The organism is Melioribacteraceae bacterium (genome assembly GCA_030584085.1).
In the GTDB taxonomy this organism is placed as follows: Bacteria; Bacteroidota; Ignavibacteria; order Ignavibacteriales; family Melioribacteraceae; genus SURF-28.
Genome location: CP129490.1, coordinates 2,710,556 through 2,768,226, shown reverse-complemented (window position 1 = coordinate 2,768,226; position 57,671 = coordinate 2,710,556). Strand labels below are relative to the sequence as shown.

At 34.0% G+C, this 57,671-nt stretch carries 38 protein-coding genes (2 of these 38 running past the window's edge); 35 read left to right on the top strand and 3 right to left on the bottom strand.

What is annotated here, in order from left to right; all coding sequences use genetic code 11:
• Nucleotides 1-828 carry the 5' portion of an acyl-ACP desaturase gene (locus QY331_12650; protein WKZ68801.1) on the bottom strand. The gene continues 165 nt to the left of window position 1, outside the view, so 828 of the gene's 993 nt are visible here — the first part of the coding sequence; its start codon is at nucleotides 826-828; the stop codon falls past the left edge of the window.
• A 159-nt stretch (nucleotides 829-987) separates the two neighbouring features.
• On the opposite strand from QY331_12650, the gene QY331_12645 reads away from it, so the two are divergent.
• The 17 genes from QY331_12645 to QY331_12565 all read left to right on the top strand — a co-directional run bounded on the left by QY331_12645 (nucleotide 988) and on the right by QY331_12565 (nucleotide 20,759).
• Complete coding sequence (locus QY331_12645) at nucleotides 988-1,422, top strand: SRPBCC family protein (protein ID WKZ68800.1); 435 nt, start codon at nucleotides 988-990, stop codon at nucleotides 1,420-1,422.
• Between the two features lie 5 nt (nucleotides 1,423-1,427).
• A complete protein-coding gene (locus QY331_12640; protein ID WKZ68799.1) occupies nucleotides 1,428-1,847 on the top strand; it encodes a DUF1801 domain-containing protein in 420 nt (139 codons plus the stop codon).
• A 10-nt stretch (nucleotides 1,848-1,857) separates the two neighbouring features.
• Nucleotides 1,858-2,637 carry a carboxypeptidase-like regulatory domain-containing protein gene (locus QY331_12635; protein ID WKZ68798.1) on the top strand — a complete coding sequence of 260 codons (780 nt, stop codon included), beginning with the start codon at nucleotides 1,858-1,860 and terminating at the stop codon, nucleotides 2,635-2,637.
• An 11-nt stretch (nucleotides 2,638-2,648) separates the two neighbouring features.
• Complete coding sequence (locus QY331_12630) at nucleotides 2,649-3,527, top strand: alpha/beta hydrolase (GenBank protein ID WKZ68797.1); 879 nt, start codon at nucleotides 2,649-2,651, stop codon at nucleotides 3,525-3,527.
• A gap of 16 nt (nucleotides 3,528-3,543) precedes the next feature.
• On the top strand, nucleotides 3,544-4,032 hold the full coding sequence (locus QY331_12625) for a DinB family protein (GenBank protein WKZ68796.1): 489 nt from the start codon (nucleotides 3,544-3,546) through the stop codon (nucleotides 4,030-4,032).
• A 216-nt stretch (nucleotides 4,033-4,248) separates the two neighbouring features.
• Nucleotides 4,249-5,982 (top strand): DEAD/DEAH box helicase, encoded by a 1,734-nt coding sequence (locus QY331_12620; protein WKZ68795.1) that lies wholly within the window; start codon nucleotides 4,249-4,251, stop codon nucleotides 5,980-5,982.
• A 24-nt stretch (nucleotides 5,983-6,006) separates the two neighbouring features.
• Nucleotides 6,007-6,705, top strand: coding sequence for a YjjG family noncanonical pyrimidine nucleotidase (locus QY331_12615; GenBank protein ID WKZ68794.1), 699 nt, complete (start codon nucleotides 6,007-6,009; stop codon nucleotides 6,703-6,705).
• A gap of 11 nt (nucleotides 6,706-6,716) precedes the next feature.
• Complete coding sequence (locus QY331_12610; GenBank protein ID WKZ68793.1) at nucleotides 6,717-7,589, top strand: hypothetical protein; 873 nt, start codon at nucleotides 6,717-6,719, stop codon at nucleotides 7,587-7,589.
• A 357-nt stretch (nucleotides 7,590-7,946) separates the two neighbouring features.
• Nucleotides 7,947-10,985, top strand: coding sequence for a two-component regulator propeller domain-containing protein (locus tag QY331_12605; GenBank protein ID WKZ68792.1), 3,039 nt, complete (start codon nucleotides 7,947-7,949; stop codon nucleotides 10,983-10,985).
• 63 nt (nucleotides 10,986-11,048) lie between these two features.
• Complete coding sequence (locus tag QY331_12600; protein WKZ68791.1) at nucleotides 11,049-11,672, top strand: response regulator transcription factor; 624 nt, start codon at nucleotides 11,049-11,051, stop codon at nucleotides 11,670-11,672.
• Nucleotides 11,673-11,778: 106 nt separating this feature from the next.
• The gene (locus QY331_12595) at nucleotides 11,779-13,038 is read left to right on the top strand and encodes a T9SS type A sorting domain-containing protein (GenBank protein ID WKZ68790.1); all 1,260 of its coding nucleotides are present in this window, start codon (nucleotides 11,779-11,781) and stop codon (nucleotides 13,036-13,038) included.
• Between the two features lie 91 nt (nucleotides 13,039-13,129).
• A complete protein-coding gene (locus QY331_12590; protein WKZ68789.1) occupies nucleotides 13,130-13,501 on the top strand; it encodes a radical SAM-associated putative lipoprotein in 372 nt (123 codons plus the stop codon).
• A gap of 250 nt (nucleotides 13,502-13,751) precedes the next feature.
• Nucleotides 13,752-15,128 (top strand): serine hydrolase, encoded by a 1,377-nt coding sequence (locus QY331_12585; GenBank protein WKZ68788.1) that lies wholly within the window; start codon nucleotides 13,752-13,754, stop codon nucleotides 15,126-15,128.
• Between the two features lie 29 nt (nucleotides 15,129-15,157).
• A complete protein-coding gene (locus QY331_12580; protein ID WKZ68787.1) occupies nucleotides 15,158-17,395 on the top strand; it encodes a S8/S53 family peptidase in 2,238 nt (745 codons plus the stop codon).
• 222 nt (nucleotides 17,396-17,617) lie between these two features.
• Nucleotides 17,618-19,873, top strand: a complete 2,256-nt coding sequence (locus QY331_12575; protein ID WKZ68786.1) for a S8/S53 family peptidase — start codon at nucleotides 17,618-17,620, stop codon at nucleotides 19,871-19,873.
• A 15-nt stretch (nucleotides 19,874-19,888) separates the two neighbouring features.
• Nucleotides 19,889-20,239 (top strand): hypothetical protein, encoded by a 351-nt coding sequence (locus tag QY331_12570; protein WKZ68785.1) that lies wholly within the window; start codon nucleotides 19,889-19,891, stop codon nucleotides 20,237-20,239.
• Nucleotides 20,240-20,288: 49 nt separating this feature from the next.
• Nucleotides 20,289-20,759: a hypothetical protein gene (locus tag QY331_12565; protein WKZ68784.1), complete on the top strand. Its 471-nt coding sequence runs from the start codon at nucleotides 20,289-20,291 to the stop codon at nucleotides 20,757-20,759.
• Nucleotides 20,760-20,814: 55 nt separating this feature from the next.
• Here QY331_12565 and msrA read toward each other — a convergent pair whose 3' ends face one another.
• Nucleotides 20,815-21,354, bottom strand: coding sequence for a peptide-methionine (S)-S-oxide reductase MsrA (gene msrA, locus QY331_12560; GenBank protein ID WKZ68783.1), 540 nt, complete (start codon nucleotides 21,352-21,354; stop codon nucleotides 20,815-20,817).
• Nucleotides 21,355-21,412: 58 nt separating this feature from the next.
• Here msrA and QY331_12555 point away from each other — a divergent pair, with 58 nt between their 5' ends.
• The 18 genes from QY331_12555 to QY331_12470 all read left to right on the top strand — a co-directional run bounded on the left by QY331_12555 (nucleotide 21,413) and on the right by QY331_12470 (nucleotide 56,788).
• Nucleotides 21,413-24,973 (top strand): protein kinase, encoded by a 3,561-nt coding sequence (locus QY331_12555; GenBank protein ID WKZ68782.1) that lies wholly within the window; start codon nucleotides 21,413-21,415, stop codon nucleotides 24,971-24,973.
• 2 nt (nucleotides 24,974-24,975) lie between these two features.
• Nucleotides 24,976-26,709, top strand: a complete 1,734-nt coding sequence (locus tag QY331_12550) for a sigma 54-interacting transcriptional regulator (protein ID WKZ68781.1) — start codon at nucleotides 24,976-24,978, stop codon at nucleotides 26,707-26,709.
• A 442-nt stretch (nucleotides 26,710-27,151) separates the two neighbouring features.
• Nucleotides 27,152-28,336, top strand: coding sequence for a class I SAM-dependent methyltransferase (locus QY331_12545; GenBank protein WKZ68780.1), 1,185 nt, complete (start codon nucleotides 27,152-27,154; stop codon nucleotides 28,334-28,336).
• 2 nt (nucleotides 28,337-28,338) lie between these two features.
• Nucleotides 28,339-29,565 (top strand): Nramp family divalent metal transporter, encoded by a 1,227-nt coding sequence (locus tag QY331_12540; protein WKZ68779.1) that lies wholly within the window; start codon nucleotides 28,339-28,341, stop codon nucleotides 29,563-29,565.
• Between the two features lie 67 nt (nucleotides 29,566-29,632).
• Nucleotides 29,633-31,831 (top strand): T9SS type A sorting domain-containing protein, encoded by a 2,199-nt coding sequence (locus tag QY331_12535; GenBank protein WKZ68778.1) that lies wholly within the window; start codon nucleotides 29,633-29,635, stop codon nucleotides 31,829-31,831.
• Nucleotides 31,832-31,920: 89 nt separating this feature from the next.
• The gene (locus QY331_12530) at nucleotides 31,921-33,588 is read left to right on the top strand and encodes a hypothetical protein (GenBank protein WKZ68777.1); all 1,668 of its coding nucleotides are present in this window, start codon (nucleotides 31,921-31,923) and stop codon (nucleotides 33,586-33,588) included.
• Nucleotides 33,588-34,100 (top strand): hypothetical protein, encoded by a 513-nt coding sequence (locus QY331_12525; GenBank protein WKZ68776.1) that lies wholly within the window; start codon nucleotides 33,588-33,590, stop codon nucleotides 34,098-34,100. The genes QY331_12530 and QY331_12525 overlap by 1 nt, the downstream gene beginning before the upstream one ends.
• Before the next feature lie 7 nt (nucleotides 34,101-34,107).
• Nucleotides 34,108-36,276, top strand: a complete 2,169-nt coding sequence (locus QY331_12520) for a TonB-dependent receptor (protein WKZ68775.1) — start codon at nucleotides 34,108-34,110, stop codon at nucleotides 36,274-36,276.
• Nucleotides 36,277-36,608: 332 nt separating this feature from the next.
• The gene (locus QY331_12515) at nucleotides 36,609-38,174 is read left to right on the top strand and encodes a T9SS type A sorting domain-containing protein (protein WKZ68774.1); all 1,566 of its coding nucleotides are present in this window, start codon (nucleotides 36,609-36,611) and stop codon (nucleotides 38,172-38,174) included.
• A 273-nt stretch (nucleotides 38,175-38,447) separates the two neighbouring features.
• Entirely contained in the window at nucleotides 38,448-41,291 is a 2,844-nt protein-coding gene (locus QY331_12510) for a T9SS type A sorting domain-containing protein (protein ID WKZ68773.1), read from the top strand.
• Between the two features lie 160 nt (nucleotides 41,292-41,451).
• Nucleotides 41,452-43,584, top strand: a complete 2,133-nt coding sequence (locus QY331_12505) for a YCF48-related protein (protein ID WKZ68772.1) — start codon at nucleotides 41,452-41,454, stop codon at nucleotides 43,582-43,584.
• A gap of 165 nt (nucleotides 43,585-43,749) precedes the next feature.
• Nucleotides 43,750-46,629: a M28 family peptidase gene (locus tag QY331_12500; protein WKZ68771.1), complete on the top strand. Its 2,880-nt coding sequence runs from the start codon at nucleotides 43,750-43,752 to the stop codon at nucleotides 46,627-46,629.
• Nucleotides 46,630-46,637: 8 nt separating this feature from the next.
• Nucleotides 46,638-49,160: a M20/M25/M40 family metallo-hydrolase gene (locus tag QY331_12495; GenBank protein ID WKZ68770.1), complete on the top strand. Its 2,523-nt coding sequence runs from the start codon at nucleotides 46,638-46,640 to the stop codon at nucleotides 49,158-49,160.
• Between the two features lie 196 nt (nucleotides 49,161-49,356).
• The gene (locus tag QY331_12490) at nucleotides 49,357-51,111 is read left to right on the top strand and encodes a T9SS type A sorting domain-containing protein (protein ID WKZ68769.1); all 1,755 of its coding nucleotides are present in this window, start codon (nucleotides 49,357-49,359) and stop codon (nucleotides 51,109-51,111) included.
• 145 nt (nucleotides 51,112-51,256) lie between these two features.
• Nucleotides 51,257-52,627 carry a tetrathionate reductase family octaheme c-type cytochrome gene (locus QY331_12485; GenBank protein ID WKZ68768.1) on the top strand — a complete coding sequence of 457 codons (1,371 nt, stop codon included), beginning with the start codon at nucleotides 51,257-51,259 and terminating at the stop codon, nucleotides 52,625-52,627.
• A 518-nt stretch (nucleotides 52,628-53,145) separates the two neighbouring features.
• Nucleotides 53,146-54,894 carry an FG-GAP-like repeat-containing protein gene (locus QY331_12480; protein WKZ68767.1) on the top strand — a complete coding sequence of 583 codons (1,749 nt, stop codon included), beginning with the start codon at nucleotides 53,146-53,148 and terminating at the stop codon, nucleotides 54,892-54,894.
• A gap of 208 nt (nucleotides 54,895-55,102) precedes the next feature.
• On the top strand, nucleotides 55,103-55,339 hold the full coding sequence (locus tag QY331_12475) for a hypothetical protein (GenBank protein WKZ68766.1): 237 nt from the start codon (nucleotides 55,103-55,105) through the stop codon (nucleotides 55,337-55,339).
• 174 nt (nucleotides 55,340-55,513) lie between these two features.
• Nucleotides 55,514-56,788 (top strand): T9SS type A sorting domain-containing protein, encoded by a 1,275-nt coding sequence (locus tag QY331_12470; protein ID WKZ68765.1) that lies wholly within the window; start codon nucleotides 55,514-55,516, stop codon nucleotides 56,786-56,788.
• A gap of 45 nt (nucleotides 56,789-56,833) precedes the next feature.
• On the opposite strand, the gene QY331_12465 is transcribed toward QY331_12470, so the two are convergent.
• On the bottom strand, nucleotides 56,834-57,671 hold the final stretch of the coding sequence (locus tag QY331_12465; protein ID WKZ68764.1) for a TonB-dependent receptor. The gene runs 1,079 nt beyond the window's last position; the window shows 838 of its 1,917 coding nt (coding positions 1,080-1,917); the start codon falls outside the window, past its right edge — the gene reads right to left on this strand; it ends in the stop codon at nucleotides 56,834-56,836.

Here is a 57,671-nt window from a genome sequence, read left to right as displayed (position 1 = left end):
ATTCCAGAATGCAATAGCTTCTTCTACAATTTTTTTATAATCGCGAGGGCCATAAATTCCGGCTCTTCTAATTACGTCAGCCATTTCTCTGAAATTAGGCATTGAAATTCCGGGCATATCAATTGCGGGTAAAATATTCGCTGCGGATTCTAATGCTCTGTTAGGATCAATTTCTAGAATTGACTTAAATACGTTTCGGTAAAATGTATAATGTTTTGCTTCGTCTGCAGCAATACTATTGAGTATCCCGTTGATTAACGGTTCTTGTTCACCAACATGCTCGCCGGTATTTTTGTGTGAAATTTGGGTAGCTCTTTCTTGTAAAGTAGTATATACAAAAACACGATACGGATCTTTGTCCCAATCAGGTTCAAATCCCTTTTCTTGATAAACATATTGCATCTGCTCAAGTTTTGAAAAATTGAATAACCTGCTGTCGCGTGCATAATCTCTCAACACACCGCCATGTCTGTCCTCTTCAGCAGTCCACATATTATTCCACTTAGACCAAAAACTATCATCACCAAGGTATTTAGAAAGTAATCTGTGAAAATGCGGAAGACCTTCTTCAGTAATTAAATTCAATCCTAAAGCGACACGGGCAGAGTCTTTAATTCCTCTAACTCTTTCCCGAAGTTTTAGTAATGCTTTTTCATCATCTTCAGAATTTTTTTCATCGGCCGGAAGATAATCACTTGAGAACCAAAGCTTTCTCTTCTTTAGATGAGTTTCCATCCATACTTTAACATTTTCTTCCAGTAACGCGAGCACTTCAGCTTTTGATTCAGTTTCGGTTGATTCATTTTGCTGCGGTTTAATAATCGTCATAACTTTCCTTTTCAGCGAAATAACTATTTAACATTATTAAAAGACAAAATAGCTTATTATATTTATAAAATCTAACAGCCCTTTACTATGATGTGTAAAAGATTTGTAAAAAATCACTCAATCAATTAAGTTGTCTTAACTATAAACTTGGGGGTATTAATGAAATATCAACTAGAAGTAAATATCCAGAAACCAATAGATGAAGTTGTAAAACTGTTTATAACACAAGAAAATCTCTTTAAATGGATGCCGGGTTTAAAGAAGTTAGAACTAATTGCAGGTGAAAAGGGAAAGCCAGGTTCAAAAACTAAGTTGTTTTTTGATATGAACGGAAAAGAGATTGAGATGATAGAAACTTTGCATATAAGTAACTTACCTGAAGAGTTTACGGCTACTTTTGAAGCGAAAGGAGTTGTTAACAAGCAAACTACGCGTTTTAAAAAAATAGATGAAAATAATACGCTATACGAAAGTGATAATGAATTTTATTTCAGAGGGTTCATGAAAATTATGAACCTAATGTCCAGTGCTTTTAAGAAACAATCAAGAAAATATCTTGAAGCATTTAAAAAATTTGCAGAAAACGAAGGATAACTAAGATGGCAAAAGTTGTTATTAAAACAAGAAAGAATAATCAAAGTGTCGAAGCCTTCATAAATACAATAGAGAATCCCAAGCGGCGAGAAGATTCTTTTGTGGTTTTAGATTTGATGAAAAAGATAACGAAAGAAGAACCTAAAATATGGGGAACAAGTATTGTCGGTTTTGGCAATTATCATTACAAATATTCTAGCGGAAGAGAGGGTGATTGGTTTGTTACGGGATTCTCACCCCGGAAAGCAAGTTTATCTCTTTATATCATGTCAGGATTCAAGGAGTATGAAGAATTGCTTTCCAAATTGGGTAAATTTAAAACAGGTGTTTCTTGTTTGTATATTAATAAATTAGAAGATGTTGATATGACAGTTTTAAAAAAACTGATAAAGCTTTCGGTAAAAAAGATGAAGTCCAATAAATAATAACAATAAAATGAGCAAAACAATTTATTTTCTATTTGTGGTAACAATTCTTTTTACATTCACGAGTTGTGGAGAGAATCCGAGTGAATATGTTGGAGATTCTGATCCGACCAAATCCGGTGTCATAACCGGAACAGTTATTGATAAAACTTCAGGTGAAAGTTTATCCAATGTAAAAATTTACGTAAAAGAAATTATGGCTGAATCAGATTTCTTAGACTCAGCTTTAACTGATGACGCGGGACGATTTTCTATCTTTGATGTTTACGAACAAGAATATTATTTAGAGTTCTGCACTAAAGGATATAATACTAAAATCCTTTTGGTAAGTGTAGAAGACACTCTGCGTTTATTTGAACCTGTTGGATTAGAGAGACACAAATATCCATATGAATACTTTTACATTGATGAATTTCCTATTGAACCGAAAAATAATGGATATTATTACAGAATAGATCCAAACTACTTTAACGAAGACAGAAGTTGGACAGTTCAGTATGACGAAACACCAAATCGTGTTTCTAAAATTCATCGTAAACTTGATTCACTATCCATCAGTTTGATAAGAGATGATATCAAGGTTGATACTCTTTGGTATAAATTTTTTCAATATGAATGCGGCGCATTGTTAATTGAAGATAAAGCTGATCTTGTAATAAAACTTACGGAAAATAATCCTGATATGGTTAGTCACAATTTTATTCCTTACGATTTTGATATCTCCAAATGGCAAAACTGTGTAAGCGATACTTCAAAAATGTTTGCACGATATTACTTTTTTGAACATTAGGATAAGCAAAAATGAAAAAAATATTTCAACTTTTTCTTCTGTTTAGTCTGCTGTTTTTAAATTGTATTTCACAAACAGATATTAACGTACTAACTCCGGTTGAGTATGTATATAAATCAATAGATACAACGCAACTTAAAGCTTATGTATTTATACCCGAAATCGAACCAATAAATAAAAAATTTTCTGCAGTGTTAGTATTTCATGGCGGAGGTTGGTCGGAAGGATCGGCTAAGTGGGCTTTTAGTAGGACTCATCACTTTGTTCAACAAGGAATGATTTCTGTCGCCGTTCAATATCGATTATCGAATAAAGAAAATATAACTCCTTTAGAAGCAATGGAAGATGCAAAAGACGCGGTTCATTGGATAAGGACAATAGCTGACAAATTAATGCTTGATACATCCAAAGTTGCTGTTTACGGTTGGTCTGCCGGAGGTCATCTCGCTGCCTCAACCGCAATTTTTAATAACGATTCAAATGAAATCCGCTCTATACCAAACGCTATTTTGTTGGTCTCACCTGCATTAGAATTAACAAATGATAGTTGGATAAAACAATTGTTGTTAAACAAAGCGGAACCACGAGACATTTCACCTGCTCATCATGTAAAACCGAATTTGCCGCCTACTATAATTGTTCATGGAAGAAATGATACAGTTACTCCTTTAAGTGGGATTGAGTTGTTTACTCAAAAAATGGTTGAATCCGGAAATGTTTGTAAACTTTTTATTTATGATGGAGTCGGACATATGTTTACACCGTCAACACAATCGGATAGAGGCTGGCCTAATCCGGATCAAAAAATTAAGAATGAAGCATATTCCGAAATCGATAATTTTTTAAGAGAACTCGGTTACGGAAATCTACCCTACGAAGCTGCTAATTAACGTAACGGAACCAAAAATGAAAGATTCGAGAATTGAATATATTCTGCAAACACTTAATCCTCCTTCCGGCAAGGGATTGTGGTATGGCGGTCCGACTGCAGTCGGAAGTCTCAAAGGTGTTAATTCAAAACAGGCGCTTTGGAAACCTGATAAGAAACGTCATTCAATATGGGAGTTAGCCTTGCATATTGCTTATTGGAATTATGCTATTCGAAACAAATTAATCGAAGGAGAATCTGGAAAATTTCCAAGAAGTCCCTCGAATTGGCCGAATATAAAAACAAATGCCGGTGAAAATGAATGGGTCGAAGATAAAAAACTGTTAACTTCAGAACATAATTTACTAATCGAGGCAATTCAAAAATTTGATTCTAAAAAATTAGATACTCGTGTTCCCAAAAGCAGCAAATGGACATTCGCTGATCTGCTTATGGGTGCCATGATGCATAACGTTTATCATACCGGTCAAATAATCTTGTTGAAGCGCTTATATAAACCAAAATAATTAATGCTATTAATCAATTTATTTTATGTATCTTTGAAGCGTTAAAAAATGCTAATATGTGCCGGATGATTTTTTAACTTTTAGTTGTGTCGTTAGTAAATGTTAGACTTGCCTGATTTCGCCGATTTATCCCAGCCTGTTGAATCTTACTAAATTAAAATCACCCGAAAAATTTTGTATGCATTCAATTCAAAAAATTTATTGAGAAGGAAGAAAATGGTTTCATTTAAAGATCTCGGTATTGATTCAACATTAGTTAATGCCGTTGAAGAATTAGGTTTTGTTAATCCAATGCCGATTCAAACAGAAGTAATTCCGGTTATGCTGAATGAAAAACCCAAAGATATCATCGCATTAGCCCAAACCGGCACGGGTAAAACTGCCGCTTTTGGATTACCGATAATTCATAAAACAGATACACGAAAAAGAAATGTTCAGTATTTGATAATTAGTCCAACCAGAGAACTATGTTTACAAATCGCCGACGATTTGAGTGATTACTCGGTTAATAATAATAAAATAAGTATAGCCGCAGTCTTTGGCGGTTCTAGTATGGAAAGACAAATTGATAAACTCAAACGCGGAGCACAGATTGTATCTGCGACTCCCGGTAGATTATATGATTTAATCAGAAGAAATGTGATCAATCTTACCGATGTTAAAGCTGTTGTTCTCGATGAAGCTGATGAAATGTTGAATATGGGATTCAAAGAAGATCTTGAAGCAATTCTTGAAGCAACTCCAAAACAGCGCAATACATATATGTTCTCGGCAACTATGCCGGATCAATTACTAAAAATTGCCAATAAGTACATGAACAAACCAATTGAGATAACAATTGGTAAGAAAAATACCGGTGCGGAAAATGTTCAGCATATTAGTTATTTCGTTCAAGCCAGAGATAGATATTTAGCTTTGAAAAGAATAGTTGATTACCATCCGGATATTTATGGAATAGTTTTTTGTAGAACCAGACAAGAAACGAAAGAAGTAGCGGAAAAATTAATTCAAGACGGATATAACGCAGAAGCACTTCACGGTGATCTTTCACAACAGCAGCGTGAAGTTGTTATGAGCAAGTTTAGAATTAAACACACAACTCTGCTTGTTGCTACTGATGTTGCTGCACGCGGTTTAGATGTCGATAATCTAACACACATAATTAATTATAATTTACCTGATGAATTAGAAATTTATACACATCGAAGCGGAAGAACGGGTAGAGCAGGGAAGAGTGGTACTTCAATAATTATAGCAAACCTAAAAGAGAAACACAAAATCAGATTGATAGAAGAAAAGTTGAATAAGAAATTTCAAACACTTCAGATCCCTTCGGGAAAAGAAATTTGCGAGAAACAATTATTTCACTTAATCGATAGAGTAGAAAAAGTTGAAGTGGATCACACAAACGTTGAAGGGTTTCTTCCTTCCATTTACAAGAAATTGGAATGGATGGATCGGACAGAGTTGATACAAAGATTTGTTTCAATTGAATTCAACAGATTTTTAGATTACTATAAAAATTTACCTGAGCTCAGTTCTCCTAATGAAAAAGGTAGACGTGAAAAAGATACTATAAATAAAGCAAACAATTATACTCGCTTTTTTATTAATGTCGGATCTCGTGATGATATTAAACCAACATCTATTATCGGTATGATAAAAGATTATTCCGGAGTTAAATCAATAGACATTGGTTCGATAGAAATACTTAAGAATTTTTCATTTTTTGAAGCGGATGGAAATTACGAAAATGAAATTCTAAAAGGATTCAGCAAGCAAAAAGTCAAAGGCAGAGAGATAAACGTAGAAGTTGCCGCAAGTAAAAAATCCGAAGGAAGCAGATCCGGTGATAGAAGAGATTCATTCAAAGGAAAACGCGATAACAAAAGACGCTCGGATAGATTTGATAAAAATAAAAGACCAAATAGAAGTAGAAGAAAAAATTAATCATAGTTTCTTATCTTACTGATTATGATTAATAGAAAATATAAATGGATTCTCCTCGATTTAGACGATACACTTTTTGATTATGCAAAAACCGAATATTACTCGCTGCAAAGTTTGTGCAGTGAGTTTTTCGGTAAGTTTAATGAAGATATTTATAAAAGCTATAGCTTAATAAACAGAAAATATTGGACTGCATTTCAGAAAGATGAGATTAAAATTGACGATGTAAAAGTCGGACGCTTCAAAGAATTTACAGAAGTCAATTTCCCGGATAAAGTTGTTGATCCCCATATTTTAAGTGAAAGATTCATAGATTTTTTAAGTGAATCAACTTTTCTTTTGGATGGAGCAATTGATTTTTTGGAATTCTTAATTGATAATAAGTATCAACCTTCAGTTGTTACCAACGGTATTAAACGAAATCAACTCTCTAGAATTAAGCTTTCCGGTGTTAGTAAATATTTTGAACACATAATAATCTCGGAAGAAGTTGGATTTGCCAAACCTCGTAAAGAATATTTCGATTATGCAAAATCTAGAATTGGTTTCGAAAACAAATCTGCATTGATCATCGGCGATAATATTGAGACGGATATTCAGCTTGGTTATAATCACCAAGTTGATACATGCTGGTTTAATCCTACCAAAAAAGAAAATCATTTCAATATAAAACCTACCCATGAAGTCAGATCATTTGATGAAATAAAACAGATCTTGGAATAAGGCTTACAATAATGAAAAAAGTCGTATTCCTAACAATGGATTCAGTAGTAGGTTTTTATACATATGATGAACTTCTGGTCGAACCGTTTAAGGAGCTAGGTTGGAAAGTTGAATCCATCTCATGGAAAGCAAAAAATATAAATTGGAAAAATTACGATGCAGTAATTGTCCGGTCAACGTGGGATTATCAACATTCTCCAGATGAATTTTTACAAGTATTAGAAGAAATCAATTCTCAAACTCATCTTGAAAATAATCTTGAAATTATTAAATGGAATATGGATAAAACTTATCTTCGTGATATGGAAGAGAAAGGAATTAAAATTGTTCCGTCTGTATGGTTTGATACATTTAATGAAGATGAAGTCTCAAATTTTTTCGATAAACTTGTAACCGGTGAATTAATCATCAAGCCAACAATTAGTGCAAATGCTGATAACACGTTCCGAATAAATAAAAATGATTTTAAATCTCAACTCTCTACTTTCAATTCTAAATTCGGTACTCGTCCTTTTATAGTGCAGCCATTCATAAAAAATATAATTACCGAAGGCGAATATTCATTGTTTTATTTTGGTGGCAAATACAGTCATGCAATTCTTAAAACACCAAAGCAAAATGATTTTAGAGTGCAGGAAGAACATGGCGGAATTATTAAACCAATTCAACCGAATGCGAAAATGAAAACAGATGCTGAGAAAATTCTGGATTCTATTAAAACCGATTTACTCTATGCGCGTATTGATTTTGTTAGAACAGATGAAAATGAATTCGCGTTGATGGAATTGGAACTGATTGAACCTTCTTTATATTTTAATTTAGACCCAAAATCACCTCGAAAATTTGCTGAAGTTTTTGACGAGTGGATGAAAAATAATTCTTAATCTTACTCTTTTTTTATCATAGAACTGAAAAGCGATTAAGAGTAAGATTAGGATTAAGAAAAATTTAATAGTTGACCGGTAATACCGCAGATTGAAACAAAGAGGTGAGCCGGTCTGTTTATCTACGTCATACCGATCAGTTAATTACAGGAAGTTTTTTCCCTTTCTTGATCGTTCCACTTTATTCAACCCCAGTCTTTGGTCTCTCATTTCTCTGAACCTTTCAACTTGTTCTATTTCTTTGATTCTCTAGTTGGCAATTAGTATAAGATGAGTTATCTTAATTAATATTAAGGAAACTGTTTTGACATCGTAAATAAATTTGTATCTCAAGTTAACGCTCAATTATTTTCATAAATGAAATCGATAAGTAAAATAATTCCATTTATATTGTTTTTTGCATTTGCCGATTGTTTTGCTCAAAGCAACGATCTTCATTATGAACAAGTAGCCACCGCGCAGGGTTTATCCCAGTTATCTGTTAAAAGTATTGTACAGGATTATCAGGGATTTATGTGGTTCTGCACAGACGACGGATTAAACAGGTTTGACGGATATAGCTGTAAGGTCTACAGTTACAACCCCAATGACACAAACGGAATACAAAACAACCTTATTACATCAATTTGTGAAGACGGTTATAAAAACCTTTGGGTTGGTACTCAAGGCGGCGGTTTATATAAATACAACCGTGAAAAAGATAAATTTATTTTCTTCGATCTTGATTCCGCCGGTGTGAGCAAAAATACGGATTTGGTTTATACTCTTTATTCCAAAGGAAAATATTTATGGATAGGCACACGCGAAGGCGGAATAGTAAAACTTAATTTGGAAACAGAAAAAGTTGAAAACTATATTAACAGCAGCAACGGACTAAAAACAAATTTTGTTACTAATATTTGTAGCGATCACAACGGAAATATTTGGGTTGGAACAAGCAATGAAGGTTTGTTTAAATTTTCAAATGTAGAAAACAAATTCCCGGATATTTATAATTACTTTGAAAAAACACAAATATTCAGCGCAACAATTGATTCTGATGGTTCTGCATGGATTTCAACTCCAAACGAAATAAAAAAATTAAATCCTAAATTCGGTGTTGTAAAAACTTATTCCTATTTTGAAAAAGTTGATGAGAAGTTAAAACCGGGCACAGTTCATTATGTTTACGCAGATACAATAAGAAAAACTATTTGGGCGGCGGCTTCAGGTAATTTGCTAAAATATGATTCTGCAAAAGACGAGTTTTTACCTTTCGAAATTGATAATGTAAACATTTTCGCCAAATCTATTTTAAGAACCCTCTATTTCTCTAATGATCAAAATATACTCTGGGTAGGTTCAATAAGCGACGGCGCATATAAAATCGATCTTTCACAATCTAGATTTTACAACTTTCTAAATGACTCTCATATTGGTGTCACTGCACCGGGCATGGCAATACTGGAGGATAAAGAAGGATACTTTTGGGCAGGCACTTTCGGCAGCGGTTTATTCCGGCTTGATTCTAATAAAAATATAATAAAAGCCTTTCATCAAATCGATCGCTCTAAAAAGATATATGTTTACTGCCTTATGGAAGATAACGAGGGAAATATATGGTACGGTACTGTATTAAACGGGTTATTTAAATATGATAAGAAAACTAAAACAACTACAGCCTACAATACTCAAAACTCCAAACTGAATTCAAGAGGCATCAGTTATTTATACCAAGATAAAGAAAAAAACATATGGGCGGGAACACATGGTGTGGGATTATTTAAGTATAATAAAGAAACTGATGACTTTGCAAATACAAACAATAATGACGAGCTCGGTTATCAAATAAGTGCAAAGGGTATAACATGTATTTATAACAACAGCCGCGGAAATTTATGGATTGCAACTGATTCGAAAGGAATAGATAAAATAGATACAAAGAGAGGAAGATTTATTAACTATTCCAACAATAACGAAAACGGATTAAGTCATAATTATGTCACGACAATAAAAGAGGATTCCAAAAACAATTTATGGTTGGGAACATACGGCGGCGGATTAAACAAGTTTAATTATGAAACGGAAACCTTTACTTTTTATACCACAAATGAAGGTTTGCCCAATAATACAGTTTATGCAATTGAAGAAGACAATTCCGGGGAACTTTGGATAAGCACAAACAACGGTATTTCACGATTCAATCCCGTAAAAGAAATCTTTACAAACTTTTCAACACAGGACGGCTTGGCTTATAAAGAATTTGTACAGAATGCAGCTTATAAAACTATTGCAGGCGAGATAATTTTCGGAAGCATAAACGGGTTTATTAGTTTTGATCCAGCAAAATTTTCCGACAGAAATATTGATTATAAAATTGTTACAACCGGTTTTACAATAGGAAATAAACCTGTTCCCATTGGAAACGATTCAAAGCTAGAAAAAAATATAATTGTTGCAGATAAACTGAGCTTAAATTACCTGGATAATGTTTTTGAATTTGAATTTGCAGCATTAAACTTTGATATGCAGCGTTCCCTTAAATACGCTTATAAATTGGAAAACTTTGACGACAACTGGATTATTACAACCCCGGATAAACGATTTGCAACATACACTAATCTTGATCCCGGAGAATATAATTTTAAAGTAAAAGTTGTTGACCGTTCGGGAAACTTCAGCAATAATGAAGCCTCAATTTTCTTAACAATCTCCCCACCGTTTTGGCTTACATGGTGGTTCAATTTAGTTGTTGGAAGTTTAATAGCATTAGGTCTTTTCTCAATTTACAAGTATAGGATTAATAGGATTTTAGAGTTAGAACGTCTTCGCGTAAAAATAGCAAGCGATTTACATGATGAGGTTGGTTCAACATTAACTAAAGTTTCGATGCGTGCACAAATGCTTGAAATGCAGATTAACGGAGAGAAAGAATCAAAAAATCTTAAACGCATTGCAGAACAAGCCCGTGAAGCGGTTTCAACTATGCAGGATATTGTGTGGGCAATTGATTCTCGAAATGATGGTCTGAATAATTTAATATACAAGATGAAAGACATTGCATTTTCGGTTTTGACTGAGAAAAACATAAAAGTAAATTTCTCTGTATCAGGTTTAGATTCGGATGAAAAACTAAATCTAGAAACCCGGCAAAATCTGTACTTAATCTTAAAAGAATCTGTACATAATATTATGAAACACTCCGATGCAACCGAAGTTAATATATCAATAACCAATACGGATAAGTTTCTAACCATGATTATAGCCGATAATGGAAAAAGATATGAACAAAAAGAACACCATACAGGGCAAGGTCTTCGAAACATTGAAATGCGTGCAAAAAAAATAAAAGCTATTTGTGAATTTAAGAATGAAAATGGATTCATCGTAATTGTTAAAGCACCTCCAATTTCATAAAATAGACTGCATCGCATTTTCATGCGATTGTAATTTTTAGGAGAAAAGTTGATTTTGGTCAATATGAAAAGCATTGCAATTATAGAAGATGATATTGAATTAAGAGAATTACTATATAGATATTTAAGTCATCAAAAGGAATTCAAATGCACTATTAGTGTGAATTCTATGGAAGATTTTTTCACGGAACTATCCGATGAAAACAAACCCGAAATAATTTTATCAGATATAGGATTACCCGGTAAACAAGGTGACGAATCTCTAAGGGCGATTAAAGAAAAATTACCCGAAACCGAAATCGTTATGCTTACCGTGCACGATGACCCTGAAAAAATATTTAAATGTTTGCAAGGCGGAGCCTCCGGTTATCTATTAAAAAATTCTCCGCTCGAAGAAATAAAAAAGTACTTAACAATCTTGGCAGATGGCGGATCGCCAATGTCGCCGCGCATAGCAAGGAAAGTAATTGAATACTTCCAGCCAAAGCAAAAACTAGAAAAACAACTTACTGAAAGAGAATATGATATTGTAGTTGGCCTAGTGGAAGGATTAAGCTACAAAATGATTGCCGATAAATATCATATTTCGATTGATACTGTTCGACAGCACATTAGAAGTGTTTACCGCAAATTAAATGTCAACTCCAAGGCTGAAGTAATAACTAAAAAACTCCGCGGCGAAATTTAATTCCCAAACAAAAAGACTCCATATCGCATTAAGATGCTATTGAAATGAATTCGTTAATCGGATATAATGTCGTGTAGATTTCTACAAACAACAAAAGGAGGGTGCTATGAAGAAGTACTTTTACATTTGTATTTTTATTTTTCTTTCCTTTTTACAGATTAATGCGCAATGGGAAAAAGTAACTGTAGATACTACTGCAAATGTTAACAAGATTTATGTAGCTAATAATCATCTTTTTGTTGAGTTAGATACCAGCCTTGTTTTTAGTGATTTACTTGTTTCATCTAACCACGGCGAATCATGGACGAATATAACCCCTAATTTACCCAACTCAGTTTCCAGAGTTTATGATTTAATAGAATACGATAATTCAATTTATATCGGTACCGATGGTGGCGTATTCATTTCAGTCGATAATGGACAATCATGGCAAGAAAAAAACAATGGACTTGACGCTGAACATAGAGTTTATACAATTTATGAAAGTAATAATGTTTTATTGGCGGGTACAGATCAGTTCATTTATCGTTCAACCGATAAAGGAGAAAACTGGACTAGGTCTGACGAATTTACCTTTATGACTTTTAACTCATTTACAAGTAACAACAATTACATGTTTGCACACGCCTCATTGAGCTTTGAATCGAGATATTTGTACAGATCAGGTGACAATGGAGAAACTTGGAGTATTATTAGCAGTCAGCAGCAATTTAGAACAGTTCATGCGCTAAATGATAATGAAGTTTATATGGCCGTAGGTACTGACCCCGGGAAAGGTTTTTATGTATCGACAGATAACGGAGATAATTTTAATATGTTTACTGATTACGAAGATTTATTCGAGAAAAACACACTTAGTATTAATAGTCTAGGTGATAATCTTTTTGTTGGGGCAATAGGTCCCGGTTTGTCTTACCGTGGCGCTGGTGGGACTTGGTATACCGCGAAAGATAATTTAGAAACCACTATTGTTTACAATATTCAAAGTGATGATACTTACCTATATTGTACCCACAGCTCAAGTCACAACTATATTAGTAGAAGACCATTAAGTGATTTCAATTTAGTAACAGATGTATCTGATGAAATAACTGATCTTCCCAATAAATTTGTGCTTAACCAAAATTTTCCCAACCCATTTAACCCAAGCACCACAATAAATTTCTCAATGCCAGAACAGACTAATGTTTCATTAAAAATTTATGATGTACTCGGAAAGGAAGTTGCAGAATTAGTAAATGAAGAAATGTCGTCCGGTTCATATAAAGTTGATTTTGATGCAGCAAATCTTTCTAGTGGAATTTATTTCTATACACTCAAAACCAACAACCAGATTCAAACAAGAAAAATGATTTTAATGAAGTAGAAGATTAAATGAAGTAATCTGACTTTTAAGCCTCATAAACGAAGAAAGTAAAATTAAGCAATATCGCTATCACTTAAAAAAAGAGGGCACCATGCAAAAAATAAAATTTTTGATAATTCCTTTAGTATTACTTGTATTTTCAGCTTGCTCAGAGGAAAGTACTACTGAATACAGTGAAGGAGGAGAACTTGCGAAATATACAATTAGCGGAAAAGTAACTGATCAGAATGGGACGGCTCTTGCTGATGCAAATGTGAGTGCTAAAGATAATAATAGTATTGGCATTGCTCCGGCAGCTTCAGTCACCACAAGTTCGGATGGTTCATACTCTTTCCAATTAGATGAGGGTGGGAATTACGATATTCGAGTTTTTTATACCGATCACTTGAACCCGGATGATAGTAAGACCATCGATAAATTGAATAGTAATATGACAATAAACTTTGTGATAACAATTCCGTAACATATTGATTTATTAAATAGCTGGGTTCGAAGATTAAATTTTTGCTTAGTAAAATCTTTGTCCTCTTAGTTGAATGTACTGTTTAAGATTTGGAATTCATTGATCTCAGAATTTGTTGAATTGGTTTATGAAGAGATCGCATCCCAATTTCTTGTTGTTAGTTTTGATGATCCCAAAATAAACTAGAGGATCAATTAATTTTTTTTTGAAAATAATAAGTTGTTAATGAACAATTAAAGGTAAATATACTGTGTTGAAATTCACTCAAAAAATTATACTTATCGCAGTGACTGCTTTCACGATCATTGCGCAAACCTTGCCGGAGAAATTACAAGATAAACTTGAATCTCTTCAGGTGGAAAAATCACTTTTTGGTATCTCAGCAGCCGTATTATTAGGGGATGAATTAATTTGGAGCGGAACTGCTGGCTATTCAAATCCTCAGACGAAAGATACCGTCACAATTGATATGAATGGATCTATTGGAAGTAATACAAAAATGATGACGTCCGTAATAATTCTTCAGCTTGTGGAAGAAGGCAAACTTTCCTTGGATGATACAATCGATAAGTGGTTTACTCCCTCATCAAAAATTAATGGCAAAATCACTGTGAGACAATTACTGAATCATACAAGTGGTATTGCAAATTATACAACTGAAGCATGGGTTGATTCATTCAAAACAAATCCCGCAAAAATATGGAACATGAATGAAATGATAGATGTGCTAGTCGGAGAACCGGATTTCCAACCCGGTGAATCATGGAATTATTCTAATACCGGTTATTTGTTACTTGGAAGCATTATTGAAAAAGTTGAGAACAAATCATACAGAGAAGTTCTTCACGAGAGAATTTTTGATCCTTTGGAATTATCAACAATGTATACTCCAATTGAAGATGAACCGACCGGTCCGGTAATGACTCCTTGGTTTGATATGGATGATGACGGCGAACAGGATAATTTAGATCAATACTCAATGATGGCAATGCATACAAGCGGTGGGTCAGCAGGATATATTTACTCCACACCTGTAGATCTTGCTATGTTTCTTAATAAATTATTTTCAAAAGAAGTCATTGGTCAATCCTCTTTGGATGAAATGATTACAACCGTTCCGGCACGTTCAACTTATGATTATGGTCTTGGTCTTATTAAGTATAAAATTTTCGATAAGCCTTATTACGGTCACACCGGACAATATATTGGATACTTAAGCTTTTCGGCTTACGAACCAATATCAAAATTGAGTGTTGCTTTAATAATGAATTTAACTTTTGCTGATATATATGGTGTTGGTCAAGAAATAACTGAACTGGCATTTAATGAAATAATAACCTCGATTGAAGAAGAAAATTTATTAAATGAATTTTCACTTTCACAAAATTATCCAAACCCATTTAACCCAAGCACAACAATAAATTTTTCTATCCCTGAACAAACATATGTTTCATTAAAAATTTATGATGTACTCGGAAAGGAAATTGCAGTATTAGTTAATGAAGAAATGTCATCAGGTTCCTACCAACTTGATTTTGATGCTTCTATTCTATCGAGCGGAATTTACATTTATGCACTTAAGACAAAACATTCCATTATATCGCGCAAAATGGTGTTGATTAAGTAAATCAATAATCACTAATCTAAGGGTCTAACATGAGAAAATTCGCAACATATATAAAAACAATCTCTTTAGTTTTCTTTTTTACATTAGGTATATTTTCACAAGAGGCATTAAATCCTACCAAGGTTTTTCAACAAGCCGGCATTACAACAGAACAACTATCAAAAGTTGATCACATAATTCAAAATTTTACATATCGTGCATTAACAAATAATGTACGCTCATTAAAATCAATTAAACCGGGGGATGGAACGCCCGTTGTTAAAGAAGTAAACAGCCAATTTTATGTTGCTGGTTTTGTTAAATCAAGCTCGCCGCAACAAACAAAAAATCACATTGAATATAACGGTGGAAAAGTCACAAATATTATTGATAATATTCTAGTTGTTGAGCTGCCGGTAGAAAAATTATCAAACACACTTTTTGATGAAAAAATAATTCGAGCAGAAGCCGCGGTTTATCAAAGTTCACTTCTGGATACTAGTTTGTATTTTATAAATGCTCATAAAGTTCACGCTGGAGAGGATTTGCCAAAAGCATTCAAAGGCAACGGCGTCATTGTTGGTGTACTCGATAGCGGTATTGATTGGACGCATCCTGCGTTTATAAACGAGAACGGAAACCGTATTCAATATCTATGGGACATGGCAGATGATTCGAATCCGCCTGCTGAATTTGATTACGGTACGGAATACACAAAAGAACATTTGGATCAACAAAATTCAAACCAGATTGATGATAATGGTCACGGTACTCATGTGGCGAGCACAGCTGCGGGGAATTACGGAGGAGAGGATTATCCCTTGGTGGGAGTAGCTCCAGAAGCTGATATTGTTTTTGTAAAGGGGTTCAGAGCAAACGCTCAATCCTTTGCAACGAATGATATTATAAACGGTTGCGACTATATTATGAAAAGAGCTGCCCTCTTGGGTAAACCAGTTGTTGTAAATTTAAGTCTTGGCTCAGTGCTTGGTAACACAGGATATTCATTGTATGAAGAAGCATTAACAAACCTAGTTGAACCTGGTAAACTAATCGTAGCTTCAGCTGGAAATAGCGGCTCATCAAATATTCATCTACAGTATCAAATGTCCGGATCTGATTTCGAAAGTCGTTCTAATACTGAGTGGAGAGTATCGGACAGCACAAGAGGAGTAGCACTGATTTACGGTTATCCTCAAAGTGAAGATTTTAATTTTGGTATTCAAGTATTGGATAAGCAAGGAAACTCAAAATTTCTAAGTTCAACTTTAGCCTATGACGAGAGTGTTACGCAAGCAATCGTAATTGAAGGAGACACATTAGCTTCATTGTCTTTGTCCGCTAAAACAAATGGAGTGGATCCATATTTCTTCTCGGTAATTATGCTTTTTAATTCTGAATCGGGCGTGAAACAATATGATTTTAATTTGTTCACATTCGGTACAGCAATTTTCAATGCGTGGTTATTTAATGGAAGTTTTAATACAAATACCGAACCCGAGCGGAATCACATTGGAGGTGATAATTTAATGACAGTCGGATCACCTTCAACTGCATTTAATGTTTTTTCGATTGGTGCCTTCACAACAAAAACGTCATGGGTAAATCTTGATGGTACACCATATTCTGTAAACGGAACTCTTACAGATAGAGCATATTTCTCGAGTATTGGTCCGACCAGAGATGGCAGAATTAAACCTGATTTTTCGGCTCCCGGTCATTGGATTGCGGCAGGTTATTCAAAAGATGCTAACTTAAATCCGGTTACTATATTGGATGAAAAGACAGTTCTAATGCAAGGGACAAGTATGTCCGCACCACATTTTACAGGAGTTGTCGCATTGCTTTTGGAACAAAATCCAAATCTTACTTATGATGAGGTATTCGAAGTATTAAAAAATACAGCAATAACAGATGATATAACTGGAGTAGTTCCAAACAATGAATTCGGTTACGGAAGAATTGATGTGCATGCGGCATTGAAAAATCTTATTACTAGTTTGGAACAAATAGATGATATACCCGTTGACTATAGTCTAAAACAAAACTACCCGAATCCATTTAATCCTTCTACTACGATTGAGTACAGTTTGCCCGGAAATGAATTAGTAAAAATTAAAGTTTATGACGTGTTAGGGAAGGAAATCACAACACTGGTAAATGAGGTCAAATCAGCCGGAAAATATAGTGTTACATTTAATTCAAGTCATTTATCATCCGGAGTATATTTTTACCAAATTACTGCTGGTAGATTTCAAGACGTTCGTAAGATGATTTTACTTAGATAAAAATATATCTTTAAGAATTTTCTCCAAGCAGTGGATGAATAATCAAATAAAAGATGGAAATGATTTTATATAATTGTGATTGCCATAAAGGTAAATAAAATTGATTGTGTTTGAAATGATAATAGTATATTTTATCCTATTATCAACCTGGTTTGTCCGTTACTACCGTTAAGAAGGTTGAAGCAATCAATTAGTTTAATAATTATTGAGGGAGAATCTGTTATGGATTCGAAAAAATGGATCACTACTATCATAATGATATTTTTGGTGATCACGTTTAGCATAAATGCACAAAGCATTTCAGAAACAAAAAAGGTTTATGAAAATGCTGGAATCACAAGTGCGAATTTATCTAAGGTAGATTTTACCATTCAAAACTTGGTGTACAATCAACTGGCATATAATATAGATAACATTAAAGAGTCAAAACTGTTCGCTGGAAATCCGGTTATTAAAAAGATAGATGAAATGCTATTTGTTTCCGTATTTATTAAATCAATTTCTCCCTATAAAACACAATCTCTAATCGAATCAGAAGGTGGAAATGTTAGCAATATTATTAAGGATATCTTAATTGCTGAAATTCCTGTTAATAAATTAACTAACATTGTCTTCACTGAAGATATTGTTGAAGCAGAAACAGCCAAATATTCAGAATCATTTCTGGATGAAAGCTTAACATACATTAACGTTGATAAAATTCACGCTGGAGAAAATTTACCCAAAGCTTATAAAGGAAAAGATGTAGTTGTTGGTGTATTAGATAGTGGAATTGATTGGAAACATCCATCATTTAGTAATGCAAACGGAAACCGGATTTTATATTTATGGGATATGTCCGATAATACAAATCCGCCGGCAGAATTTGACTATGGTACGGAATACACAAAAGAAGATTTAGATCAGCAGAATTCAAATCAAATTGATGACGATGGTCACGGTACTCATGTTGCAAGTACAGCCGCCGGTAATGCCGGGGGAAATGATTACACGCTTGATGGAGTTGCTCCCGAAGCCGATATTGTTTTCGTAAAAGGTTATAGGCTCGGACCTGGTTTTGCTGATACAGATATTGTAAATGGTTGTGATTATATTTTCAAAAGAGCTGATCAATTAGGAAAGCCTGCCGTAATTAATTTGAGCTTAGGCGGGCTTTATGGTAACACCGGTACAACTTTATATGAACAAGCGTTGACAAATTTAGTTGGACCCGGAAAGTTAATTGTTGCGGCGGCGGGAAATGAAGGAAGTAATTATTATCATCTTCAATATGAAATGAGCGGTAGCTCTATTGAAGAAGCTTCCGAAACTTATTGGGAGGTCGAAAATGTTGATGATGAACAAACATTTTTAGTCGGTTACCCGCAAAGTGATAATTACACTTTCGGTATAAAAATTTATTCTGCAGATTTATCAACAGTTCTTTACACTTCACCGGCTGTAAGTTTTAATCAGATTCAACAGAATGTTGATGTAGTAGTTGATGATAATAGCATCGGCACTTTGAATATGAGCGGACACCCTAATTTTGTAGACCAATCTCTAACAGGTGAGCCATTTTTATTTGGAATGCAATTTATTTATGAACCTGATGCTGATTTTAGTAATTATGTTTTTTCGTTATACACATATGGTTCATCAACACTAAATGCTTGGATAGTTAACGGAGAATTTACTGCTGATTCTGATCCGGGCAATAAAATTTTCCCAGGTGACAATGTTATGACTATTGGTTCTCCTTCGACAGCATACAATGTTTTTAGTGTCGGAGCATTTACTACAAAACTTTCTTGGACAAATATCTGGGGAAGTCCAATCCAGTTTGATGGCACTTTTACTGATCGAGCATATTTTTCAAGTATCGGTCCAACTAGAGATGGCAGAATTAAACCTGATTTTTCCGCTCCTGGGCATTGGATTGCCGCAGGTTATTCGCAAGATTCATTTTATCCTCAAGATCTCGTACTAAATCTGCTAACCGTACATCTTCAAGGAACCAGTATGGCAGCACCACATTTCACAGGTGTAGTTGCATTGTTGTTGGAACAAAATCCAAACCTTACTTACGAAGAAGTATTTACAACTCTTCAAAATTCAGCGGTTGTAGATGGAATAACCGGAGCCGTACCTAACAATGAATTTGGATATGGAAGAATAGATGCTTATGCCGCATTACAATCTATTATTACTTCGGTAGATGATAATTCAGTACCGGTTGAATTTAGCTTATCGCAAAACTACCCAAACCCATTTAATCCATCTACTACTATTGAGTACAGTGTTCCTTCCAATGAATTAGTAAAAATAAAAGTCTATGATATTCTTGGAAACGAGATCGAAACTTTAGTGAATGAATTAAAATCTCCGGGAACTTACAGAGCGGAATTAGACGGTAAGAGTTTATCATCGGGTGTGTATTTTTACCGTATTACTGCCGGAAGTTTTCAAGAAGTTCGTAAAATGATGTTCATTAAATAATGAAAAGGAACTTACATGAAAAAAAAGTTTTTGTTTGTTTTATTACCTATACTTTTACTAATTGGATGCAGCACCATGAATGATGACTATCAAAATAAATTAGATCAAAGCTTGAGAATGGAATTAAGTGATTCCGGTAATAAAGATTCGGAGCAAAAAATTCAGTTTCTTGGGAAATGCAATACTGAAATAACGGATAAAATGAGAACCGAACTTGAAGAAACCGGAGTTTCAGTAGAATCAGTAATAAAAGATATTTTCACTGCAACCGGAACAAGAAAACAGATTATTGAATTAGCTAAACTCGAATCGGTAATTCGTCTGGAAAAATCTCAGATGAATTACCCTATGAATAAGGTGAATTGAGAGTATTATTAAGACAATCCATTATTTTTACTATGGGGGAAAATTGTAGATGATTAAGAGTGTAATAAGTTTTTCGATAATCATATTATTTTTAGCTAATTTATCGATACATGCTAATGAAAATAAAATTGCGCCTAATTCGGTTGATATTGAGTTATTTGCCGGTTCAGGTATTGCCGGAACGAGTGTAAATTATAGTAGGATATTTTATTCAAATTATAATTTATCCCTCTTCGGAAGAATTGGTTTCGGGATATTATTAGAAGCATCTTCCAGTTCGAGAAGCATTAATGCGTTAACTCCGATTTCTGTCGGGTTGTTATATGGTTCGGATCACAATCTTGAGTTGAGTATCGGAAGAACTTTTATTTCCGATGCATCGTTTAACCAAGCAGAATTTGGTTATAGATATCATCCCCACGACGGAGGATTTCTTTTTCGAGCCGGTGGAACAATGATTTTTCTCGATTCGGATGAATCAATTTTTGGTGGATATATTGGATTTGGTCTCGCCTTCTGATTTATAAATACTCTCCGAGATTTGATTATTCTCGGAGAGTATTTAATTACTTCAATCATCTTTTCAAATTATCAGCAAATATTTTTTCAAACTTTTCAAGTTTCGGTGTAATTACAAAACTGCAATATGGCTGAGCGGAATTATTATTATAATAATCGTGATGATATTTTTCAGCCGGATAAAATTTTTGGAATTGGCTAATCTCGGTCACAATCGGTTTATCAAAAATGTCCGAATTATCTAATTTATCTTTATACTTTTCCGCAAGTTCTTTTTGTTCTTCATCATGATAAAAAATTACCGAACGATACTGAGTACCTATATCAGCCCCCTGTCGATTTAAAGTAGTGGGATCGTGTGTTTTCCAAAATACTTCAAGTAATTCCTCAAAACTTATTATCTCAGAATCGTACTGAATGTGAACTACTTCAGCGTGACCGGTCGCACCGGAACAAACTTGATCATAAGTTGGATTCTCTCGTTTACCACCTGAATAACCCGGGGTCACACTTAGAACACCCTTTAATTTTTGGAAGATTGCTTCGGTACACCAAAAACAACCGGATCCGAATGTAGCTGTTTTATATTCTTTCATAATTATTCGCTGATTTTTATAAATTAAGTCCGACAATTTACAAAAAAGAGTTATTAACTTGTTATCCTATTTCATGGTACCAACACTGAATAAAATACTGGCATTTGTAATTACTATACTTCTATTAACTTCTTGTTCAGATCGAAAAGATTTTAATCAAAAGTTACAAAGCGATGCAATATGGTATAAACAAGCTAATGTTGATCATGGTTCAAGAATTATTATGCAATCGATTAATGAAGGAATTGCAATTTCACGCGGAGCGGGATATGATATCAAAGGAAATTTGTACCAATTAAAACATGGCAAATGGGAGTCCGTCTTTAAATTTGATTATTCCGATAATCCACAGATTGCGTATAACGAAGAAAAGATTTGGTTTATACATCACGAAACACATCATAACTTTTGGCATCCCCGGTTTTTTGAATACGACGGCTCAAAATTTAATGAAATAATTCTTCCGAAAGTTATGTGGGATGCAACCGATTACTCGATGTGGAATGGAATCGAAATTCTTGAAGACGGAACAGCATGGATGATCGGTCAACTCGGAAATATTTTATTTTACGACGGAAAAGTTTGGAGTGAATTCGAAAGTCCGTTAAAAAATGTTGAGAGAACATCGATTTACTTCGGTGACTTAAACGATATAGAAATGGTTTCAAAAGATTTAGGCTGGGCGGTCGGACGCGAAGGTGTAATTATTAAATTTGAAAATGGAAAATGGAATAGAATTGATTCCCCGGTTGAAACTGATCTTCGTAAAATTTCAATGATTGACGCTAGCAACGGTTGGATAGTCGGTGATAGAGGAACAATTCTAAAATTTGAAAATGGTAAATGGCAGTATTTTGAAAATAATTACCGAGTTTCATTCACCTCAGTAATTTCAGATGGATTAAAAAAAGCATGGATTACAGGAACGCGTTCAACTTTATTAGAATGGGATGGGCTAGAGTGGAAAGAAATTGAAAGTATAAAATCATTCGAAGACATTTTTGAAGATGTAGATTTTATTAAAGACGCAAACGATGATTATAAAATTTGGGTTATCGGACAAGCGGGAATTTATACAACTTCACAGAATCTCGGCTTTTCGTTTACGGATATTACAACTGCGTCATCAATAAGAAAAGAGGGAAGAGCCGCTACTTTCTTTGATGGTAATAGTGATGGCTTTAATGATCTTGCAATAATTTCCGATGGTGGACCAAATCTCGTTTATAAAAACCTCGGAAATAATGTTTTCTCGGAAATCTCACGTGAACAAATTGGCATTACCAATGCAAGCTTAAACCAATCATTAGTTCTTGGTGATTTGGATAAAGATAATAAGTTTGATCTTCTGGAAATTTTAGATGACTTAAACTACAACCTGGCATTTGGTAAAGGAGAATTTAATTTTGCCGAAGATGCTGAAAGAAGCAAACTTGAACTTGAAATAATTGATGCCACGTTAGCCCTGACTTCAGCTAAATTTATTGACTTCAACAATGATGGTAATCTGGATATTTATATATCTAATTTTAGTCGCGAAGATATGTTATTTGAAAATGACGGTTATGGAAATTTCACAAACATTTACAATCAAACCGGCATCGACAAAAAATTAAATAGACAAGCTTACGGTGTTGTCATAAATGATTTTAATAATGATATGCTTGCCGATATTCTTATTGTTTATCGATTTGCCGAGAATAATAAGTTTCTCGAATTATATCTGAATAAAGGTAATTTTACATTCGAAGAGAAAGAATCGGAAGTATTTAGGTCAAATCAAAATTTAATTTCGATGTCTGCAATTTCAGCAGACTTTAATAATGATGGCACACAAGATATATTTTTGTTTAACGGCGGTAAAACTCCTATGCTGTTGTTAAATGACGGTGATGCTAATTTTACTAATTATTCAACCGAAGCCGGATTTATTGAAGCAATTCAACACCCTGAACCAACCGGCGGAATACTTAACGCTGCTGATGTAAATAATGATGGTTATATAGATATATATATTAGTTCAAAACTATATCTTAACTCTCCCGGTTTAAAATTTACAGAAGTAAGCGAACAAATCGGTTTATCATTTACCGGTAATCCTTCATTCGGTGATATAGACAATGACGGTGATCTAGATTTATTTATAGGAATCAGTAAAAACTCAGCCCCAGCCGGTGAAACTGCAAAGTTATATCGAAATAATTTATCCGAAGGAAATTCAATCAAAATAAAGTTCAATGCCGACAAAAGTAACAGGACGGCGATCGGTACAAAAGTTTCTCTTGTTGGAAAAAATAAGAATAGCGAAGAAGCATATCGTAATACTAAATATTTTGGTTTCGGAGAATCTCCTTTATCGCAGCAAAATATAAGCGAACTTCATTTTGGTTTAATAGATACATTGAATTATTTAATTGAGGTGGAATATCCGTCCGGGATAAAAATAGAAATAAATAATATTGAGCCGAATAAAACTTATACTGTAACCGAATCATCATTGGTTAATCACTATATAACGAGGATAAGAGATTCAATTCAGAGAAGTATCAACTTGGTAGATTGGAAATTATCAGCAGCCAAATTATCTCTGTTGATCTTTGTTTCAATGCTGCTTTATCAGCAAACAAAACATTGGAAGTCAACTAGAATTATTAAGCAATGGTATTTTATCCTGACAATAATTGTTTTCTTTTTACTGTTGATCCACTTTACACTTAAAACTAATTTTTATTTTGAATGGATTCTGCCGATTGTTTTACCGTCACTTTTTATGTTTGCATTTGCTTATTATTCCAAACGTTATATTGAAGAACGTGAAAGTAAATATATCTCACATTTCAAGTTGATGGAAATACTTGGCGTCGGGGGAATGGGGAAAGTTTTCAAAGCACTCGATTCGAAAAACAATAAGCTCGTCGCGATTAAAATTATTAACCCAACTTTATTAAAAGATGAGGAGAACAAGCGAAGATTAATCAGTGAAGGACGACTGCTCTCATCAATTGATCATAAGAACATTGTAAAAGTATTTGAATTCGGTGAAACCGAAGAACACAGTTATATTGCAATGGAATATTTATCCGGCGGGACGCTTGAAGAATTTGTTGCAAATAACTTTCCGTTAGATAAAGGAACTTTCAAAAAAATTGCGATTGAGATTTGCGAAGGCTTAATTATCATTCATGAAAACAATGTACTGCATCGTGATTTGAAGTCTCAAAACATAATGTTTGATGAAAACAATAGTATTAGAATAATGGATTTTGGTTTATCGAAATCTCCTCTTGTTTCAACAATGACATCGCTCGGTACTGTTGTGGGAACACTCGGTTATGTTGCGCCTGAACAAATAACAAATATTCAAATTGATCAGAGAACTGATATTTTTTCCTTTGGTGTTATTCTCTACCAAATGCTCACGAAGAAACTCCCTTTCACAGGCGAAAATGAAATGGCGTTGATCCATTCAATCTTTAACACGATACCACCTTATCCATCTGAGTTAAATAATTCAGTTGAAAAGACAATCGATAATATTGTTATGAAATGTATTGAGAAAGACATAGATAAAAGATATAATTCCGCTTCACAAATTATGGAAGATCTACTCAAAATTTAATTATGGAAATTTCCGAACAAAGACATAATGTAAATAAACTCTTATCCGAATTTGTTAGTCAATCTTCAACTCGTTTTTTAAATCTATCCTCAGATATAAAAAAGGCTGCGAATGATCCCGAGTTGTTAAAACAGATCGATAAAACTTTCAAGTCAATATTAGAATTCAATCGTGTTCTTACGAAGGAACTTGACGGCTTATTTTATCAATACGATAAACTTGAAAACAAGTTAGAGAAATTATCTTCGGAAAAGAAAAAGTTAGAAAGATTATATGCATCCGGAATTTTATTCCAATCTGAAACGGAGATGAAACGTTTAATGGAAAAAGCAATCGATACGGTTGTAACAGAATTAAATGCCGATGAAGGATTTATAGTTTTGGTAGATGAAAAATTAAGCATCGATACAATAGTTGCAAAAAACATGGAACCCGAAAACGAACCGGAAGCAAAAGAACTTAGTACAACAATTATTAATGACACAATTAAAAATTTAAGACCATCTCAATTGAGTGAACTTCAAGTAAATTCAAGTTTTGGCAGCAAACATAGTATTGTTTCGCTCGGACTTAAAGCAGCATTATGTGTTCCTCTAGTTTCCAACTCTAAAGTTATGGGGGCAGTCTATCTTGATAGAAGAAACGCGGAAATGCCATTCAAAGAATCTGATCTTACATTTCTATTATCTTTCGCGAACCAAATTGTGAAGGGAATTGAAGTATCTAAAGAGATTGATACACTCGAAGAGAAATTAGCAAACGTTCCATCTACCAGTTTCAAGGAATTGCGCGAAGAATTTAAATCTGATAATATTATTGGTTCCAGCAGAAAATTATATGACGTCCTGAATCTTGCATCAAAAGTAAGCGATACTGATGTTTCCATTTTGTTGCTTGGCGAAAATGGCACAGGTAAAGATTTGTTAGCACAAGCAATTCATAACAACAGTAAACGTAGAGATAAACCATTTGTTGCAGTTAATTGCGGCGCAATTCCATCCGATCTTTTAGAGTCTGAATTGTTCGGTTTTGAAAGCGGTGCATTTACCGGTGCTAATAAGAGTAAACCGGGAAGATTAGAATCTGCTGACGGTGGTACTGTTTTTCTTGATGAAATCGGAGAAATGAGTGTCAATCTTCAAGCAAAACTTTTAAGAGTTATTCAAACAAGAGAGATTGAAAGATTAGGCTCGGTTAATTCGAAAAAAATTGATGTTCGCTTTATTGCAGCAACAAATCAAGATATCTCTAAAATGATTGAAGAAAAAAGATTTCGCGAAGATCTTTACTACAGGTTAAAAGTAATTGAGATTTATATCCCACCTCTGCGTGAAAGAAAGGAAGATGTTGAAGACCTAGTTCAATATTTTTTGAATAAGTATGCTAAAGAGAACAAAGCACATTCAATAGCAGACGAAGCAATTGAGATTCTTGAATCATACAACTGGCCGGGAAATATACGTGAACTGGAAAATGTCATTCAACGAGCGGTTATTTTGTGTCCCGATAAGGAAATTTCATCTAAAAATTTACCGGCAGAAATAGTTGATGATAGTGAAATTGATTCAAAAAGAACTGAATACCGAACTTTATCCGAAGCCGAAAGCGAATTTCGTAAAAGATTTATTATGAGAGTTCTTCGTAAGACCGAATCTAAATCGGAAGCTGCCAAAATATTGGGAATCAACAGAAGCCATCTTCATAAACTGCTGACTCAACTCGATATAAATATTTAGTTGTTGCAGTTATGCAACAGTTTAATCAATCACCTGTCGCCCCTTTACCACTAAGTTAAGCTATTAATTATGTTTTCATTCCGCTTTATGATGGCACTTTAATTGTACCATATGTCTTAAAATAATTGCCGATGAATGATCATATTCTAATTATTGATTCCGATAAAGTAATTTTAAGAAAATTAAGGGAGCTGTTAACAAGAGAGGGCTTTAGCATAATGACTGTCACAGACAAACAAGAAGCATTAAATTTATGCAAACAGCTCCCGATACGTTTGATTATTGGTTCACCCAATGAACTTGGAAGAATCGATGAAGAAAATAAAGTCTGATAGTTAACCCTTTCGGTTTCTATATCTCCTCTTAGGCGGAGATGACATGGCTCCGCCTTTTATTATTCATATCTCTTTGCTTATCTTTACCTAAATCTAATCAGGGCAATATGAAAAAAGTAATTCTGCAAAAGGGAAGAGAGAAATCTTTATTTAGAAAACATCCTTGGATTTTCTCCGGAGCAATTGCTTCAACAGATGATAATATAGAATTGGGCGAAACCGTTCACATTTTTTCTTCAAATAATAATTTTATTTGTGTTGGCGCTTACTCACCTCATTCTCAAATTCGTGTAAGAGTTTGGGATTTTAATCAATCAGAGATTGATAAAAATTTCTTCGAAGAAAGAATTGCATCCGCATTAAACTTCCGCAAATTTACAATTGACAGCAAAAAGTATAATGCATATCGATTAATCAACTCAGAATCCGATGGTTTGCCCGGAGTGATAGTTGATCGATATAATGATATTCTTGTTTGCCAATTTATATCAGCCGGTGCAGAAAAATGGAAACAAACAATTGTAGAAATCCTGGTTGAAAAATTAGAACCAACGGCTGTCTATGAAAGATCGGATGCCGATGTTCGTCAAAAGGAAGGATTGAAATCAAACAAAGGAATGCTTTACGGAAAGATTGACTCCGGTGAAGTAATAATTCAGGAAGATAATCTCTCATTTATTGTAAATATTTTTACCGGACATAAAACCGGTTTCTATCTTGATCAAAGAGAAAATCGAGAAATTATTTCTGAATACTCAAAAGGAAAAAATGTTCTCAATTGTTTTTCTTATACCGGTGGATTTGGAGTTGCTGCTGCTTTAAATGGGGCAAAACATGTTGTAAATATTGACACTTCGGATGAAATGCTCTTGATCGCCGAAAAAAATTTTCAATTAAACAAAATTCCTACTAGCAAATTCACGAACTTAAAAGCAGATGTTTTTAGTGAATTAAGAAAGTTAAAATCTGAAGACCGAAAATTTGATTTAATAATTCTCGATCCGCCAAAATTTGTCGAAGGAAAAAATAGTCTTAATAAAGCCGGCAGAGGTTATAAAGATATTAATATGCTTGCAATGCAATTGTTGAATGAAGACGGATTACTTTTCACATTTTCTTGTTCCGGACTTATGACACCCGAACTATTTAATAAAATTATTGCAGATGCAGCAATTGATGCCGGAATTAATTTTTCAATTATAAATAGACTTTGGCAATCGGTTGATCATAGAGTAACTACAAATTTTCCTGAATCGCTTTACTTGAAAGGATTACTAATAAAACGTAATTAATATTGAAAAACTTCCTTAAAATAATTGCTCCCGGATTATTAATCGCAGCTACAGGAGTTGGTGCCGGTGATCTTGCCGGCGGTGCTTTTGCCGGAAGTAAACTTGGTATGTTGGTCGTTTGGGCTGTAATTCTTGGTGCATTCTTTAAGTATGTTTTAACAGAAGGACTTGCAAGGTATCAATTAGCAACGGAAAAAACTTTTCTTGAAGGTTTATTTCTGAATTTCGGCAGACCTGCTGAAATCATTTTTTTCATCTATCTAATAATTTGGTCTTATGCTGTTGGCTCTGCAATGATAAGTGCTTGTGGAGTTGCCGGGCATGCAGTATTTCCAATCTTTGATTCTCCCGAACATGGAAAAATCTTTTGGGGAGTTTTACACAGCTTAATAGGATTTCTTTTAGTATGGATTGGTACTTACACTTCATTTGAAAAACTAATGAATGTTATGGTTGGACTAATGTTTGTAACCGTAGTTCTTACCGCAATTTTTATTAAACCCGATCTCGGTGATGTTGTGAAAGGATTAGTCCCGAATGTTCCATCGTATATTAATCCGGATGGAAATGAACAAGGTGTGGTTTGGACGTTGGCATTAATGGGCGGAGTTGGCGGAACACTTACAATCTTAAGTTACGGTTATTGGATAAAGGAAAAAGGGAGAAAAGGAAAAGATTTTTTGAAGATTTGTAGAATTGATTTAGCTGCAGCATATATTGTAACTGCACTATTCGGGATTGCGATGGTTGTCATTGCTTCTCAAATAGAACTCGATAACCAAAGTAGTGCTCGATTAATTATTGTACTTACTGAAAAATTGGATTCAATTCTTGGAAAAACTATTTCATCAATATTTCTAATTGGAGCGTGGGCAGCTGTATTTTCAAGTCTGCTGGGAGTTTGGCAGTCAGTACCTTACATGTTCACTGATTTTTGGAATATGGTTTCAAAGAATGATCAAGTAGAAGTTAATACAAAATCTAAACCTTACCAATACTACTTAATTGCTCTGGCATTTTTACCGATGATTAGTTTGTCGTTTAACTTTGTTATTATTCAAAAAATTTATGCGTTCCTTGGTTCTTTTGTAATTCCATTGATAGCACTTGGACTTGTTTTGCTTAATTCAAAAAAATTCATTTCTACTGCTCAATTGAGAAATAAAATCTCTACACAAATAGTTTTAGTTCTTATTATCATTTTCTTCATAGCGACCGCATTACAATAAAAATGAGTTGACTCAGCTTAAGGAATTCCCTAACTTAAATAAGTCTTAATAGAATAAAGTCTTTGTTATGAAGAACTTAATAGTATTAATTGTCTTTTTATTTTCTACTCATGTTAATTTAATTTCACAAATTATTGAATTTAGTAGAGTTCACATTCCCAATAATAACTTTAAATATGAATTTGAACCTAGCCTTGGGTTACGTTCAGTTATTTACTTGGATGATGCGGAGATGCTTTTAGGAGTGACAGAATATTTTTTAATGAGATCATTTGATGGAGGAAGAAATTGGTACTCGACAAATCCAATCTTAAACGAAGTCGAAGTTATTAAACTTAAGCAAACAAATTTAGACGAAGTTACTCTATTAACATTCTCCGATGGTAGATGTAAAGCGCAGAGATCAAGTGATAATGGATTTATATGGGAAACCATTTATGAATTTGCAACAGGTACTGAAGTTAGGGATTTTGTAAGATTAAAAGATGGTAGTTTTTTGTTTGCCTCAAATAAAGGAGTTATAAAAGTCACAAATGGAGGAAAAGAAGAAAAATTTCTTTTACCAAAAGTTAAACCTAATGTTTTTGACCTAACAATAGTTGATGAAAAAATCTTTTACTCTACCGATAAATCATTTTATTGGACTGATGCAAATTTTAGAAATGCAGTTGAGGTCAAGACTATATCAGGAATGACAAGTTTTCAGATAGCAGATAATTTTTATTCTAATTTTTTTCTAATAACTAATGATAAACTCGTCTACGTCGTAGAATCCGTCTCAAAAATTACACCTATAGATTTGCCAGTTAAATCATATAGTAGAGTTGAGCTTGACAATGAAGAGAGAATAATAGTATACGCTGATAAAATCTATGTTTCTATGGATAAGGGCAAAACATGGTCTTTTTCCATACAAGATTTGACAGATTCATTTTATTCTAAACTCATAGGATCTACTGTAATTATAACTGATGATATGGATTATACAGGAAAACAACAGGTTTATTATGATGATTTTTACGTAAGCAATATACAAATGGCTAATCTCTTCACTATCAATAATTACGCAAGTGTTTCTGCACCTGTACAAGCCTCGAGCCATCTAATTTTAGGTACAACGATTGGGGGTCTGCTTAGCTCCGATGATAGCGGAATTATTTGGAAAGAATTTATAACGAGTTCGGGAAGTCCAATACCCGGTTATTATTTAAATAGATATTCTGATAACCGATATATTTCTATGCCCGGTCTTTCCTTTTCGGATGACGATGGAAAATCTTGGGAATCATTAGCAACCATCATCCACTCAATGCCTTATTTCTATGATTATCACGTCAATACAAAAAATATGATCTCGTGGAATAGCGATAGTACTGTGATATTTATTTATAATGATTTTAGCAGTTTTGAATACATTCACAAAGAATTGCCATACAAAGATATATTCTTTCCACAATTCGATTCAGAGGGAAATATTTGGGTTGCCAGTCATAATGGAGATTTATTCAAATATAGTAAAAGCAAACGATCTTGGGATTTAGTATATAGTTTTAAAGAAAAAGCATACCGACTTTTTTTTGATGATAACAACAAAATTTTTGTTTTTTGTAGTAATTCAATTTATATCTCATCTACAGATCACTTGGATTTTCAAAACTATTCATTCAACCATATCGCGCAAAATGAAGGTTATTTTATAGATTTTCTCATATTAGAAGATACGCTCTATTTTTCTGTAATTAAAAAAAAGAGTAGAGATTATATAAGAAAAGTGATTTCTCTTTCATTAATTGATTTTCTATTTTCGGAAGTATTCACTCTCCCCAGATCAAGAGATCTTAGTATGACCCCTTTTCGCCTCATAACACTCTCATATATAAATAATTATTTGTATATAGGAGGAAACGATGGTCTCTATCGCTCTCATAAACGACTAAATAAAGTTGATCACAATGCGCACATTGTTAAAAAATTGTCTAATGAGACAGTAAATCAACAAGATAAGGATGTAATTCAGCTTACTGCTTATCCTAATCCTGCTAATAATGAAACCTTGATAGGTTACAAGTTGTTTGAGCGTTCAAAAGTTCAGCTGACTATTTACAATACATTAGGGCAGCAAGTGGATATGCTTTTAAGTGAAAATCAGCTTCCTGGAGCTTATGAATATCGAATGAGCGGTGCCCGTTTAAGTAGTGGTATTTATTTTGCTGTTCTTGCGGTAAATGATCAAATCTACTCAAGAAAAATTGTTCTTTTAAAGTAGTTTTTTAACCCCAGCTAAACTTCTCTTTTCTCGTTTCTTTTCTTTTTTTTTGATATTATAACGCATTAATTCAATCAATTTTTATAATTATGAAAAAAATATCACTATTCTTTCTCATATCTCTATTATTACTATCGCAAGTAGAAAATGTTCCTTTAGATCACGGAGTTTATACATTTCTAAAAGAAATGGAAATAAAAAAAATAATCTACGGAATCGATGAAGATGTCCCGAATTTAAGGTTCGGTGAAGTAAGAGAATTTTTGGAAAAAATTGAAGCTCGCAAAAATGAATTAAGCACAACCGAAATGAAATTGTTTGAAAAATATAGAATTGAGTTTTATCCTAATGAGATAAGTGAAGAAAACACATGGAATTTATTCGGGTCATCGCCGAATATTTTTACATCACCTTTTTCTCTTTTCGATGATAAACAAAAATATCTCTACACTTATAAAGATGGTGATAATAATCTCTTTGTTGAAATGATGGGCACTTTTAATTATGGACACAGAATTAAACCTTCGGTAAATAATTCTGAGTTGTATGATATTGGCTTTAGATTCCGCGGTACATTGTTTTCAAAACTTGGTTATAATTTAACAATTGTAAAAGGCGGAGTAAGCGGTAATAAAGATTTCTCGGCAATTCTTGATCCCCGATTGAATTATAATTTTAAGTTTATCGAAGACATTGAAAATATTATTAATTATGATTTTGTTGAAGGCTATCTTCAGTATAATGCTCAACCGACAGATAATATGGATATAACCGTTCAACTTGGCAGAGAAAAATTTACTTTCGGTTATGGGTATAATAGTAAACTTGCAATTTCGGGCGATCATCCCACGATGGATTTTTTCAAGTTCAATATCAAATATGGATTTGTGAATTTTACATCAATACACGCCTCCACCGTTGGCGATTTTGATTTCGATAGAACCAAACTCTATACAAAATATATTGCAATGAATCGGTTTAAGTTTAGCTTCCCGGACTTTATGGATTTCGGAATTGGTGAAATGATTGTTTATTCCGATAGGGGAATTGACCTAGCTTATTTTAATCCGCTGTTATTTTATAAGTTTGCAGAGATGTCTCTTCAAGACCGTGATAATGGTTTATTATTTCTTGATGCAAAGACTAATTTTATAAAGAATTTGGAATTCCACGGCACTTTTTTTCTCGATGAAAATTTACTCGGACATTTGCAGCACCTTTCTAGATTCTCAAATAAAACCGGATATCAGCTTGGTGCAATGTGGTATCAACCGTTTGGACTATGCGATCTTTCGCTCTTTGCCGAGTACACAAAAATTCGACCATATACATATTCTCACACTAACAATAAAAATACATTTACTGCATTTGATCAAATTCTCGGACATAGAATTGGTCCTAATGCAGATGAAATTTTTATTAGAGCGGCTTATAATTTTAATGAGTGGATCAGACCTTCTATAGCCTACAGTTATGGAAGATCGGGCAATAATATAGTTGGTGAGAATGGTATTATTATTAAAAATGTGGGTGGTGATGCCTTTCAACCTTACAGAGATGGAGTAGATCCCTTTGATGCTCCTTTCCTCGATGGTAACCGGGTTAATATAACAGAAATAATTGCTAATCTAAAAATCGAACCGTTCCGGGATATTATTTTTGATATTTCTTATAACTATATTTATCAGGATCATGTAACCGAGAAATTTTCTGAGAACTTAAGTTATGCACAACTTATTATGAAACTTCAATTCTAATGAAAAAAATAGTTGCAATAATATCGTTGTTGTTTCTTATAGTTAGCTGTGATAAGGGAATTGAACCAAATCCCGAACCGGTTGATCCCGAAAATACGGGCATTGCAGGTACGGTTAATTTTTTAGGTGATTGGCCTTCCGGAGTAGCAAGAACTCACATTGTATTATTCAAAAATGAAATTCTTTCCGAAGCTGATTTCTTCCCACCGAATTTAAGTTATGTGAGTAATGAAATTGATAGCGGCACCGTAATTTTAGACTATGATTCCAGGACAAATAATTTATTAGATGTAAATATTGCTCCGGGAACTTATAAATATATTGTTGTTGCGCAATCAACAAAGGAAGCTTTATCGTTAGATAGAAAAGATTGGTTTGTTGTCGGTGTTTATTACGCTCTAAATGACAATTCTAAACCGGGAAGTATTATTGTTAATGAAGGAAGAATGACGGAGAATGTAAATATCACTTGTGATTTTAATAATCCACCTCCGCAGCCGCCGGGTGGGTAGATTATATATGAAAAATATTTTTTACATATTAATATTATTTACAACAACACTTGCACAGACAGGAAAATTGTCCGGCTATATTGTTGATCAATCCGGTAATCCTCTTGTCGGAGCGAATGTTATGATTTCAGAACTATCAATCGGTTCCGCAACCGACGTTGATGGTGCCTTTGAGATAGATAATATTAATTACGGTAAATATGTGTTGGAAGTCAGTTTCGTAGGATATCAAAAGCAAAATGTAAACATTGATTTCAATGAAAGTTATCAACCAATTCGAATTACTTTGATAGAAGAAGCAATTCAAACCGGACAAATAATTGTTTCCGCCGGAAAATATGAACAAAGTGTAGAGGATCTAACAGTTAGTACTACTGTTGTTCCGCCGGATGTTATTGACGATAGAAATTTTACAAATTTGGGTGATGTGTTACGATATGTATCGGGTTTCAGTATGGCTGATGAACAACCGAGTATTCGCGGTTCGGCAGGATATAGTTTGGGTGCAGGTTCGCGTGTTCTTGTAGCAATAGACGGTGTACCGATGTACACGGGCGATACCGGTGAAATTGTTTGGGAATTTATTCCTTTAACCGATGTTGAACAAATTGAGGTAATTAAAGGTCCGGCAAGTTCGCTTTACGGTTCAACTGCAATCGGTGGTGTTGTAAATATTATAACTAAAAAAGCTCCTAAGAAATCTATCGTTCATTTTAGTTCTCATGGTGGATTTTATGACAATCCATCTGTTGATCTTTGGGAGTGGTCTAAAACTACTCGAACTTTTTACGGTTATTCATTAACTCACTCGAACTCTTTAGGAAATTTTGGATACTCAATTTCATACAGAAGAACAAACAATGATGGTCACCGTGAAAATGATCACAACAAGCGGCATTTATTTTACACAAAACTAAGTTATGATTTCAATGATAATACGTCGGTTACATTTATTGGCAATTATTTGGCGATGAATCGCGGACAGTTTAATTTTTGGAAAGATTCGCGTAATGTGCTTCGTCCACCGGATGCCGATAGAGATCAAATTGTAGTCTCGGATAGATATTTTGGAACTCTTTTATTCAAGCATAAATTCAGTGATAAGTTTTCTATTCAAGTTAAACCCGGTGTGTACTCTTCCGATTTTGAAGGACGAGGAGTTGAGATTACCGAATCAAATGCGCTCTTGTTAAGAAATGAAATTATAACTAACTATTCACCACATAAAGATTGGACATTTATCGCTGGTACTGAACAGACTTATGCAAATGTAAGTTCGAATGTATTTTCGAGTCCTAAATTTTTTACCGGTTCTGGTTATCTCCATACGGAATTTAGAGGAATACCAAAACTGACCACTACTTTGGGTGCTCGGTATGACTACATCAAAATTGATTCGGTTGATGCCGCAAATGCAATCACGCCGAAGCTTGGATTAAACTATAAGTTATTGGATGATGTTATTCTTCGTGGTTCGATTGGCACGGGATTCAGGGCTCCGACACCGGCTGAAGTTTTTACTACAGTCAGTATCGGTGGGGTCGACATAAAGAAGAATACTGATTTAACCTATGAAACAAGCTTGTCTTTCGAAATAGGCGCAATCTATAAGCCACTTCCAAATTTATATTTTGATGCTGCATTCTTTCAAACCGAATACAACAATTTTGTGGAACCGAATTTTATTAATGACGAAGACGGTCTTGCTATAAAATTTATTAATCTTCCTAAAGCAAGAATACAAGGCGCCGAACTTGTATCGGATTATAAAATTATTCCCGGTTTACTGGATTTTAACATCGGCTATACATACTTATGGTCGCAGGATCTTGAAACAAAAAAATCCTTGAAATACCGCCCACGACATAGAGTTTATGCATCACTTAATTATACGCCTTACCCGTTCGAGTTTGGAGTTTATTATAGATATTGGAGCAGAATTGAAGAAATTGACGAAACAATTGTCCAACCGCCGATCGAACTAATTGTTGATGGTGATCTACGAGTTGAAGTTTATGTTTGGGATTTAAGTGCCGGCTACAATTTTAATTTATTTGATACGCCTCTAAAAATTTCTGCTAATGTTTATAACTTGCTAAATTATAATTATGTGGAATTTCTCGGCAATCTTCAACCGCTTAGAAACTTTTCATTTCGGTTAGATGCTTATTTTTGAAACCTAAATTCTAATCTGTTAACTAACGGATTAGAATTTTAATATTAGAATTTAGTTACTGCTCATCTAAGTTTAATATCAAACAGTTATCTCTCCCCCCCCCATCTAATTTTAGAAAGTATGAGTTTATAAAAATTTAATTTGCTTTTTAAAATTAGTTTGATACTTTAGAAGAAGAGATATTTATCCTTTGAAGTTAATCTCTGAAAACATGTCTATCGGTGTCTATATTTATTCCATTGTCAGCGGAGAGTATTCTGATTCCAAAAAATTAATTTTAATGAAATAAAAATAGGAGCGCGGGCTATATAATAATAGCCCGCCGGTTGAATATGAAAATTAGTCTAAAAACTACTTTTATGGTTTTATATGTGTTAACAGCCGGTCTATATTCACAAACACAAGAACGGATTGAATGGCCATCATTGGCGGATTCCCCATGGCCGGTCTTAAGAGGAGATGCACAAGGAACCGGACGAAGCGAGTATGTTGGACCCAAAACACCAAACATTGTTTGGACTGCTGATATGCCTTATGGAATTATTTACGGACCGACAATAGGCTATAACGACATGCTATATTTTGGGACATTTGCAATAAATACACAATCCCCCGGTAATTTTTTATATGCATATAATTCTGATGGCACAGAATTCTGGAGATATAACAATGAGTACTGGTGGGCAAATGAAAATGCTCCAATTGCAGCAAAAGACAGTACGATCTACTTTGGTTCTGATACTGGAATGTTATATGCCTTAGACTATTGGGGTAATTTAAAATGGAAAACAGAAGTTGCAGATACCCACAGATTTCAGATGGCTATTCATAAAGGTGGTGATTTATACATAAGTGCAGGCAATTTAAAAGTGGTAAGTCCCGATGGAGAAATAAAACTTATTAATAACAACTTTACTGAATTATTTGGAAGGATTTCTTTTTCACCTGACGGAGAACAAATATATTTCAGTACAGGCAAACTTTTTCGTCCAGACGAACCATCTGATTTTTATTGTACAGATTTAGAAGGGAATGTTCTTTGGAAGGTAAATAGCCTAAGCCCCAACTATGAACATCCCGCAATAGATAATGAAGGGAATGTATATTTTTTCGGAACTGATAGTGTTCAAGCCAATGTTCAGTATCTATTGTCATATTCATCAAATGGACAATTAAACTGGAAGTATAATGTAATTTCAGGATTTGGTCAATATTCTGCTGCTTCAATAACGAAAAGTGGAGATATTGTATTCCCAGCAATTAAAAAAGAAAATGGCGTAAACTTTCATGAAATTATATCTTTGAACAAAGTGGGTGAGGAAAATTGGATATACATAATTGAACATGAGGGTTATATGGGAGACTATCGTCCTGATCATGGTTTAGTCTCCGATGACGAAGGTAATATTTACTTCGGTTCAACAGGTGGTGTTTACTTTTGGGCCTTGAATAATCAAGGGGAACTTATGTGGAAGATTCCTCTTGATGGGAATGAATTCGATAATTCACCGGCAATCGGTTCTGATGGTACACTGTACATAGGCACACATCAAAGTTCATCATTTCAAGACCATAAAAATAGTCTGATAGCTATAAGAGATGAACCAAGTTCGGTAGAAGAAAACGAACTTCCTAAAGAGTTTAGATTGGAGCAAAACTATCCAAACCCATTTAATCCGTCAACTAAAATAAAATACCAGCTTCCTCAAGCAAGCTATGTAACAATAAAAATATACGATATGCTTGGCAGAGAAATAAAAGTACTTACTCAAAAACACCTCCAAGCAGGTAATTATGAGTTAACTTTTGACGGAAGCGATCTTGCAAGCGGAACTTATATTTATAGAATTACTGCTGGTGATTTTACGGATTCAAAGAAACTTTTACTCCTTAAATAGATTCAAGTATCTAGTCACAAAATTTGAGCAATGAGATTAAAAAGTAACCGCAGACAATACGTCTGCGGTTGTTAATCGGTAGTGAAAGTTGATCCCAATCGCCTAGCTCTAACTTGCATTAATTTGTTTCTAACATTCGAATTTATCTTTTATAATTCGTTTAGAAATTAGTGCTTCGATATTAGGATTTCCCTCATCTTGTTAATCTCACCAATTAAACTTAATATTGCCGATCAATTATTACCTAATATCCTAAAATTACAAGGAACATTTATGAAAAGATTCCATTATCTCTTCATCGGACTATTATTTATCCTAACAACAGTTGCTCATGAAAATGAAACTATTAAAAAGATTGAAGATGCATTTCAATCCGGACAAATAAATTATGAGCAAGCATTACTTCAAAAATTTTACTCCGGTTTTAATCAATCAAAACTGGATGATAAATTTTTTACTACAAGTTCATCTCCGCAAAAATGTGCAACTCATTTAATTGCCGAGTTTAGAAATAATTTAGATAAACTCTCCAATGAAACAGTAGATATCATAACTGAAATGATAACACCTGCCGTTAGAAAGAAAAATAATAGTGTTACTGCAGAAACATACATTTCACCTTATGGCAAGTTTGAATTGACATATTCAACATCAGGTACGCACCGTGTACCGGCAGAAGATTTAGATAATAACGGAATTCCCGATTATGTTGAATTTGTGGCAAACTATTTTGATCACTCATGGAAAGTTTTAATTGATACACTTGGATTCAAACCCATTCCACTTAATCCCGGGGAATATTATCAGATTAGTTTTGAAGATATGCCGTATTATGGTTACACAAGTTATACTGGTACGTCAGCCGGAACTGAAATTGTAATGCACAATAATTATAATGGTTTTCCGCCGAATAGTGATCCCGACGGAAATGTTTTAGGCGCTGCAAAAGTGACTGCTGTTCATGAATTTAAACATGCTATACAATTCATTTATAATAATTGGGGAGAACCCGGTTGGTTCATTGAAGCCGATGCAACTTGGTCGGAAGATATAGGTTTCGATCAGACGAACGATTATTATAATTATTTAGGCTCATCTCAAATTACTTCACCGGGCAGAGGACTTGCCCAAGGCGATGGTTATGAAGATAATCTTTATTTCCATTTCTTTACAGAAAAATATGGCGATGATACCAATAGAGAAATTTGGGAAAGACGTGAACAGTTTAACGAATCTGTTTACAGCAGTGTGGGTAATATGCTTCAAAATTACGGTGCTTTTTTTGACGAAGCATTTTTAGAATACTATACTTGGTTATATAATACAGGAAACAGATACAATCCAAACTTACCCGGTTTCGGTGAAGCAGAAAGTTATCCGAATCCATCTTTATGTTCGAATATTTTATCTCTTCCTGCCGAAAACTCTGGATGTACGAGAGGTGCGTTATCAGGAAGTTTTATTGTTTACAATAGTCAAAATCAGAATCAGTATTTGCAATTACTAATGGATACACCATCAGGAAATAATCAGCTTGCTGTTATAAAAATTTATACTGACCAAACTGCAGAGACAGAATTTTATGAGTTAAATAACAACACACAGTTTGATTTATTTGTACAGCCAAAACTTTCAGAGATTGATCAGTTGATTATAATCCCGGTTGTTACATCGACGACGGGTTCAAGCTTCGCATATTCGTATTCTTTAGATGCTTTTCAAACAGCAGTAATTCAGCATACGCCATTTCTAGATACTGAGAATTCGGGTGATATAGAATTCATAGTTAATTTGGAAACACCTCAAAACTTAGCTTATGTTGATTCATTAAAAGTTTTCTATCAAATAAACAACATCGGCTTTGAATCAATGCAATTATTACCCACAGGAAATTTAAATGAGTATTCTGCAATTTTATTAAATCCAGGGGATGATGTTCAAATTGATTATTATTTTAGAATTGCCGATCAACTTGATCAAAAAGTACACTTACCGGAATCCGCACCCGATTCAACTTTTTCATTTTATATCGGTGCTGATAATCAGTTCCCTCAAATTGTTCATAATTCATTAAACGGAACTCCGAAATATAATTTCCCGCTTTATGTTTATGCCGAGGTTTCGGATAACATCGGACTTGATTCTGTTTACATCGAATATAGATTGAATGAAGATGAGTGGGTAAAAGAAGAAATGATTTCTTTAGGTAATAATTATTATGTCTCTCTTTTACAATTTGTTCCGGATGATTTGTCAACAGGTGATTTGGTTGATTACAAAATTACGGCAGTCGATAATTCATCAAACAATAACAAAACAATTCTGCCGGAAAATAATTTTTTTAGAATTGATGTAACAAATGGTTTTTACTACAGCAATAAACCAAATATTGAAATTCGCGAACATATACTTGCATCAACAAATGATACGTTGAGTATCACTGACGAAATAAATATTGAAGATATAAATGTTTACTTTAAATCCGATCACCCAAAGTTTAGCGATTTGCATATTAGACTTTATGATCCGCTAGGTAATGAATATGATTTAGTTAATAGGGATTGGTTTGAAACAGAAAATGAAAATGCCGGTTCACCTTCAATAATATTTGATCAAGAAGCTTATTTTAACTTCGGCGAAACTTTGTTAATTGACTTAGACTCGGCGAAGGGAAGTTTTGCTCCGGTAGATGCTGACTTAACTCAACTTTATGGCACATCAACTTTAGGCGATTGGAGATTGAGAGTTTATGACAAAGGCATGAATTCAATAGTTGGCAACTGGCTCGAATGGGGATTGATTATAAAAGGTGAAGGTACAACTAATGTTGAAGATGAAAACGAAATTCTTGTGAAAGAATATCAGCTTTACCAAAACTATCCAAACCCGTTTAACCCGAGTACGCAGATTAAATTTGCTATTCCTCAAGCAGGAATAGTTACTGTAAAAGTTTATGATACACTTGGCAATGAAGTAGCCATATTATTTGATGGTTTAATAAATAGTGGTACGCATGAAATTAATTTTAACGCTTCAAACTTCTCGAGTGGAGTCTATTTTTATCAACTTACTTCAAACGGGTTTTCACAAACCAAGAAACTTTTACTGCTCAAGTAAAATAATATTTTGAAAATTCTTAAAATCCTCGATCTAATTTTTTATTTCGAGGATTTTTTTTCCTATTAATCTTTTCTTAAATAGGCATACCGATTATACTTGATTATTCGTTTTTTTTTGTTATAAATTTAAATAGAAACAAAAATAATTGAGGAAACCCATGAAAAAACACCAAAGTACAATTTTAAAATGGATGCTACTATCTTTGTTTTTATTAATTAATCAAATAAGCATTGCACAAACTGACTGGCAAATATTAAGTTTTTCACCTATGAATTTGAAATCCCCCTATTTTATAAACTCAGAAATTGGATGGGCAATTGACGAATTCTCAAATGAATGCTACAAAACAAGCGATGGCGGAAAATCCTGGATTGTCTCTGATGTTGGTGGTGGTGCAGATGACCTCTTTTTCATTAATGAAAACATTGGCTGGGCTTGTGGATCTGCTAAGTTTCTTAGTCGTTCAACTGATGGTGGCAATTCTTGGGTAGTTCAGTCGGAAAATGATTGGTCAAAATCATACCAAAAAATTCTATTTGTTAATGAACTGACAGGTTTTTTAGTATCGACAAGAACTAGACTTGAAAAAACAACCGATGGTGGTGAAAATTGGAATGAAATTAATATGGAAAATATTGTTGAAGCTTTCCCAGAGGACATATTTTTCGTTAATGAATCAATTGGATGGATATCGGGATCGAAAGGTTTTGAAGCGGTCTTAATAAAAACAACTGATGGGGGAATAACATGGAAGGATACTACATTTAATGAATATGAATCTATTAATTATGTCAAGTTTGAAAATGAGCATAACGGTAAAATACTAACAGCAGATGGATCAATTGGTTCAACACAAGATGGCGGAGAATCTTGGTCTTTTCAAAATAATCCTTCCGCAAGCTATGGAGATTCTTATACACATCTTATTGACATTGATAATAATTTATTTATTTCGGTCGGTTATTGGCAAAGTGCATTTTTCAAGAATTACCCTTTTGTTGCAATAACTCATGGTGATTCCATCGAATGGATAAAATATCAGATTAATACTAATAATGTTTATGAACTTGGTTACTATGATCAGAATAGGGGTGTATTATTAGGGGGAAGTGATGTTATTGATTTAAGATATGATTTACAAAATGATACAGTTTTATTAGACAGTTTTTTTGATATTACGAATGAAACATTTTCGGATATTCACTTTTTTGATAATGAAAACGGCTTGGCAATTTCATGGGAAGGAGTGTATAAAACTGAAAATGGCGGTTATCAATGGACAAAAATTGATTCACTCGGCAGTCACAATCAGAAATTATATTTCACATCAGAGAATGATGGGTGGATTGTTGGTAACTTTATATATAAAACCAATAACAATGGATATAGCTGGGAACAGGTTGATTTTGGGATTGCTAAAGTTTGGAATGACATCAAATTTATTGATGACCAAAATGGTTGGTTAATAGGTTACAATCTAATATATCAAACAACGGATGGCGGACAAACATGGAACGATGTAACCAAAATGGACGGCACTTTCACAGCAGTTGATTTTATTGATAATAGCACCGGATATCTTTGTGAACTCGATAGTATAATTTGGAAAACAACTGATAGCGGTTTAACCTGGCATAAGATAAGTGTACCAAGCATTAAAAGAATGAGAGAAATAAATTTTATTGACAAGAACAACGGATGGTTGAGAGTAGATCAGCAGTTTTATAAGACAAATGATGGTGGAGTTACTTGGTTGCCTTCCGTTGAAGTCCCTTCTTACATTATCAAGGATAGCTTTGTCATCGGCAGTAACATTTGGTTAATTGGCTCTAATTCTAATGGTGGTATATTAGCCTACTCTGATGATTATGGTGAAAACTGGGAGGAGATTAATTTATGTTCGAGAGAAGTTAGTTCTATTTTCATGCTTTCTGAAGAGACGGGTTGGATAACAGGAAACGGTGGATTGGTTTTAGGAACTTCAAATATCGTTAGTGTTGCGGATGAAAGATTTGATCAACTTGTTAACGAATATAAACTATTCCAAAACTATCCAAACCCGTTTAACCCGAGTACGCAGATTAAATTTGCTATTCCTCAAGCAGGAATAGTTACTGTAAAAGTTTATGATATCATTGGAAGGGAAGTGACAACTTTAGTAAACGATAATTTGAATTCCGGAATACATGAAGTTGTCTTCAATGCTAACAATTTATCAAGTGGAATTTATTTTGTGAGAATGACATCACAAAATTTTACTTCAACTAAAAAAATTATGGTGATCAAGTAATTTTCGTAGAGATTTGATTAATCAAATCTCTACGAAGGATATTTTATGAGAGCCGCAATTTGCGGCTCTTTTTATATCAACAAATAAGACTTTTTGGTATTGAAATGTAGAAAGGTTGGCTGTATATTGCACACCTTACAAATTTAGAAAATATAGGAAGTCGTCATGTTCAAAAAAATACCTTTGTATCTCATAATTATGCTTTTTGTTTTTACTTCACTTTTTGCACAGGAAAATATTGTAAAGATTATTTCCGTTGACTTAAGTGATCAATCAAAATTAAATTCGCTTGAGCAAATGAATCTGCCGGTGATTGATCTAAATGAGAATTCACTTATCACATATGTAACTGATGATAAATTAGCATATTTAAAATCCCTCTCAATTTTTGAAAAGCAATTAAGCAGGTCTATCGATTTGAATAAACTTTATCTAATTACCGGGGAAAAAAATCAAAAAGTATCGCAAATAAATTTTGGGAATAATGAAATTGTAAAACTCTTCGATAAGGTTATTATTCATTCTGAAACGAAAGAGAATATTGAAAATGAGAAACTCAAAAAAATTCCTTTAACCGAGATTAAGCGTACATTCAAAAACATAAAGACAATATATAATACCGTCCAGTCAAACAAACTTGATTCACTTATAACATCTATCACAACCGATGTAGATACGGCAAGTGTTAGAAATTATATCCAAGGATTACAAGATTTCGGCACACGTTTTCTTCGTCATCCAAACAGAAAAGAAGTAGCACTTTGGATAAAAGATAAGTTTGAATCTATGGGATATAATGATGTAGTGTTGGACTCATTTATGGTTGGCAGTTATAGACAATACAATGTTGTTGCAACATATCCGGCTTCGGTTCCGACAGATAAAGTGATTGTCGTTGGTGGTCATCATGATTCAATAACTCAGCAAAGTCTAAGTAATACATCTGCACCGGCACCGGGAGCCGATGATAATGCGAGCGGAACAACCGCAGCTTTAGAAAGTGCAAGAGTTTTAATGGAAAATAGTTTTCCTTCAGAAGTGAACATTAAATTTGTGACTTTTGCCGCGGAAGAACTTGGGCTTTATGGTGCATTCGACTATGCTGAAAAAGCTGCTAATTCCGGAATTGATATTAAGTTAATGATAAACCATGATATGATAAGCAGTACAAGAAGATCATTAGAGTCGAGTGTTGTAGATATTAATCACTATAGTGGTTCTGAAGCATTTGCGCAGATTGCATTACAAAGTGTAGGGAAATTTACTGGTATTAATTCTCAGCTTGGACAATCAAATAGTTCCGGGTCCGATAGTTATGCATTTTGGTCAAATGGTTTCAACGCGGTCTATTTTGAGGAAAGTGATTTCAGCAGTTATTATCATACATCCGAAGATTTGATTCATCATTACAGTATGCCTTTTTGCACAGAAGTTATTAAAGCTTCGGTTGCAACTTTAATTTCGGCTTCGGTCGCACCTTCTTTAGTTGATAACTTTGTTATCGCAGATTCGGGTGATGGTTCTACTCTGGTGTTAAATTGGAATGCAAATACCGATCCCGATGTTATCGGTTATAAAATTTATGTCGGGACTTCTGAAGGAAATTACGATTCAGAATTCCAGACAAACAATACATCTTATAAAGTTACAGGACTAACTGAGGGAGTGCTTTATCATATCGGTGTTTCTGCTCTTGATGCCGAAGGTTATGAATCATTTATAGTTGAACGGACGAAAATTCCGAATTCATTTCCTATGTCACCGAAAGAATTTACTGTAGAACCACGATGGCATTCAGTTGAATTGAATTGGATTGAAAATGAAGAACTCGATATAATCGGTTACAATATTTATCGAGCTACTGAAGAATCAGATGATTTTGCTAAACTAAATGAAGAAATCATTCAATCGATTTCATTTTTAGATGATAATTTATTAAGCGGAGTTTATTATAAATATTTTGTAAGAGCGGTAGATAATGAGTTGAATGAGAGTCAAAACACGGAAGAAATAATTTCTCGAGGAGTAACATTAGATCAAGGCATTTTGTTAGTGGATGAGACTGCTGACGGAGACGGTTCTTTGTTCTCTCCGACAGATGAAGAAGTTGATGAATTTTATAAAAATGCAATCAGTTCTTTCATTCATTCCGAATTTGATTTGAAAACCAAAACAAAAATTGATTTATCTGATCTTGGTGCTTACAATGTAATTATTTGGTATGGTGATGATAAAACAGATCAATCGTCTTCGTCATTCGTTCCGGAAATTCAAAAGTATTTGGATTTTGGCGGCAAAATTATTTACTCGGGTTATAGACCTTCCAAGACATTTGCGAATGTAACAAGTTTGACCAAGACTTTCTCACCGGGTGAGTTTCTTTATGACTATTTCAAAATAGACGGGGTGAATTACAGTTTGCTTGCAAAATTTAGTGGTGGTGGAAGTCAAGTTGAATCATATCCTAATCTATTTTTAGACTCAGATAAAATTGGAACCGGTAGTGATGGTCACATAAACGGAATTGAAACATTCGCTTTGGTTGACTCTGAAACTGGAATTTATGGTTATCAAACTGATTTTGCTCCAACTGTAGCGCAAGGTTCATTGGGCGGTCAGACGGTTGGAACGGCTTACTACGGAGAAGATTTCTCAACTGTAATATTGAGTTTTCCACTTTTCTACATTGACGAACAAAGCGTATCAAATTTCTTTAACTATGTTCTAACTGAAAAATTTGGTTTAACCACTGATGTAGAAACTGATGAAGAAAATATGCCGTCTGAATTTTATTTATCACAAAACTACCCAAATCCGTTTAATCCAGTAACTAGAATAAAGTATCAAGTAGCGAGTATCGAGAAAGTGACACTGAAAGTATATGACATACTAGGTAGAGAAGTTGCGTTACTTGTAAATAGAGTACAATCACCCGGTACATATGAAGTAGAATTTAACGCAGCGGATCTTGCAAGTGGCATATATTTTTATTCAATACAAGCGGGAGAATTTTCGGCAGTTAAAAAATTAATGCATCTGAAATAGGGGGGAATATGAAAAAATATATTCCATTTCTTGTACTCGTAAATATTTTTGCGAGTACTCTCTTTACACAATCCTTAAGTGATAAAATTTCACAAGTTCACAGCTATATGAACGTTGACAGCGTTACTTACTTCGTTCAATCACTTGAAAATTATGGTTCGCGTTTTCAGTACAACGAGAACAGAAAAGAAATTGCAAATTGGTTGAAAGATCAGTTTACCGGTATGGGATATGAACAAGTTGAGCTTGATTCTTTTTTAGTATCAACCAGATGGAATGATAATGTTCCTGTAATGCAGTATAATGTTGTTGCAACTCTCACCGGTACAACCAAACCAAATGATATCTATATAATTGGCGGTCATTATGATTCCTTCAATCAAACCGGCGATCCTCATGTATTTGCACCGGGAGCGGATGATAATGCAAGCGGAACGGCTTCCGCATTAGAAACTGCGAGAGCTATAAAATTAGCGGGATACCAACCTTCGGCAACTATTAAATTTGTATGCTTTGCTGCTGAGGAATTAATGCTTTCCGGAAATTCCGGTTCGGAGTATATGGCTGCAAAATATCGTGAACAAGACATCAATTTAAAATTGATGATAAATAATGATATGATAGCTAATAATCCGAGACCGTTGAATGAAAGTATGGTTAGCGTAAATTATTATACAGGTAATGAATATTTAAAAGATATAGCAAAACAACTTGTAGAAGAATATACGGTAGTAACTCCAATGGATGGAGGAAGAGATACATGGACGGACAGCCGATCTTTTCACGAAGAAGGTTTCCCGGCAATATATTACGATGAATATGATTTTAGTCCCAACTACCATACATCGAATGATGTAATTGCAAATTGCGATATGGAATATTGTACCGAAATTATAAAAGCTTCTTCTGCAATGTTAATTTATAGCATTGAAGCACCCGGGATTGTAAATAACTTAAATGCTTATGATGTTGGAGACGGTGCATCTATTCAATTAAGCTGGTCGGCAGATGAATCTACATACTTAACTGACTATAAAATTTATGTAGGTAATAGTGAAAGTGAATTGAATTACTATGCAACTTCCGATACAACGTTTCAAATAGTATCAGGTTTAGAGGAAGGTAATCAGTATTATTTTGGAGTAAGTAGTGTTGATCAAGACGGAAATGAAAGTATCACAAGAAATATCTCTGCTGTTCCGAATTCATTGCCGCTTACACCGGCTGCATTGAAAGCCGAACCAAAATTAAATGCAATAGAACTTAGTTGGGATGCAAATACCGAGCTTGATTTGCTTGGTTACAGAATTTATAAAGTGCCGGTAACAACATTTGACTATTTTCCGCCTTTAACTTTTTATACAGCAGATACCTCATTCATAGATGAAGATATTGTCAGCGGAATGTGGTATGAATATTTTGTTTATGCGTTTGATGCGGATTCAAACTACAGTATCGAAGCATCCTCCGTGACATCGCGCGCAGTTACATTGGATAAAGGAATTCTTTTTGTTAATGAAACACTTGGTAGTGATGGCTCACCCGGTAATCCTTCGTTAGAGCAGCTAAGTGATTTTTATTTGTCGCTTCCGGAATCGAATTATGAAATGGATTACATGGATGTGTGGGATGAAGTTGATTTTAATTTGGCACACTTAGGCGCACATCAGACAGTAATTTGGCATATTGATAAATCAGCAGATGTTAATACTTATCAATACATTGATGTTATAAAAGAATATCTTGATTATGGTGGGAATTTATTGTTCACCGGATACAAGCCATCAAAAGCTTTTGCTAACTCTACGAGCATGATCAATGAATATCAAGAAGGCTCATTTATATATGATTATCTTAAAATTTCTAGCTCAGAGAACTCATTACTTGCACTTAACAAAGGTGCAAAGAGTGAAAGTAACGTTTATCCAGATTTAGAGCTCGATCCGGAAAAGATTAACTCAGCCGACGGACATATCAAAACTATCGAAGCAATATTCCCGGTTGAAGGAAGCAATATTATCTACTCTTATCAAAGTGAATATGATTCATCAAACATAAAAGGTTCACTAAAAGGAAAGCCAATTGGTTTAGAATATTTATCGAATGATTATAATATTGTTTTACTCACATTTCCGTTGTATTATATTGAAGAGACTCAAGCTCAAGAATTTTTAAATTATGTTTTGAAAAATAAATTTGATACTCCAACCGGTGTTAAAGATGAATCAGATGATGAAAAAATTCCGACTGAATTTTATTTATCACAAAACTATCCAAACCCATTTAACCCAACCACAACTATTAAATTCACAATTCCAAACGTAGGGCACGAATATATTCGTCTCCTACAAACAAAGTTAATCGTGTACGACATTCTCGGAAGGGAAGTAAAGACTCTAGTCAACGAAGTCAAATCATCCGGGACATACGAAGTAGAATTTGATGCCTCTGATTTACCGAGCGGAGTTTATCTGTATAGATTACAATCCGCGAATTTTTCTTCAGTTAAGAAACTAATGTTACTTAAATAATTTCATTCAGAGCCGGATATGCCGGCTCACTTCTTGTTTGCATATTAATTAGTTTTAGTATTGCTAATTACAATTCTAATACTTACATTAAAGTCAAAATCTAACTAATTGCAGTTTTGATACTATTGTTTTTCTTAAGCGTTAGTATCAAGCATTGCAGTAATTAGCAATCGAAAGAGTTATTGAGGAGGTCAATATGAAAAAGTTAATACTTCTTATTTGTATTTTGTCATTCCAAATCTTTATATCAGCACAAAGCAAAATTGAGTTAGCAGAAAAAGCTAAAACAATGCCGGAGAAGATTAAGAATACAAGTGTTGTTCCAAGAACTAATTTTATTCCAACGGAAGATAATATCATTGGCTATACAGATTATGATTATGTAGGTAATGGAGGAGTGCAAAATCAACTGTCACTTTTTGACCTTGGAAAAAACGATACACTTGATGCTGTTGGTGTGTACATGGAGCGATTTCAAGTTTCAGGCAACGCCTCAAGAAATGAAGTTCTATTTGTTGGGATGAATAGTGATTTTACAACTTTTCAATTACATGACCCTCAATCAAATTCAGGTTTCGGATCAATTCAAACTATTACACAAGGTCCATGGAAAGACAAAGCCGCAGTAATGTATAATAGAAATAATATATGGATCTTATCCCTTTTTGATTTAGTTGATTTTAATAACCCTATTTATGAATATGAATTAGGTATATCAGTATCAGGTCCAAATTTTTGTTACTTAGATGATGGAACAATTTTGTTAATAGATAGTGATGGCAACCTGCACAAGATTCAAACATCCAATCCTGAAAGTTCGACTCAAACCGGAATCAGTTTTTATAATTCAGCATCGATAAACCCAATCAAGAGATCATTTAATGGTCAGTATCTTGCAGCAATGGCGTTTACAGAAAATGATGAAGTAATTCTTTATACTTCCGATAACTCAGGTGAGACTTGGTCCGAAGAGATAATTGGCAAGAACTTAGAGAATGAAATTGTAAATAGACCAAATACATTTCCATTGTTCACTAATTTTGCCCAAGCGTCCTATGTGCTTGATAATAATGGTATTGTTCATGTTGGAATGAATGGTTACGGGATCCATATTGAAAATGAGGACACAACTTATGCTTATCCGGCTATTTATTGGAACAGTAGAAATAATGAATGGCTTGCTGTTTCCGACCCGGATGAAGAAGGAGAAGATCTCAACGGTTTATATCCCGGAAATGGAATTGGAAATGCATATCCAACACCAATGGTATCGAAGGATGGTTTGATTGTGTCCGTGGTTTATCAAGCCCCAGAATTCGTAGATGATAACCTGAATGTTTTCCGAGATGAAAATTCAACTGATGAGTATGAATGTTATTATACAGATATTAAAATGACTATATCAGAGGATGGAGGGTTTACATTCTACCCTTTTTATCCGTTACCTGTAATAGGCGACGTGGGGGAATCAGAAGTTTTCCCAATAGCACATGATTTAATTATTTATGATGGTCAGTTTCCACCGCATGGATCTTATGATTATTACGGATGGTCATTTATGTACATGAAAGATGCCATACCAGGTTGTTCAATCTTGGGAGAAAATTCCGGAAGTGAAAACACATATTGGAGTTATATGAAAATAGGAAATTCTGTTACTGGTGTTGATCAAGAACAAGAATTGATTAATGAGTTTGCACTCTTACAAAACTACCCAAATCCATTTAACCCCACTACAACAATTCAATTCTCAATTCCCGGTTCTCAATTCGCAACTCTAAAAGTGTATGATATTCTCGGAAGAGAAGTGAAGATATTAGTAAATGAGGTTAAATCACCTGGCACATACGAAGTCAAATTTAATGGTTCGGATTTATCTAGTGGTACATATTTTTATAAAATAACTGTCGGAAATTTTACACAGACAAAGAAAATGTTGCTCGTAAAATAAGTTTTTAATCTCTCCATTTTTATTTGTAGGGACAAGTCGCGACTTGTCCCTACTACATCACGCAGAAAATATCAGAGACAAAGTAGAATTTTAGCGGTGGATTAACTAAGTTGATCATGTCCGATTTTAATTTATTGAGGTAGCAATGAAGAATTTTCCCGTTATAATTTTACTTTTAGCCACAACTTTTGTTTTTGCTCAAGATCATTCCAAATTTATCAGAGGACCATTCGAAAGACCGCAAGATGTGACGATTCGATGTCTTGAATGTCATGATGTATCTAATGAAATCATGAACAGCCGACACTGGTTATGGATGGGAGATAAAATTGAGTCCGGTAAATATGAAGGACAGCAGCTTGGTAAGAAAAATATCATTAATAATTTTTGCATAGCGGTTGCATCAAATGAACCTAGATGCACAAGCTGTCATATCGGTTATGGCTGGGAAGACGAATCATTCGATTTCACAAAAGCAGACAATATTGACTGCCTTGTTTGTCACGATCAAACCGGTAATTATAAGAAAGAACCAACTGCTGCCGGAATGCCCGCCAAAAATGTTGATCTATTAGCATCGGCAAAAAGTGTTGGAACTCCAAACCGACAAAATTGTGGAAGCTGTCACTTTGACGGCGGCGGTGGTGCCGGAGTTAAACATGGTGATCTAGATGATAGTTTATACGATCCTTCACCGGATATAGATGTACACATGGGCGGATTAGGATTCACTTGCGAAGATTGCCACAGCAAAGGAGATCATAATATTTTAGGATCGTCACATGCTTCAATGGCGAGCGGAACTCATAATCTTTCATGTGAAAATTGCCACAAAGGTGAAGTTCATGAAAAAGAAATTCTAAATAGACATTTAAAAACTGTCGCATGCGAAACCTGTCACATTCCCCAGTTTGCAAAAGTTGAACCGACTAAAACTTGGTGGGACTGGTCAAAAGCCGGAGAAGAAAGAGAAAAATCATTAGACGAAAACGGTAAAGAGACTTATTCAAAAATGAAAGGCGAATTTATCTGGGAGAAAAATGTAACTCCCGTTTATTCATGGTACAATGGCAGCGCCGATCTACATTTGATAGGTGATGCAGTAGATAGTAAAATTGTGAAGCTGAATAAAACTAATGGTGATATTAGTGATCAGAATGCGAAGATATATCCATTTAAAGTTATGAAAGGAAAACAACCATTTGACCCGGTAAATAAATATTTAATAGTACCTCATTTGTTTGGTAAGGAAGGTTACTGGAAAACTTACGATTGGGTTAACGCTTCAAAAATAGGAATGGAAAAAGTTGGATTAGAATTTTCCGGTGAAGTTGAATTTATCGAAACGGAAATGTATTGGCCGTTAAACCATATGGTTGCACCAGCTGATGAAGCAGTAAAATGTATTGAATGTCATGGTGTGAAAGAAGGAAAACGTCTCGACTTAAAATCTCTCGGTTATTCGGAAGATCCAATGAAAACCGGTGGCAGATTTAAAAGTGGTTTAATTAAGTAAAACAAATCCCCGGGATTTTTCAGAAATAAAATGATGGCAAAAAATTTCTTGTCCATCAAATCAGTTGATAAATCCCGGGGATTTCTAATCTTTACTCAAAACTTAGATCAAATGTAAGTCCAGCATAAAGAATTCTAATGATTTCACTATAGCTAAAGACATACTTCAAATATGTTAAAAGACAATTTTTCATTATTTGAATGTAATATTTAAGACTCCATGATCATTTTGAATTATTCATAGTTGTTAATTTAGAATATAGTATTTTTTTTTTTTGATATTGGAATTTAAATGTCTTTGATTATATTTGAATGGTAGATGTTAACCTCTTGTTTAAGGTTCATTTATATTTATTGTATTTTGTGTTTTCCTATTGATTTATGAAGCAAATTTCTTGATTGGATTCTAACTAATATAGTAAAGTAAATTCTTTCAATCCAGATCATTTTAGGAGGAATGATGAAACTTCTCTACATATTTTATTAACCAAAACCATTCACAAAAAAAGGTAATAGAATATGAAACATCTAATAGCAGTAATCATTTTTATTTCGTTGATGCATCTCACATTCTCACAAGTAATTGTAAAAGAGAAAGTAGAATATCTAAAACAACAATCTGAATTAAAAATAACAGAAATAGAAAAGGATATAATTAAAATTGAATACCCGGGCGGTAAAACCAAAATAAAATATATCGGCGATTATATTCAGCTGGAAACAAACCTCAACAAGTCGGCTACATTTACAATAACGGAAATTGATTTAACGACAATAGACACCTCACTCTATCATCACAAATACAAATTTTGGCAGGAAGTAAATATTGGAGAACATACTGACCCATTGATCATAGCGGATATAAATAGAAACGGATTTGCAGAAATATACGGAATACAAAAAGAGTATTACGGAGATTATAGTGATGTTACTGTAATGGAAATTAACGAGCAAGGTAAATTCAATAAGATTTTTTTCTACGATAGTACAATACAAATTCTGTCAATATCTGATATTGATAAAAATGGATTGTACGAAGTTAATTTGCGGAGAAGAGTATCTGAAGAAACCCCTGACCCGCAATGGCTAGACTCGTGGTGGCAACATTTGTATTATGAACAACCAACCGCAACATCTTTTGCAAACACTCTTTCTTTTGTTTTTGAACCCGATAAAGTATTAGACCAACAAGAAGACCATGTATTCGGCGATTGGGATGGTGATAATCATACCGATCAGATATTTGTTAATATAACGACAAATTCAAGTATAAATATATATGAATATAACCCGTCGTTAAACAATTTTGATTTAATTTACAGTTATATTTTTGATCTATTGAACTTTTATTACCGTGGTTTTGCGCAAGGTGATTTTGATAATGACGGAAAGATGGAGTTCTTTGCAGGAAGTATAAAAGGGAAAATAGTTGCTATTGAAAACAGTGGTGATAACGATTATAGATTAAGCTGGGAGGGAATGGTAGAGACCTATAATGCTTATTTGTTTGCACAAACAAATGATTTAGACGGTAACGGAAAAAAAGAGATATGGGCTGGAGGAGACGCTACTTATGACGGTATTGGAACAACAAGAATTACATTGTTTGAAGCAGACGGAAATGACAGCTACCTGGCTGTAGGTAGAATAGATTTAGTTGGAGTGTTTTCATTTGATGCAGGTAATTTTCAAACGGTTGATGTGGATAAGGATGGAAAAGAAGAAGTTCTTGTCTGTATCGATGGTAACGTCTTGATACTTAAATTTAGCGGATATAGAAACTATCAAACATATGAGGTCTTTTATCTAAAACAAAATGAACTTGCTTTGAATGGAAGATGGTCGGGATATATCGGGGCGATAATGTATGATTTGACTGATGATTATAAAGAAGAATTGATTATAAATATGTATGAAATTATTGAAAACGGAGGTCGTTTTTTCTCTTACTTATACAAACCTGATTTAACGGTAGAAGTTGAAGATAGAGATCTTGCACTCCCAAGTGAATACCAGTTGCACCAAAATTTTCCAAATCCCTTCAACCCAACTACAACTGTCAGATACAATGTACCCCAAAGAAGCTTGGTAAATATAACAGTATATAATGTGTTAGGAGAGGTAGTAAAGAGTTTAATTTGGGAAGAAAAAGCCGCGGGTAGTTATTCTGTAATATTCGATGCAAAACAACTTCCTTCCGGAATCTATATAATAAACATGAATGCCGGAAGCTTTAATCAATCAATTAAAAGTATAGTAGTCAAATAATCATGGAGGCAACATGTACCTAAACCATTTTTATTAGCTTATGGAAGAGCGCCTTATTTATCAAAAATATAAAGGCGGACAAAACCTTCAGCAGAATTCATTTACACCTGGCAGGCAAGTAAACAAGTATTAAGCATCGGGCTTCATCCGCAAACTTTGGGTGGAGACCTAGATTAACAAATTTACTATTATTTTAGGAGATACCTAAATGAAAAAGTACTTAATTCTTTTAGTAGCAATCTTATCAATCAGCGCACAAAGTTGGAACAGCATAATTGAAACTACTATTCCTACACCTGCAATTACAACAGTAATCGATCAGTTCAGTAATTCAAGCGGAATTCACATTCTCATAGATAATGAATACCCTACAACGTACCTTAAATATTACTTAATAAATAGTTCCGGTTCTGTAATACGAAGTTATCAATTGGAAAACTCATAGGTTGATTATGCAAATATTACAGGTAATAACCAAATTCTTTATGCCGTTTATAAGATAGGTAATAGCATCAGAACTAAAAAGTCAACAAACGCTGGTCAAAGTTGGGATACATTCGTATCTGATATAAGTCTTGACGGGTATGAATGTCGCAATATTGATGCTGTCGTTGATAATATGAATAACAGATTACACATTGTTTATGACCAGAAAGACAATGGTAACAATTATGAAACTTATTATAAAAAGTACAATTCTGATGGTACACTCGAGGAATCAAAACAAGTAACAGATTACGGCAGTGAGGTAGGTGGTTTTCCAACTGTTTCTGTTTCTCCAAGTAGAGTTCATGTTTCTTATAATAGCGGCAATTCAAGTTCAGCTTCATCAAATCAAGGTACGGCAAAAACTAGAGATAAATATAATACAACGTGGCAGACACCTCAGCTTTTATTCTCTAATTCATCAATGCGCGAAAGAGTACATGCAGGCAGCTCAAAATTATTTGAGTTTTATTACAAGCTTGAAGCTGGATATCATTCGGATCTGTATGTACGGGAAAGAAGTTTGGGTTCAACCTCCTGGTCTTCCTCTACATTATTACAGCAGTACGCTTCAGTTTATAATATTGTTTCGGCAGCAAACACTAACGACGGGAAAACACATATAGTTTATGAAGGTCCTTCAAGTGTAGCATACAGAAATTATAATGGTTCATCTTGGACTTCTGAAACTACCTTTGGCAGCAGTTATATTTCACCAAGGATTTCATCAACATCAAATGATCTTTTTGTTATTTGGGGTGAATATAATGACTATCTGAAGATTAGACAGTATGATGCAAATCCGCCCAAACCGATAAATTTATCTGCATCTGCAAGTGCAAATGATCATCCTTATATTATTTGGGATGCAAGTATTTGTGCCGATTTCAAAGAGTACAATGTATATAAACGAAATCATCCAACAACGGGAAGTTGGACACTAATTGCAACAACTACAAATAACTACTACGAAGATCAAACAGAAACAATAGTAACAGGTCCACCAATTGCTAATGAAAAAAATGTTTATTATGCAGTTAGAGAGGTAGACCAAAGTAATAACTATTCTTCATATTCCGATATGTTAACAGTTCGAGTTGAAGGACCGCCGTTAGATAAAATTTCAAACAATGATGAACTTGATTTTACATATGAACTGTTTCAGAATTACCCAAACCCGTTTAACCCATCGACAAAAATACAATTTCAAATTCCAAAAGATGGGTATGTCAGTTTAATAGTTTATAATTCATTAGGTGAAAAGGTTGCATCACTTGTTGAAGAAAATCTGACAAGTGGTAAATATTCATTTGATTTTGATGCAGAAAACTTACCAAGTGGAATTTACATTTACAGGTTAATAGCTTCTGATTATACTTCTTCACAAAAAATGCTTTTAATTCGATAGATAGCTAAAAATTTCCCGCAATTATTAAAATTGCGGGGATTTTTTTTACTCAAAGATTAAATCAAAAGAAAACCCAGCATAAAAACTTCTTCCCGGTGTTCCGTAATAAAGAACTTCTTCGTAATCTTTATCAAATAAATTTTCAATTCGTCCGAACAATGTAAGATTTGAAAGAATTTTATAATTCACCGTAAAATCCATAATCGTGTAATCGCTTAAAACAACGGTAGCCGAGGGGAATGCCGAGAAATCTTCATCCGTTCGCTTTCCGATGTATCTTATGGTTGAATTCAAGTTTAGTTTTTCTAATGGAGAATAAGAAACAGATAAAGTTAACTTATCATTGGGTCGACGAATTAATTGTTCCTCTGTGTCGTTGCTTAGATCTATCGCATTTGTATATGTATAAGTCAAGTGAACATAAAATTCATCATGGCTATATGTTGCAAACGTTTCTACACCATTTGTTTTTGCTTCATTGATATTTATGGTTACAAAATTTTGATCAAACCCGAACATGTTTTCAAACTTCATCGAGAAATAAGTTGCACCAAAAGAAAATCCGTTTCCGAAGAAATATTGCTCAAAGCCGATATCCCAGCCTTTATTTTCTTCAGGTTTAAGATTTGGATTTCCGAATGCGGGATCAAATAAATAAAAGAGTGAAGGTGCTTTGAAGCCGGTTCCATAATTTGCTTTTAATTTTGTTCCGGTCGCATCATAAAAATAACTAGCGCCAAATTTATAAGTTGAATGATTACCAAACTTTTCATTGTGGTCAATTCTAAATCCGGCTATTGCAGAAAAACCGCCGTCAAGTATTAACTGGTTTTGTAAAAATGCAGAATTAGTACGCATCTCTTGCGATGGGAAAACACTTTCG

What these genes read in the sequence shown, in the direction of transcription:
- QY331_12630 (WKZ68797.1), top strand. Translation starts at nt 2,649, where the DNA reads ATGAAAAAAATATTTCAACTTTTTCTTCTGTTTAGTCTGCTGTTTTTA.
- QY331_12580 (WKZ68787.1), top strand. Translation starts at nt 15,158, where the DNA reads ATGAGAAAATTCGCAACATATATAAAAACAATCTCTTTAGTTTTCTTT.
- QY331_12530 (WKZ68777.1), top strand. Translation starts at nt 31,921, where the DNA reads ATGAAAAAAATATCACTATTCTTTCTCATATCTCTATTATTACTATCG.
- QY331_12615 (WKZ68794.1), top strand. Translation starts at nt 6,007, where the DNA reads ATGATTAATAGAAAATATAAATGGATTCTCCTCGATTTAGACGATACA.
- QY331_12575 (WKZ68786.1), top strand. Translation starts at nt 17,618, where the DNA reads ATGGATTCGAAAAAATGGATCACTACTATCATAATGATATTTTTGGTG.
- QY331_12600 (WKZ68791.1), top strand. Translation starts at nt 11,049, where the DNA reads ATGAAAAGCATTGCAATTATAGAAGATGATATTGAATTAAGAGAATTA.
- QY331_12635 (WKZ68798.1), top strand. Translation starts at nt 1,858, where the DNA reads ATGAGCAAAACAATTTATTTTCTATTTGTGGTAACAATTCTTTTTACA.
- QY331_12545 (WKZ68780.1), top strand. Translation starts at nt 27,152, where the DNA reads ATGAAAAAAGTAATTCTGCAAAAGGGAAGAGAGAAATCTTTATTTAGA.
- msrA (WKZ68783.1), bottom strand. Translation starts at nt 21,354, where the DNA reads ATGAAAGAATATAAAACAGCTACATTCGGATCCGGTTGTTTTTGGTGT.
- QY331_12495 (WKZ68770.1), top strand. Translation starts at nt 46,638, where the DNA reads ATGAAAAAATATATTCCATTTCTTGTACTCGTAAATATTTTTGCGAGT.
- QY331_12595 (WKZ68790.1), top strand. Translation starts at nt 11,779, where the DNA reads ATGAAGAAGTACTTTTACATTTGTATTTTTATTTTTCTTTCCTTTTTA.
- QY331_12525 (WKZ68776.1), top strand. Translation starts at nt 33,588, where the DNA reads ATGAAAAAAATAGTTGCAATAATATCGTTGTTGTTTCTTATAGTTAGC.
- QY331_12480 (WKZ68767.1), top strand. Translation starts at nt 53,146, where the DNA reads ATGAAACATCTAATAGCAGTAATCATTTTTATTTCGTTGATGCATCTC.
- QY331_12485 (WKZ68768.1), top strand. Translation starts at nt 51,257, where the DNA reads ATGAAGAATTTTCCCGTTATAATTTTACTTTTAGCCACAACTTTTGTT.
- QY331_12470 (WKZ68765.1), top strand. Translation starts at nt 55,514, where the DNA reads ATGAATAACAGATTACACATTGTTTATGACCAGAAAGACAATGGTAAC.
- QY331_12590 (WKZ68789.1), top strand. Translation starts at nt 13,130, where the DNA reads ATGCAAAAAATAAAATTTTTGATAATTCCTTTAGTATTACTTGTATTT.
- QY331_12535 (WKZ68778.1), top strand. Translation starts at nt 29,633, where the DNA reads ATGAAGAACTTAATAGTATTAATTGTCTTTTTATTTTCTACTCATGTT.
- QY331_12520 (WKZ68775.1), top strand. Translation starts at nt 34,108, where the DNA reads ATGAAAAATATTTTTTACATATTAATATTATTTACAACAACACTTGCA.
- QY331_12475 (WKZ68766.1), top strand. Translation starts at nt 55,103, where the DNA reads ATGAAAAAGTACTTAATTCTTTTAGTAGCAATCTTATCAATCAGCGCA.
- QY331_12645 (WKZ68800.1), top strand. Translation starts at nt 988, where the DNA reads ATGAAATATCAACTAGAAGTAAATATCCAGAAACCAATAGATGAAGTT.
- QY331_12610 (WKZ68793.1), top strand. Translation starts at nt 6,717, where the DNA reads ATGAAAAAAGTCGTATTCCTAACAATGGATTCAGTAGTAGGTTTTTAT.
- QY331_12500 (WKZ68771.1), top strand. Translation starts at nt 43,750, where the DNA reads ATGTTCAAAAAAATACCTTTGTATCTCATAATTATGCTTTTTGTTTTT.
- QY331_12620 (WKZ68795.1), top strand. Translation starts at nt 4,249, where the DNA reads ATGGTTTCATTTAAAGATCTCGGTATTGATTCAACATTAGTTAATGCC.
- QY331_12510 (WKZ68773.1), top strand. Translation starts at nt 38,448, where the DNA reads ATGAAAAGATTCCATTATCTCTTCATCGGACTATTATTTATCCTAACA.
- QY331_12565 (WKZ68784.1), top strand. Translation starts at nt 20,289, where the DNA reads ATGATTAAGAGTGTAATAAGTTTTTCGATAATCATATTATTTTTAGCT.
- QY331_12570 (WKZ68785.1), top strand. Translation starts at nt 19,889, where the DNA reads ATGAAAAAAAAGTTTTTGTTTGTTTTATTACCTATACTTTTACTAATT.
- QY331_12515 (WKZ68774.1), top strand. Translation starts at nt 36,609, where the DNA reads ATGAAAATTAGTCTAAAAACTACTTTTATGGTTTTATATGTGTTAACA.
- QY331_12505 (WKZ68772.1), top strand. Translation starts at nt 41,452, where the DNA reads ATGAAAAAACACCAAAGTACAATTTTAAAATGGATGCTACTATCTTTG.
- QY331_12490 (WKZ68769.1), top strand. Translation starts at nt 49,357, where the DNA reads ATGAAAAAGTTAATACTTCTTATTTGTATTTTGTCATTCCAAATCTTT.
- QY331_12640 (WKZ68799.1), top strand. Translation starts at nt 1,428, where the DNA reads ATGGCAAAAGTTGTTATTAAAACAAGAAAGAATAATCAAAGTGTCGAA.
- QY331_12625 (WKZ68796.1), top strand. Translation starts at nt 3,544, where the DNA reads ATGAAAGATTCGAGAATTGAATATATTCTGCAAACACTTAATCCTCCT.
- QY331_12550 (WKZ68781.1), top strand. Translation starts at nt 24,976, where the DNA reads ATGGAAATTTCCGAACAAAGACATAATGTAAATAAACTCTTATCCGAA.
- QY331_12605 (WKZ68792.1), top strand. Translation starts at nt 7,947, where the DNA reads ATGAAATCGATAAGTAAAATAATTCCATTTATATTGTTTTTTGCATTT.